44 protein-coding genes and 1 tRNA gene (1 of these 45 running past the window's edge) are annotated in these 57,671 nt (G+C 49.0%); 29 read left to right on the top strand and 16 right to left on the bottom strand.

What is annotated here, in order from left to right; all coding sequences use genetic code 11:
* Positions 1-40: 40 nt before the first annotated feature.
* From DW657_RS04955 to uxuA, 5 genes are all read left to right on the top strand, one after another.
* On the top strand, positions 41-841 hold the full coding sequence (locus DW657_RS04955; protein ID WP_118311626.1) for a polysaccharide biosynthesis/export family protein: 801 nt from the start codon (positions 41-43) through the stop codon (positions 839-841).
* Positions 842-853: 12 nt separating this feature from the next.
* Positions 854-3,352, top strand: coding sequence for a tyrosine-protein kinase (locus DW657_RS04960; protein ID WP_233546611.1), 2,499 nt, complete (start codon positions 854-856; stop codon positions 3,350-3,352).
* Positions 3,353-3,381: 29 nt separating this feature from the next.
* Entirely contained in the window at positions 3,382-4,116 is a 735-nt protein-coding gene (locus DW657_RS04965; protein ID WP_233546612.1) for a tyrosine-protein phosphatase, read from the top strand.
* Between the two features lie 168 nt (positions 4,117-4,284).
* Positions 4,285-5,874, top strand: a complete 1,590-nt coding sequence (locus tag DW657_RS04970; protein WP_118311628.1) for a mannitol dehydrogenase family protein — start codon at positions 4,285-4,287, stop codon at positions 5,872-5,874.
* A gap of 42 nt (positions 5,875-5,916) precedes the next feature.
* The gene (gene uxuA, locus DW657_RS04975; protein WP_118311629.1) at positions 5,917-7,188 is read left to right on the top strand and encodes a mannonate dehydratase; all 1,272 of its coding nucleotides are present in this window, start codon (positions 5,917-5,919) and stop codon (positions 7,186-7,188) included.
* Positions 7,189-7,309: 121 nt separating this feature from the next.
* Here the strand turns inward: uxuA and DW657_RS04980 are convergent, their stop codons facing one another.
* Entirely contained in the window at positions 7,310-7,729 is a 420-nt protein-coding gene (locus tag DW657_RS04980; protein WP_118311630.1) for a hypothetical protein, read from the bottom strand.
* Positions 7,730-7,749: 20 nt separating this feature from the next.
* Positions 7,750-10,245, bottom strand: a complete 2,496-nt coding sequence (locus tag DW657_RS04985) for a GH36-type glycosyl hydrolase domain-containing protein (protein ID WP_118311631.1) — start codon at positions 10,243-10,245, stop codon at positions 7,750-7,752.
* A gap of 159 nt (positions 10,246-10,404) precedes the next feature.
* Here DW657_RS04985 and DW657_RS04990 point away from each other — a divergent pair, with 159 nt between their 5' ends.
* From DW657_RS04990 to DW657_RS05000, 3 genes are read left to right on the top strand one after another with little or no spacing between them, the layout of a single operon-like run.
* Entirely contained in the window at positions 10,405-15,861 is a 5,457-nt protein-coding gene (locus tag DW657_RS04990; RefSeq protein ID WP_118311632.1) for an alpha-2-macroglobulin, read from the top strand.
* A gap of 31 nt (positions 15,862-15,892) precedes the next feature.
* Complete coding sequence (locus tag DW657_RS04995) at positions 15,893-16,957, top strand: DUF1573 domain-containing protein (RefSeq protein WP_118311633.1); 1,065 nt, start codon at positions 15,893-15,895, stop codon at positions 16,955-16,957.
* On the top strand, positions 16,957-17,835 hold the full coding sequence (locus tag DW657_RS05000; protein ID WP_118311634.1) for a 4-hydroxy-3-methylbut-2-enyl diphosphate reductase: 879 nt from the start codon (positions 16,957-16,959) through the stop codon (positions 17,833-17,835). Before DW657_RS04995 ends, DW657_RS05000 begins: the two co-directional genes overlap by 1 nt.
* 270 nt (positions 17,836-18,105) lie before the next feature.
* Here the strand turns inward: DW657_RS05000 and cmk are convergent, their stop codons facing one another.
* Positions 18,106-18,798: a (d)CMP kinase gene (gene cmk, locus DW657_RS05005; protein ID WP_118311635.1), complete on the bottom strand. Its 693-nt coding sequence runs from the start codon at positions 18,796-18,798 to the stop codon at positions 18,106-18,108.
* Positions 18,799-18,855: 57 nt separating this feature from the next.
* Positions 18,856-19,803: a type IX secretion system protein PorQ gene (porQ, locus tag DW657_RS05010; RefSeq protein WP_118311636.1), complete on the bottom strand. Its 948-nt coding sequence runs from the start codon at positions 19,801-19,803 to the stop codon at positions 18,856-18,858.
* Positions 19,804-19,962: 159 nt separating this feature from the next.
* Between porQ and DW657_RS05015 the strand changes: the two genes are divergently transcribed.
* The 10 genes from DW657_RS05015 (at position 19,963) to DW657_RS05060 (ending at position 28,723) form a co-directional block, all read left to right on the top strand.
* Positions 19,963-20,700: an energy transducer TonB gene (locus tag DW657_RS05015; RefSeq protein WP_118311637.1), complete on the top strand. Its 738-nt coding sequence runs from the start codon at positions 19,963-19,965 to the stop codon at positions 20,698-20,700.
* Positions 20,701-20,746: 46 nt separating this feature from the next.
* Complete coding sequence (locus tag DW657_RS05020) at positions 20,747-21,721, top strand: polyprenyl synthetase family protein (protein ID WP_118311668.1); 975 nt, start codon at positions 20,747-20,749, stop codon at positions 21,719-21,721.
* A gap of 26 nt (positions 21,722-21,747) precedes the next feature.
* Positions 21,748-22,524: a TatD family hydrolase gene (locus tag DW657_RS05025; RefSeq protein ID WP_118311638.1), complete on the top strand. Its 777-nt coding sequence runs from the start codon at positions 21,748-21,750 to the stop codon at positions 22,522-22,524.
* A 71-nt stretch (positions 22,525-22,595) separates the two neighbouring features.
* Complete coding sequence (locus tag DW657_RS05030) at positions 22,596-25,133, top strand: beta-N-acetylglucosaminidase domain-containing protein (RefSeq protein ID WP_118311639.1); 2,538 nt, start codon at positions 22,596-22,598, stop codon at positions 25,131-25,133.
* Between the two features lie 432 nt (positions 25,134-25,565).
* Positions 25,566-25,653: transfer RNA gene (locus tag DW657_RS05035), tRNA-Ser, on the top strand.
* Between the two features lie 33 nt (positions 25,654-25,686).
* Positions 25,687-26,400: a MotA/TolQ/ExbB proton channel family protein gene (locus DW657_RS05040; RefSeq protein ID WP_117661418.1), complete on the top strand. Its 714-nt coding sequence runs from the start codon at positions 25,687-25,689 to the stop codon at positions 26,398-26,400.
* 160 nt (positions 26,401-26,560) lie between these two features.
* Positions 26,561-27,004, top strand: coding sequence for a hypothetical protein (locus DW657_RS05045; RefSeq protein WP_233546613.1), 444 nt, complete (start codon positions 26,561-26,563; stop codon positions 27,002-27,004).
* A 50-nt stretch (positions 27,005-27,054) separates the two neighbouring features.
* Complete coding sequence (locus tag DW657_RS05050; RefSeq protein WP_118311641.1) at positions 27,055-27,654, top strand: biopolymer transporter ExbD; 600 nt, start codon at positions 27,055-27,057, stop codon at positions 27,652-27,654.
* Complete coding sequence (locus DW657_RS05055) at positions 27,651-28,115, top strand: biopolymer transporter ExbD (protein WP_118311642.1); 465 nt, start codon at positions 27,651-27,653, stop codon at positions 28,113-28,115. Before DW657_RS05050 ends, DW657_RS05055 begins: the two co-directional genes overlap by 4 nt.
* 104 nt (positions 28,116-28,219) lie before the next feature.
* Positions 28,220-28,723 carry an Lrp/AsnC family transcriptional regulator gene (locus tag DW657_RS05060; RefSeq protein ID WP_117661284.1) on the top strand — a complete coding sequence of 168 codons (504 nt, stop codon included), beginning with the start codon at positions 28,220-28,222 and terminating at the stop codon, positions 28,721-28,723.
* Positions 28,724-28,750: 27 nt separating this feature from the next.
* Here the strand turns inward: DW657_RS05060 and DW657_RS05065 are convergent, their stop codons facing one another.
* Positions 28,751-29,272, bottom strand: coding sequence for a dihydrofolate reductase (locus DW657_RS05065; RefSeq protein WP_118311669.1), 522 nt, complete (start codon positions 29,270-29,272; stop codon positions 28,751-28,753).
* A gap of 55 nt (positions 29,273-29,327) precedes the next feature.
* On the bottom strand, positions 29,328-30,755 hold the full coding sequence (locus DW657_RS05070) for a hypothetical protein (RefSeq protein WP_117661283.1): 1,428 nt from the start codon (positions 30,753-30,755) through the stop codon (positions 29,328-29,330).
* Between the two features lie 137 nt (positions 30,756-30,892).
* On the opposite strand from DW657_RS05070, the gene DW657_RS05075 reads away from it, so the two are divergent.
* Genes DW657_RS05075 through DW657_RS05085 form a run of 3 tightly spaced genes read left to right on the top strand, consistent with a single transcriptional unit; the run spans position 30,893 to position 32,673 of the window.
* Entirely contained in the window at positions 30,893-31,648 is a 756-nt protein-coding gene (locus DW657_RS05075) for a DUF6249 domain-containing protein (RefSeq protein WP_117661282.1), read from the top strand.
* Between the two features lie 31 nt (positions 31,649-31,679).
* Complete coding sequence (locus tag DW657_RS05080) at positions 31,680-32,219, top strand: RNA polymerase sigma factor (RefSeq protein ID WP_118311644.1); 540 nt, start codon at positions 31,680-31,682, stop codon at positions 32,217-32,219.
* A 1-nt stretch (position 32,220) separates the two neighbouring features.
* On the top strand, positions 32,221-32,673 hold the full coding sequence (locus DW657_RS05085) for a DUF5056 domain-containing protein (RefSeq protein ID WP_158577316.1): 453 nt from the start codon (positions 32,221-32,223) through the stop codon (positions 32,671-32,673).
* Positions 32,674-32,921: 248 nt separating this feature from the next.
* Here DW657_RS05085 and DW657_RS05090 read toward each other — a convergent pair whose 3' ends face one another.
* The 3 genes from DW657_RS05090 to carB form a co-directional block, all read right to left on the bottom strand.
* Positions 32,922-35,000, bottom strand: a complete 2,079-nt coding sequence (locus DW657_RS05090; protein ID WP_118311646.1) for an OmpA family protein — start codon at positions 34,998-35,000, stop codon at positions 32,922-32,924.
* 282 nt (positions 35,001-35,282) lie between these two features.
* Positions 35,283-37,484, bottom strand: a complete 2,202-nt coding sequence (locus DW657_RS05095; RefSeq protein ID WP_118311647.1) for a DNA topoisomerase 3 — start codon at positions 37,482-37,484, stop codon at positions 35,283-35,285.
* 250 nt (positions 37,485-37,734) lie between these two features.
* Positions 37,735-40,965 (bottom strand): carbamoyl-phosphate synthase (glutamine-hydrolyzing) large subunit, encoded by a 3,231-nt coding sequence (gene carB, locus DW657_RS05100; protein ID WP_118311648.1) that lies wholly within the window; start codon positions 40,963-40,965, stop codon positions 37,735-37,737.
* 314 nt (positions 40,966-41,279) lie between these two features.
* Between carB and DW657_RS05105 the strand changes: the two genes are divergently transcribed.
* Genes DW657_RS05105 through DW657_RS05115 form a run of 3 tightly spaced genes read left to right on the top strand, consistent with a single transcriptional unit; the run spans position 41,280 to position 44,006 of the window.
* Entirely contained in the window at positions 41,280-42,017 is a 738-nt protein-coding gene (locus tag DW657_RS05105) for a (Fe-S)-binding protein (RefSeq protein ID WP_118311649.1), read from the top strand.
* Positions 42,014-43,387 carry a lactate utilization protein B gene (locus DW657_RS05110; RefSeq protein ID WP_118311650.1) on the top strand — a complete coding sequence of 458 codons (1,374 nt, stop codon included), beginning with the start codon at positions 42,014-42,016 and terminating at the stop codon, positions 43,385-43,387. The genes DW657_RS05105 and DW657_RS05110 overlap by 4 nt, the downstream gene beginning before the upstream one ends.
* Before the next feature lie 40 nt (positions 43,388-43,427).
* A complete protein-coding gene (locus tag DW657_RS05115; protein ID WP_118311651.1) occupies positions 43,428-44,006 on the top strand; it encodes an LUD domain-containing protein in 579 nt (192 codons plus the stop codon).
* 49 nt (positions 44,007-44,055) lie between these two features.
* On the opposite strand, the gene DW657_RS05120 is transcribed toward DW657_RS05115, so the two are convergent.
* From DW657_RS05120 to DW657_RS05140, 5 genes are all read right to left on the bottom strand, one after another.
* Positions 44,056-44,994 (bottom strand): GNAT family N-acetyltransferase, encoded by a 939-nt coding sequence (locus DW657_RS05120; RefSeq protein ID WP_118311652.1) that lies wholly within the window; start codon positions 44,992-44,994, stop codon positions 44,056-44,058.
* A 26-nt stretch (positions 44,995-45,020) separates the two neighbouring features.
* Entirely contained in the window at positions 45,021-45,434 is a 414-nt protein-coding gene (locus tag DW657_RS05125) for an FdtA/QdtA family cupin domain-containing protein (RefSeq protein ID WP_118311653.1), read from the bottom strand.
* 5 nt (positions 45,435-45,439) lie between these two features.
* The gene (purT, locus tag DW657_RS05130; protein WP_118311654.1) at positions 45,440-46,621 is read right to left on the bottom strand and encodes a formate-dependent phosphoribosylglycinamide formyltransferase; all 1,182 of its coding nucleotides are present in this window, start codon (positions 46,619-46,621) and stop codon (positions 45,440-45,442) included.
* A 61-nt stretch (positions 46,622-46,682) separates the two neighbouring features.
* Entirely contained in the window at positions 46,683-47,306 is a 624-nt protein-coding gene (locus tag DW657_RS05135; protein ID WP_118311655.1) for an AAA family ATPase, read from the bottom strand.
* A 33-nt stretch (positions 47,307-47,339) separates the two neighbouring features.
* A complete protein-coding gene (locus DW657_RS05140; protein ID WP_118311656.1) occupies positions 47,340-48,713 on the bottom strand; it encodes an MATE family efflux transporter in 1,374 nt (457 codons plus the stop codon).
* Positions 48,714-48,980: 267 nt separating this feature from the next.
* Between DW657_RS05140 and DW657_RS05145 the strand changes: the two genes are divergently transcribed.
* The 4 genes from DW657_RS05145 (at position 48,981) to DW657_RS05160 (ending at position 53,615) form a co-directional block, all read left to right on the top strand.
* Positions 48,981-50,408 carry a S8 family serine peptidase gene (locus DW657_RS05145; protein ID WP_118311657.1) on the top strand — a complete coding sequence of 476 codons (1,428 nt, stop codon included), beginning with the start codon at positions 48,981-48,983 and terminating at the stop codon, positions 50,406-50,408.
* Between the two features lie 124 nt (positions 50,409-50,532).
* The gene (xseA, locus tag DW657_RS05150) at positions 50,533-51,837 is read left to right on the top strand and encodes an exodeoxyribonuclease VII large subunit (RefSeq protein ID WP_118311658.1); all 1,305 of its coding nucleotides are present in this window, start codon (positions 50,533-50,535) and stop codon (positions 51,835-51,837) included.
* Positions 51,838-52,140: 303 nt separating this feature from the next.
* A complete protein-coding gene (gene xseB, locus DW657_RS05155) occupies positions 52,141-52,335 on the top strand; it encodes an exodeoxyribonuclease VII small subunit (protein WP_089544660.1) in 195 nt (64 codons plus the stop codon).
* A 263-nt stretch (positions 52,336-52,598) separates the two neighbouring features.
* Complete coding sequence (locus DW657_RS05160) at positions 52,599-53,615, top strand: branched-chain amino acid aminotransferase (protein ID WP_118311659.1); 1,017 nt, start codon at positions 52,599-52,601, stop codon at positions 53,613-53,615.
* A gap of 174 nt (positions 53,616-53,789) precedes the next feature.
* On the opposite strand, the gene DW657_RS05165 is transcribed toward DW657_RS05160, so the two are convergent.
* Complete coding sequence (locus DW657_RS05165; protein ID WP_118311660.1) at positions 53,790-55,916, bottom strand: glycosyl hydrolase 115 family protein; 2,127 nt, start codon at positions 55,914-55,916, stop codon at positions 53,790-53,792.
* A gap of 178 nt (positions 55,917-56,094) precedes the next feature.
* Between DW657_RS05165 and DW657_RS05170 the strand changes: the two genes are divergently transcribed.
* Positions 56,095-57,195 carry an Mrp/NBP35 family ATP-binding protein gene (locus DW657_RS05170; RefSeq protein ID WP_117661265.1) on the top strand — a complete coding sequence of 367 codons (1,101 nt, stop codon included), beginning with the start codon at positions 56,095-56,097 and terminating at the stop codon, positions 57,193-57,195.
* Positions 57,196-57,548: 353 nt separating this feature from the next.
* Here the strand turns inward: DW657_RS05170 and DW657_RS05175 are convergent, their stop codons facing one another.
* Positions 57,549-57,671, bottom strand: the 3' portion of a protein-coding gene (locus tag DW657_RS05175; RefSeq protein WP_118311661.1) for an ABC transporter permease. 1,143 nt of this gene lie beyond the right edge of the window; 123 of the gene's 1,266 nt are visible here — the last part of the coding sequence; its start codon lies off the right edge, out of view; the stop codon is at positions 57,549-57,551.

The raw sequence follows: 57,671 nt of genomic DNA on the forward strand, positions 1-57,671 counted from the left end.
TTAAATTATAGTGTTGCGGAATTAAGGTATGATTAAAAAAATGAAATTTCGTAAATTTATGCTGTTAGGAGCCCTAGGGGTAGCGCTCTTAACTGCTACTTCTTGCGGCACACCGAAGGATGTAGCCTACTTTCAGGATTTAAACAACAATCCTGATACCGTTATCACCCTGCAGAACAAAGTTATTACTGTAAAGCCTACTGATAAGATCTATATCGGAGTAAAGAGCAAGGATCCGCAGATCTCACAGCTCTTCAATCTTACAGGCGGTACAAACAGCGGTGGTACTTACAATATGTCGCAGGATGCCTATTACTATACTGTAGATAGCAAGGGAAATATCGATTTCCCTGTAGTAGGAACCATTCAGGTAGCAGGATTAACCCGTGAGCAGATCGCAGAAAAGGTGAAGAAATCACTCCTCGACGCAAGTCTCGTCAAGGACCCAACAGTAACTGTAAGTCTCAGCAACCTCCATTATTCTATGATGGGTGAAGTGGCAAAGCCAGGTCAGTATGCCATCGAAGAGGAAAAGGTGACTATCCTCGATGCCATCAGCAAGGCAGGCGATCTCACCATCCAGGGACGCAGAAACGATGTGATGGTACTCCGTCAGGAAAACGGCCACCAGAAAGTTTACAAAATCGACCTCTGCTCCGGCAAGGATATCTTCAGTTCTCCTGCTTACTATCTCCAGCAGAACGATGTGGTATATGTTACACCTAACGATACCAAGAAGAGAAGCTCTACTCTCAACGGAAATACCGTACAATCTACGGGTTTCTGGATGAGCATCTCATCTCTCATCGTTACCATTCTCACATTCTTGAAAGTTAATTAATATCAACAAAAAATGATACAGAATACAACTCCGGCGAATCAGCCAGCACAGCCAAATCCGATGGCTCGACCTAACCAGGAAGAGGATTTCATCCGTATTCAGGATCTCCTCTATCTCTGTCTGACACAGTGGCGTTGGTTCATCCTCTCACTGGTTGTAACCTGCGGCATCGCCATTTATTACAACCTCACCACCCCTAATGTATATCAGCGCACTGCATCCCTGATGATCAAGGATGAGAGCAAGGCGCAGGGCATTGGCAGCGATGTAGCTTCCATGTTCTCCGATATGGGTATGGGAAACATGAAGAGCAATGTAAACAATGAACTCATTGCCATTCAGTCACCAGCCGTTCTCCTCGAGACCGGTAAGAGATTGAAACTTGATGTGGATTATGCCATCGATGGACGTTTCCATAAGGAGGCACTCTATGGCGCAGATCTCCCAGTCACAGTAGATTTCGTAGGATTCACCGATGAGCAGAGCGGAAGCTTTAAGCTCCAGCTCAAGGGCGATGGCTCTTATGTTATCAGTAAGCTCAAGGGAGTTACCCGTGATAATCTCCCAGTAGATGACAGTGATGAAATCACCGGTAGAATCGGACAGATCATTCGCACTCCATTGGGTAAGATCAAGGTGGATAAGGCTCCTGCCTTCACACAGTTTGTTTCTGGTGAAGACGAACCGGTACTCTATGTATCACGTTCCAATGTTTATGCAATGACCGACCGCATCAAGGGTTCCCTCTCTGCTAGTCTGAGCGATGTGAAATCTACCGTCATCGACCTTACTTATAAGGATGTGCTTGCTAAACGTGCAGAAGATGTCATCAACAACATTATCATCGTTTACCGCAAGAACTGGTTGGAGGATAAGAACCAGATGACCATCTCCACCTCTCACTTCATCACTGAGCGATTGGGCGTCATCGAGCGTGTGTTGGGCGATGTGGATAAGAATATTTCAACCTTCAAGAGCAGCAATCTCCTGCCTGATGTAGAGGCTGCCGCACAGCAGTATATGCAGAAGAGCACCGAGGTTGATAAGCAGATTATGGATCTCAATTCCCGTCTCGCCATCGCTCAGTATATCCGAAATTATCTTACTGGTAAGGTTGGCAAGAACCAGCTTCTTCCATCTAATACCGGTATCGAGAGCCCTGGTATCGAACAGCAGATTACCGAGTACAATAAGAGTCAGTTGGAGCGCAACAATATCGTCGCCAACTCCAGCGAGCAGAACCCATTGGTAGCAGATTATGATCAGAGCCTTACCTCTATGCGCAAGAGCATCTCTGCTAGTCTCGATAACTTCGTGGTAACCCTGAAGACTCAGTTGGGCACCCTCCAGGCTAACGAGGCTGCTACTACTTCTCAGATTGCCAGCAATCCTAACCAGGCGAAGTACCTGCAGACTGTTGGCCGTCAGCAAAAAGTTAAGGAGGCGTTGTATCTCTTCCTTCTCCAGAAGCGTGAGGAGAACGAGTTGTCTAAGGCGTTTACCGCATACAATACCCGTATCATCACCCCTCCAACAGGAGACAACACCCCTGTGGAGCCGGTTCGTCGCAAGATCTTGCTCATCGCTTTGGTATTGGGCTTCCTTATTCCAATGGTAGTCATCTATATCCGTGAGAAGGCAAATACCACCGTTCGTGGCCGTAAGGATCTCAAGAAGGTCAACGTACCATTCCTCGGCGAGATTCCATTCTCTATCAGCCGCAAGAACCGTCCAACTCTCGAGCAGCGCATCAAGTTCTGGAAGAAACCTAAAGAGGTTCGTATGATTGTGGTGAAGGCAGGCAAGCGCGATATCGTCAACGAGGCTTTCCGCGTATTGCGTACTAACTTCGAGTTCACCATCGGAACCCATCCGGAGCAGAATGTCATTGTGTTCACTTCATTTAATCCTGGTTCTGGTAAGAGTCATATTGCTGCCAATATGGCGATGTCGCTCGCTATCAAGAAGAAGAAAGTTTTGTTGATTGATGGTGACCTCCGCCATGGTTCAACCTCTATGTTGATTCATAGTCCGGGCGAGGGATTGAGCGATTACCTGAATGGTAGAATCACCGATATTCACGACATCCTCTATAAGGGTGAGGAAAACGGATTGGTTAAGGGTTTTGATGTGATTCCTATCGGAACCATCCCTCCAAACCCAACCGAGCTTCTCTTCACTCCATTGCTGGAGCAGATGATTAAGACCATGCGCGAGGAGTATGATTATGTATTCATCGACTGTCCACCTATCGAGGTCGTCGCAGATACCCCAATATACGAACAGTTTGCCGATCGTACAATCTTCGTGGTTCGTGCCGGCTTGATGGAGCGCAGCATGTTGCCTGAGGTGAATGCCCTCTACAAGGAGAAGAAGTTCAAGAACATGACATTGATTCTGAACGGAACCAAGGCACAAGGCGGCAGATATGGCAGCCACTACGGCTATGGTTACGGCTATGGTTATGGCTATAACTATAATAAGGAAAAGAATGGGGGGGCAAAATCTTAAATAATTGGATTATAGAATAATAGAAACAAATGTTTAAATTCTTCCAGAAAATATTTAATCAGAGTATGCCATCAGGGGAGCGAGAGCTTCTCCCTGGTGGCATTGATTTTCATTGTCATATCCTTCCAGGGGTTGATGACGGATTTCAGGATCCGGAAAAGAGTCTGGAGCAGTTGAGAATCTATGAGGCGATCGGCATGAAGGAAGTGTGGTTCACCCCACATATTATGGAGGATGTACCGAATGAGCCGGAAGAACTCCGCCGTGTCTTTGCAGATTTCAAGGAGAAGTATCTTCAGGATTTTGCCCAGCGACATCCTGGATATCAGGCATCAGGAGCTGAAGGAGCGAAGCAATCTTCTGCGACCGATGCAGAGCCGTTGCAATTGCATTTGGCTGCCGAGAATATGTTGGATGCTCTTTTCGAGCGTAGATTAAAGGCGAACGATCTTCTTCCGTTAGCCGAAAAGTATCTCTTGGTAGAGACTAGTATATTCGCCCCACCGATGAATTTCCGAGGCTTGTTGGAGCGCATCAAGAATAAAGGCTATACCCCGATTCTTGCTCATCCCGAGCGCTATCTGTATATGAAGAAAGAGGATTACGAGGCATTGAAGTCCCAGGGCATCAAGTTCCAGCGCAACCTCTTCAGTCTGAAGGGGCAGTATGGTGAGCGGGTTCAGAAGCGTTGCCGTCAGCTTCTGAAGTGGCAGATGTATGATTTCGTAGGCACCGATCTCCACCGCCTCTCGCGATTGGAGTAATAAATGGGAGGTTGCCGTATTGCGTGGTGGGGGAGGAGGCTTTTTTGTTCAAAATCGTTTGCTTTTCGTTCCGTTTTTGTTTTTTCTTGCGAAAATGTGTGGGAGATTCGAAGTTTATTCGTATTTTTGCAGGTGGATACATAAAACAACATCAAAAATTATAATAATATGAAACTGAACGACATTCTTTCAGAAAATTTTCAGGCTGCAGAATGGGAAGCTAAAGGTTATCAGCTTCCTCATTATGATATTGCAGCAGTTGCCAAGAAGACTCACGATGAGCCTACTTGGGTTCACTTTGGCGCAGGCAACATTTTCCGTGCGTTCCCTGCCGCTATCCTCAACGATGCTCTCAACACTGGTAAGTACGACCGTGGCGTCATCGTGGCGGAAAGCTTCGACTACGAAATCATCGACAAGGCTTATCGCCCTTACCATAACCTCTCGCTTCTCGTCAGCCTCCAAAGCAATGGAACCATCGAGAAGAAGGTCATCGCTTCTATCACAGAAAGCCTCAAAGCGGATAAGCAGTTTGGTGAGGACTGGGCCCGATTGGTTCAGATTTTCCAGGCACCAAGTCTGCAGATGGTTACCTTTACCATTACTGAGAAGGGGTATTCCTTCAATGATGCCGATTTGGCTCGTGGTCTCGATGCTGTCTTCGCCATGGGTAAACTTACCGCACTCCTCTACGAGAGATTCAAGGCGGGCAAGCTGCCGGTTACCCTTCAGTCAACTGATAACTGCTCTCACAACGGTGACCACGTGAAGGCGGGCGTGAAGGCGTATGCCGAGCGCTGGGTGAAGGATGGCATCGTGGAGGCTGACTTCCTGGATTATATCAACGATGACAAGAAGGTGACTTATCCTTGGTCTATGATTGATAAGATTACGCCTCGTCCTCATGAGAAGGTGCAGGCGATGCTGGCTGAGGATGGTTTTGAGGATAATGATACCATCATCACCGAGAAGCATACCTTTACCGCTCCTTTCGTGAATGCGGAGGAGGTGCAGTATCTCGTTTGTGAGGATACCTATAACAACGGCCGTCCGCCATTGGAGTTGGGCGGTGCGCTCTATACTACCCGTAAGACCGTGGATGAGGTGGAGACCATGAAGGTGACTACCTGTCTGAATCCGCTGCATACAGCGATGTCTATCTATGGCTGCATGCTCGACTATACCCTGATTTCTGCCGAGATGGCAGATGAGGACCTGCGTGCCTTTATCCAGAAGATCGGTTATATCGAGGCGATGCCGGTGGTTACCGACCCAGGCGTATTGAGCCCATACGAGTTTATCGGCACGGTGATCAACAAGCGTCTGCCTAATCCTTTCATGCCAGATGCTCCTCAGCGCATCGCTACCGATACCAGTCAGAAACTCTCTATCCGTTTCGGTGAGACCATCAAGAAGTATATCGACCGTGGTCTCGACAAGAATAATCTGATATTGATTCCGCTGGTGCTGGCAGGTTACGCCCGCTATCTCAAGGCATTGGATGATAACCTGAAGCCATTTGAGCCATCTTCCGACCCATTGCTGGCAGAACTCCAGACCATCGTGGCTCCGCTGGAGGTAGGCAAGGCGGATCAGGACTACTCTTGCCTGAAGAATCTCTATTCTCGCAAGGATGTATTCGGACTCGATCTCTACGAGGCTGGTTTCGGCGAGCAGATAGAAGGCATGGTGAATGAACTCTTCGCCGGTAAGGGTGCCGTAAGACAGACATTGCACAAGTACGTTGCTGCAAGATAATTCATTTTTTTGATTTAACCAATACATTATATATAAAGATATATGGAAAGAACATGGAGATGGTTTGGCAAGAAGGATAAGATTACGCTTGCCCAGCTGAAACAGATAGGTGTGGAGGGTATCGTGACTGCACTGCACGATGTGCCTCTGGGTGAGGTTTGGACCCGCGAGAAGATTCATGAACTGAAAGAGTATATCGAGTCTTACGGTATGAAATGGAGCGTGGTGGAGTCGCTGCCAGTGGTGGAGACCCTGAAGTATGGCGGTCCTGACCGTGACCATCAGATTGAGGTGTATAAGGAGAGTCTGAGAAACCTGGGTGAGGAAGGCATCAAGTGCATCTGCTACAACTTCATGCCGGTACTGGACTGGGCACGTACGGACCTGACCCACGAGAATCCTAACGGAGCCAACAATCTCTATATGAATTGGGGCGAGTTTGCCTACTTTGACATCTATATCCTGCAGCGTGAGGGTGCCCGTGAGGATTGGGCTGAGTTCTCTAAGGAGCACAAGTGGGGCAGAGACCTCGTGGCTGAAGCTGATGAAATCAAGAAGACTTCTACTCCAGAGCAGGATCATGCTTTGGTAGAGAACATCATCATCAAGACTCAGGGCTTTGTTTCGGGTAACTTCAGCGAGGGTGACTCGGCTCCTGTACAGAAGTTCCGCGACCTGCTGAAGCTGTATGAGGGCATAGACAAGAAGAAGCTGCAGGAGAATATGAAATACTGGCTGGAGGCGATCATGCCAATCTGTGATGAGTATGACATCAACATGTGCGTGCATCCTGACGATCCTCCATATCCTGTATTCGGCTTGCCAAGAATTATCGGCTGTGCCGAGGATATCCAGTGGATGCTGGATGCAGTGCCTAACAAGCATAACGGTTTGACTTTCTGTGCAGGTTCCTTCTCTGCCGGTGAGCACAACGACTGTGTGGCAATGGCAAAGCAGTTTGCCGACCGCACCCATTTCGTTCACCTTCGTTCCTGCTACATCTTCCCTAACGGTAACTTCACCGAGGCTTCTCACCTGGGTGGTCGTGGCCATCTGATAGAGCTTTGCCGCATCTTCGAGAAGGCAGAGCAGGAAGGTAAGTGCAATTCGGGTCGCCGATTGCCGATGCGTGTGGATCACGGTATGACCTTTACCGATGAGCCAGGCGGCGTATTCGATGAGAGCAACCACGGTCACAATGCCGGTTACACCCTCCTGGGCCGCATGTTTGCCATGGGCCAGATTCAGGGCGTCATCGCCACTGTGGATGATGAGCTGGGCATAAAGTACAAGCAGCCGGGATTTTATGATTAGTTGATAGGCTTTAGCATATTACGAAAGTTCAGTTAAGTGATTTGAAATCCTGGTTGAATGAAATATGAAAAAGGCTAGCGTGCGTTTGTGCATGCTAGCCTTTTTTTATGCTTGGGGTACTTTATTCTTTTGTTTTGAGCTCCACTTCCTCCACATATTTCACTAATGAATCCTTGCCGTTGAGCAGGTAGTAATCTACGCGGACCACGTGGTTGATATCGGCATTACCCTTTACCTTGATGTGGCGGGTCTTGCTGTATATCATTGTATCGCGACGGGATGGATAGGAGACGAGCTGGATGATGTCCTTGGTGGAACCACTGCCTATGTAGTAGATGCCCACACTATCCTTTCCTGCCTTGATTGCCGCCATCTTTGCCATCTTCTTGGCGTGGATAGCTGATGTATCTTCCGGATAGAATTCGCTGGCGGCTACCGTGTCGCCGTCGTGCTGATCGGGTGCAAACTTGCAGCTTGTACTGGTTGTTGTGATAAAGGATGTGGCAGCCAGAGCTGCCACAAAACATAAAATTTTCTTCATTATTATTTTGAATTAATCAGTTACATTTCAACCACCACTTCGTGCTTGCCTTCCAGGCAAGGAACGATGGTGCCTGCGATGGCTTTGCCATCCACCGTAATCTGCTTTACGCCTTTCTCCCTTCCTTCTGGGTTCTTCACTACGATGTGGTATTCGCCACCACGGAACTTGCGGGTTACCTCGTATTCATGGGCGGTGCTTGGGAGACATGGGTCGATGTTCAATCCCTCGTAATCCGGTTTGATGCCGAGGATGAACTCCGACACGGTGTACCACATCCAGGCGGCTGTACCCGTTAACCAGGAGTTCTTGCCCTCGCCAGGCTTGGCGGCATCCTTACCGGCTACCATCTGGCAGTTGACGTATGGCTCCACCTTGTGCAGGGTCTGATATTTCTCCTCTACATAGCTTGGGAGAATCTTGGTATAATGGTTCCAGGCATCATTGCCACGTCCGGCAACGGTTTCGCCGATGATGACCCAAGGGTTGTTGTGGCAGAAGATGCCGGCATTCTCCTTGTAACCTTCAGGATAGGATGAAATCTCGCCCATCTCTACATGATAGGTGGTGTAGGCTGGGTTGTTCAGCACCATTCCGTGCTCGCACTCCAGGCGCTCCTTGGCGCTATCCAGTGCCTTGGCGCAGAGGCCTTTTTCCAGTCCGATGCCAGCCATGGTACACCAGCCCTGACTCTCGATGAAGATCTTGCCTTCCTCGTTCTCGTTGCTGCCTATCTTGTTGCCGAAGAAATCGTAGGCACGCAAGAACCATTCGCCGTCCCAGCCATGCTGCTTCACGGCTTCGCTCATCTCATCTACAGCCTGCTGCATGCGCTCGGCTTCTACCAGGTAATCTTCCTCGGCAAGTCCGGCGATAGTGCCTTCATGGCTGTTCGCGGCTTCCTTGGCAAGCTGCTTGCACAGCGCCACGTAGTCCTTTCCGGTTACAACGAAGAGTCCGGCTATCATCAGACTTTCTGCCTTGCTGCCTTCGCCCTTGTTCTCGGTGGTCTGGAAACTCTCGTTCGGATCCCAGGAGAAGCAGTTCAGGTTCAGACAGTCGTTCCAGTCGGCTCTTCCGATGAGTGGAAGCTGGTGAGGACCCAGGTTGTTGATAACGTGGTTCATCGAAATCTTCAAGTGTTCGAAGAGACTTACCTCGCTGCCTGGCTGGTTATCGAATGGTACCTGCTCTGAGAGGATGGAGAAATCTCCCGTCTCCTTGATGTAGGCTACGGTTCCGAAGATGAGCCAGCAAGGGTCGTCGTTGAAACCGCCACCTATGTCGTTGTTGCCTCGCTTGGTGAGCGGCTGATACTGGTGATAGCAGCCGCCGTCTGGGAACTGGGTACTGGCGATGTCGATGATGCGCTGGCGGGCACGGGTAGGTATCTGATGAACGAAGCCTACGAGGTCCTGGTTGGAATCACGGAAGCCCATGCCTCTGCCGATGCCGCTCTCGAAGAAGCTTGCAGAACGCGACATGCAGAAGGTTATCATACACTGATACTGGTTCCAGATGTTCACCATGCGGTCGAGCTTGTCGTTTCCGCTCTTCACGGTGAAGATGTTCAGCAGGTTATCCCAGTACTGGTTGAGTTCAGCAAAGGCTGCATCCACCTTTTCGGTGGTATCGAACTTCTGGATGAGCTGATGTGCCTTCTCCTTGTTGATGACCTTCTTGGCAGAGAACTTCTTATCCTGTTCGTTTTCTACGTATCCCAGGAGGAAGATGAGGTCGCGGCTTTCGCCCGGCTTCAGGGTTACCTCTATATAGTGTGATGCGATAGGGCTCCAGCCATGGGCAAAACTATTGCGTGGCTTGCCTTCGAGTACAGCTTCCGGTTCGGCAAACTCGTTGTAGAGTCCGATGAAGCTCTCACGGTCGGTATCGTAGCCCTGAATCTCTGTATTTACAGTATAGAAAGCGTAGTGGTTGCGGCGCTCACGGTATTCCGTCTTGTGATAGAGGGTAGAGCCTTCTACCTCCACTTCGCCTGTAGAGAAATTGCGCTGGAAGTTCTCCATATCGGTAGCGGCATTCCAGAGGCACCATTCTGCAAAGGAGAACACCTTGAGGGTCTTTGCTTCCTGCGACAGGTTCTTGAGCGTCATCTTCTGAACCTCTGCCCAGGTATGGAGCGGAACGAAGAAGAGAACGCTTGCCTCTACGCCGTTCTTGCTGCCCGTGATGCGGGTATAGTTCATGCCGTGGCGGCACTCATAGTTGTCGAGTGGCGTCTTGCATGGTTTCCAGCCTGGATTCCAGACGGTATCGCCATCCTTGATGTAGAAGTAGCGACCACCATTATCCATAGGTACCCCGTTGTAGCGATAGCGGGTGAGACGACGGAACTTGGCATCCTTATAGAAAGAATACCCACCTGCTGTGTTGGAGATAAGCGAGAAGAAATCCTCGTTACCCAAATAGTTGATCCAAGGCCATGGAGTCTTTGGGTCAGTAATCACGTACTCGCGATTGGCGTCATCAAAATGACCATACTTTTTCTCTACCATTGTTTTTTTAATGTTTATTTTTAGAATTTTTGCATGAATTTGGTGCAAAGATAATAAAAAGTTTCAGTTTATAGGTTAGAAAACAGATATTTTTTGTATTTTTGCATTGAAAAGTTAGATGTTTAACAATTTGCGATTAACATAACATACAATTGGCTTATGAAAAGAAACATTATAACACTCCTCATAACCGTGTTTGCCATGCTGCAAGCAACGGCTCAAACCTACGACAACTTGTGGAAGCAAGCTGATATCATCGCTCAGAAGGATCAGCCCAAGAGCGAGATAGGGGTGATGAAGAAAATCATCTCCAAGGCTACGGCTGCGAAAGACTACGGCCAGCTGCTGGCGGCTGAGATAAGGCAGGCGATACTCTGGAGAGAGATTTCGCCCGACTCGCTGACGCCCAATGTGAAGCGGATGGAAACGGAAGCACTGAAAGCGAAAGATCCCGTGCTGAAGGCTGTGAGATATGCCGTGCTCGGCAAGGTGTATAGGGAGGTGAATGGGAAGAAGAGCGAGGAGTTCTTCAAGAAAGCCCTGGAGCAGCCTGAGCTTCTTGCCAGGAATGCTTCTACCGGGTATGTGCCGCTGACGCTGAAGGGTGTGGATGGCAGTTCGTTCTACAATGATCTGCTGCATCTCATTGGTTTCGAGGCTGACAGCAAGGAGGCGTATCTGCAGCTGTACACCTATTATAATAAGGTGGGAAATAGGGGCGCGGCTTGTCTCTGTGCCTATAAGCTTATCGAGAAATATCGCCAGGATGACGTGAGAGAGGTCAGAAAGTCGAAGTATCTGCAGACTATCGACTCGCTCATCCACGTATATCAGGATATTCCGGAGGCAGGCGAACTTGCCGTGGAGCATTTCCGCTTCATGGAAGGGGCTACCGATGCCAAACCGCAGGATAAGCTCAACTATATCAACTATGCGCTGAGTCGCTGGGGGGGATGGTCGAGAATGAATGTGCTGAGGAATGCGCAGAAGCGACTCACCGAACCGATGTTCCAGGTGCAGGATATGCCATTGGTGCTTCGCCCTTCGGAAAAGAAGTGGGTTCATCTGAATGTGCGCAATCTCCAGAATCTGAACATTCGGCTTTCCCGTCTCAATATCACAGCGGATAATGAATATGATGTCCAGAATGAGGCTACCTATAAGATGCTCCTGAAGAAGACCACGAAGCTGCATCAGAAGGATTTCAGCCGCAACTACTATGGTCGTCCGGATTACGAAGAGGTAAAGGATTCCATCGAAATAGGAGGCAATCTGCCATTAGGCGTCTATCTGATGGAGGTGACTTCGGATAATACAGGCATTGCTCCGCAGCGAGAACTCTTCTATGTCAGCAATCTGGCGGTGATGATCCAGCAGTTGCCTGATGACAGGCATCGCTATGTGGTGGTGAATGCTACCGACGGTCAACCTGTTCCAGGTGCGAAGATTGTGCTCTATGACAGAAACTATGACGACAAGACGGGCAAGTTCAAGAGACTCATTCATGCCCGCTTGACTACCGATGAGAACGGCGAGGCTTACTTCAAGAATGTGGATGGAAACGTCTTGATTTCCACCAGCAATGACAAGTTTGCGCCTGCCAAGGATATCTACCTCTCACGTGCCCGCTATTACGAGAAGAAGGATGATGAGGTGAGATATCAGTTGTTTACCGACCGTGCCATCTATCGTCCGGGACAGAAGGTGCATGCCACTGCCGTTTCCTACATCGTGAAGAAAGGCCTGGATGCCAGTGTGCCGGGAAAGAGCATGGAACTGAAGTTTATCCTGAGGGATGCCAACTGGAAGCAGGTGGCTGAGCAGAAGGCTACAACCGACGAATATGGTACGGCATCTGTGGATTTCGAATTGCCTCAAGGTGGACAGACAGGCATGTATCATGTATCCGTGAATAACCGAGCTAACAGTTCCTTCCGTGTGGAGGAATACAAGCGTCCAACCTTCGAGATTACCTTCCCGAAGGTGAACGAGAAATATAACTGGGGCGACACCGTAGTGGTGAAGGCTTCGGCAAAGACCTACGCCGGTGTACCAGTGCAGGGCGCCAAAGTGGAGTATCAGGTGACCCGCAGAAACCAGCTCTGGTGGTGGGGCGCAGGCTCTGCCGGACAGTTGGTGAAGACTGACAGTTGCGTGACTCGTGAGGACGGAACCTTCGACGTGGAGATTCCGCTGGAGGCTTCCTTGTCAGGAAAAGACGAGGCTGATATGAGCGATTTCATGCGCATCGCCCGTTTCTTCAACTTCGAGGTCTCAGCCATCGTTACCGACATCAGCGGTGAGAGCCACGAGGGTGTGATGAGTCTGCCTCTGGGCACCAAGCCAACCATCCTCACGGTGAATCTTCCTAAGCGTATTGAGGCAGACAGTCTGAAGACGGTGACCTTTGCTTACCGCAATGCCAGCGGTATGGAGATATCCAGCAACCTGAAGTACCGCATCGACAAGGGCGAATGGAAGGATGCCGAGGCGAATGCGCCGATTTCTATGGCTGTATTGCCATCAGGAGTGCATGAGATGGAGGCAATCTGCGGACAGGACACCCTGCAGCAGAAGTTCACCCTCTTCAGCATCAAGGATACCCATCCGATGGAGCCAACCACCGAATGGTATTATCAGACAGCGAAGACCTTCCCGCATGATGGAAAGCCGGTATATGTGCAGGTGGGTTCTTCTGAAAACGGAGCGCACATCGTATATTCCATCATCGCTGGCAACAAACTGCTGGAGAAAGGCGCCTGGGAGTTGGGCGACAGCATCGTTACCCTGCCATTCACCTACAAGCCGGAATATGCTTCGGGTGTGGTGATTAATTATAGTTTCGTGAAGAACGGCGAATGCTATACCAGAAAAATCAGCATCGCCCGTCCTTTGCCGGAGAAGAAGTTGAACATCACCTGGAAGACTTTCCGCGACCGTCTCACTCCGGGACAGAAGGAGAAGTGGACCTTGCAGATTACGACTCCCGACGGCAAGCCAGCCAAGGCACAGCTGATGAGTGTACTTTATGATAAGTCGCTCGACCAGTTGGCTGACCACACCTGGAAGATGTCGCTGGGATTCAGCCAGTGGTTGCCAGACTGCTATTGGAAGAGCAATCTGAAGTATTATGAGATGGGATTGGCTGGTACTTATCCTACCAAGTATTATGATGAAAAGGAGTTGGATGTGGATCAGTTTGATGGCAAATACTTTAGCTATTATGGTTATATGCAAGCTGTGGAACTGAGCAAGTTGGAACGTTCTTCTGGCGGAACCGTTGAGTCTGTTCGTATACAGAAAGACGAGCTGGTACGAGAAGAAGCGAAAGTCATGAGAATTCGTGGTTCTAAGATGGCTCGTGTCGGTGCTTCTGCTCCATCTGTCAACAAGGTTTTTGATGTAGTAGAGGAGATGCCGCAGTTTGCTGGCGGTTCTGGCTCAGACGCAGGACAGTTCCTCGACAAGGTTCTGATTCGTGAAAACCTGAACGAGACCGCCTTCTTCTATCCTGCCTTGGAAAGCGATAATCAGGGCAATGTGGCTATCAATTTCACCCTGCCGGAGAGCGTGACTACCTGGAAGTTTATGGGCTTGGCGCACGACAAGGAGATGAGAAACGGATGCCTGGTAGATGAGGCTGTGGCTCAGAAAACCGTGATGGTGCAGCCTAACATGCCTCGCTTCCTGCGTGAGGGCGATAAGAGCACCATCGTGGTGAAACTCTTCAACACTTCTGACAAGAAGGTGAGCGGCAATGCCCGCGTGCAGATTCTGGATGCCGAAACCCAGAAGGTGGTTTGGCAGAAGACCCAGGGCTATCGCATCGATGCCGAGGGTTCTGCTACGGTAGCCTTTGATGTTCAAGGTCTGAAAGAAGGCGTATATATTAATAAGGTGGTGGCTGCCGGTAATGGCTACAGCGATGGTGAACAGCATTACCTGCCGGTTTTGAGCGACCGTGAACTCGTGGTGAACACCCTGCCTATCACCCTGCATCAGAAGGGTGAGCAGAACTTCGACCTGAGCAAGCTCTTCCTGAACAAGGAGGGCAAGCAGGCGAAGGGCGCAGAGGATGCAAAGGTGACCGTGGAATATACCAACAATCCAAGTTGGCTGATGGTCAAGGCGCTGCCTGCTATCAGTAATCCGGATGAGGAGGACGCCATCTCGCTGATGTCTGCCATCTACGCCAATACCATCACCACCCATATCCAGAAGACTCTCTCTTTGGATAATCATTCTCAGAAGAATCTCTCTCAGGAGACCATCCGCTTACAGAATCAGGTGGAGAAACTGAAGAAGTTGCAGAATGCTGACGGTTCCTTCTCCTGGTGGAAGGGAATGAAGGGCAGCCGATACATGACAACGTCGGTAGCCGAAATGATGGTTCGTCTGAATGCCGTTGCCGGTGTTCAGAAATCCACCGCCAAGATGCTGACTTCCGCCATCAATTATCTCTCCTCGCAGACTGCCCAGGAAGTGAGAGAAATGAAGAAGCAGGAGGAGAAAAAGCACAAGGTGAATCCTAGCGAGATGGCTTTGCATTATCTCTATATTGTCGCAATGGATGGGACTTGTGTGAAACTCAAAGCTCCTGCTTTGAATGACATGGATTATCTCCTCGGAAAACTGAAGAAGATGACGGGTTCGTTGACCATCTATGGCAAGGCGAAGGCTGCTGTGATACTCGCCCTAAACTACGATTACAAGACGGCTGCCGACTACTTGAAGAGCATGGAGGAATATTCCGTCTATCGTGAGGATATGGGCAGATATTATGATACTCGCAAGGCGTACTATAGTTGGAGAAACTATAAGATTCCAACGGAGGTGGCTGCCATCGAGGCTCTGCAGGCTTTGGATGCTCAGTCTATAGCTGCTATTTCATCTGCATCGTCTGCTATTAGCAAACAGCAGACCATCGAGGAACTGCAGCGCTGGCTTCTGATGTCGAAGCGTACCCAGTCTTGGGATACTCCGGTGAACACCGTAGATGCCGTCTATGCCTTTATGAAGGGTAATGAAAGCAACTGGAACAGAAAGGCTGAGAATGCCGTTCTGAAACTGGATGGCAAGCTGCTGCCGATGCCGCAGGATTCCACTACTTTGGGCTATGTGAAGACCGAAAAGGCGGGTAAGGCATCTACCCTGAGCATCAATAAGAAGAGCGATTATACCAGTTGGGGTGCCGTGTATGCAGAGTTCAAGCAGCCGCTTAGCGAAATAGCTTTTCTGGAATCGGGCATCAAGGTTAGCCGTAAGGTTGAAAACCAGAAGAAGGCGAAGGTGGGTGATAAGATCAAGGTCATCATCACCATTACTGCCGACCGTGACTACGATTTCGTGAAGATTGTGGACAAGCGAGCTGCCTGTCTGGAGCCTGTCAATCAGCTGAGCGGTTACCAGTGGGGAATGGAATGTTATGTTTCTCCTAAGGATAATACAACAAATTTCTATTTTGATCGTTTATCTAAAGGTAAGCATTTCGTAGAAATGGAATATTATGTTGACCGTAAGGGCGATTACCAGTCGGGGTCCTGCACGGCAGAGTGTACCTACAGTCCGGAGTTTGGTGGTCGTACGGAGGCATATAAGATGACAGTTAATAATTAATATAAGGATTGATAATTACGAATAGAATAGTATGAAACGAATGAATATATTGATGCTTTCATCGCTGTTGGCGGTGTCTGCGTCGGCACAGAAAATAAGTACTCAGAACGAGATCGTGGATTGTGGACAGGTAGTATTCCGCAAGCCGGTGACCGCTGAGTTCCTGATGAAGAATGAGGGCAGCAAACCGCTGATCATCCATCAGGTGTATAAGAGTTGCGGATGTACAGAGGTGGTGTATCCGAAGAACAGTGTGGCTCCTGGCGACAGCTTCTTGGTCAAGGCGGTGTATGATGCGAAGCAGATGGGCACCTTCCACAAGCAGATATGCCTCTATAGCAATGCATCGGAGGAACCTTTTATCCTCTCTATGCGTGGTAGGGTAGTGAGCAATGTGGTAGATTTCGCAGGTCCGTATGATGAACTGCTTGGCGAACTCAAGTCGGATGTCCAGGAGGTGGAGTTTGATGACGTGAACCGTGGCGACCGTCCGGTACAGCGCATCCATATCTTCAATCCTACAGAGGAGATGATGGAACCTGTGGTCATGCATCTTCCTAACTATCTCCAGGCGACGGTTTCGCCATCCAAGGTGGCTCCTCACCGTTCCGCAGAGATTACCTTCGTGCTGGATTCGAAGAAGCTGCGTGATTTCGGCTTGAATCAGACTTCTGTTTATCTGGGTGAGCGTCCTGGTGACAAGATTGCTCCAGAGAAGGAAATCGTGGTTTCTGCCGTTCTCCTGCCAAGTTTCGACAAGTTGACTGCTGAGCAGAAGGAACAGGCACCGAAGGTGGAACTCTCTACTACCGATCTGAATCTGGGAAGCTTCAACGGCAAGAAGAAGCGCAAGGGTGAAATCCTGGTTACCAACAGGGGTAAGTCGGTTTTGGATATCCGAAGCATGCAGATGTTTACCATGGGCTTGCAGGTACAGTTGAAGAAGAGCAAGATTCAGCCGGGAGAGACCGTGAAGATGAAGGTGACAGCCGTGGCTGCCGATCTGAAGAAGTCGCGTGCCAAGCATCCTCGTATTCTCATGATTACCAATGATCCGGAGAATGCCAAAGTTGTAATTAGAATAAATGTAAAGTAATGCAGATAGAAATAGATCATGGTAGTGGTTTCTGCTTCGGCGTAACCACTGCCATCAAGAAAGCTGAAGAAGAGTTGGAAAAGGGCAGTACACTCTACTGCCTGGGTGATATTGTGCATAATGGTATGGAGGTGGAGCGCCTGCATGAGGCGGGACTCATCACCATCGACCATGAGGAGATGAAGGAGCTTCACGATGTGAAGGTGCTGCTTCGTGCCCATGGTGAACCGCCTGAGACTTATGCGCTGGCAGAGAAGAACAATATTGAGATTATTGATGCTACCTGTCCGGTAGTACTCCAGTTGCAGCGCCGCATCAAGAAGCAGTATGTGAGCAATCCTGAGGCGCAGATTGTCATCTTCGGCAAGAAAGGTCATGCCGAGGTGTTGGGTCTGGTAGGACAGACCGAGAGTCATGCCCTCGTGGTAGAGAAGTTGGAGGATGTAGAGCATCTGAAGGAAGTAGGTAAGTTGGATTTCAACCGTGATATCTATCTCTATTCCCAGACCACCAAGAGTCTGGATGAGTTCCATCGCATCATCGAGTATTGCCAGGAGCATATCGTAGAGGGCGCAACCTTCAAGAGCTTTGATACCATCTGCCGCCAGGTGGCTAACAGAATGCCAAACATCGCATCCTTTGCCAGCAAGCATGATGTCATCCTCTTTGTCAGTGGCAGAAAGAGCAGCAATGGAAAGGTGCTCTTCAAGGAGTGCAAGAGTGTGAATCCTAACAGCTATCAGATAGAGAGTGCCGAGGAAATCAATATGGATTGGTTGAAGGGCGTGAATACCGTAGGCATCTGTGGTGCTACCAGTACTCCTAAATGGCTGATGGAAGAATGCAAGGAGAAAATCATCAAGGATACCTTATCATAAAGAGAAACAGGTAATCTGATGATTCATCTCATCAAATAAAAACAGGTGATAAATCTTCTCACGAGGACTTATCACCTTCAAAAAACAGTAATTAACTCAAAATTTATAATCTATATCATTACTACCTTGTCATTATGTCTGCAAAGATAAATAAAACAACGTTTTTTTGCAAAGCCAATTCTTTAAAATGGCAGTTTTTTTATATAAAACTGAAATTTTAATATATTTTTGCAATCGTCTTTGGGCATTCTACGACAAAGTAGCTTTTTGTTACTTTTCTGCGGCTTTTTGATACTGTTTCATCAACCATTCCTTCTGTTCCGGAATTGTCATCTCACTGTTGTCGAGTGTGATGGCATCATCAGCCTTGCGCAAAGGAGAAGTCTCACGATGGGTGTCAATATAGTCACGCTCCTCTACGTTTTTCAGAATAGCCTCGAAGTCGGCAGGCATTCCTTTCTCCTTGAGCTCATCGAAACGGCGCTGTGCTCTTACCTGAGAGCTTGCCGTAACGAAGATCTTCAGTTCTGCGTTAGGGAAAACGGTGGTACCGATGTCACGGCCATCCATTACGATGCCCTTGTCTTCGCCCATCTTCTGCTGCTGGGCTACCAATGCCTCTCTTACGAATGGGATGGCTGCCACAGGACTTACGTGATTGGAAACCTCCAGCGAGCGGATCTCCTTTTCTACCAACTCACCGTTGAGGTAGCAGTCAGGGCGACCGGTTTCGGCATTGAACTTGAAGGAGATGTGGATGTTTGGCATCTCAGCCTCTAACTCTGCTACCTTTACCTTGCCATCCTCATCGAAGAGCTGGTGGCGCAGGGCGTAGAGCGTAACTGAGCGATACATGGCACCTGTATCTACATACACATATCCGATTTCCTTGGCAAGATCCTTTGCCATGGTACTCTTTCCACAAGAAGAGTAACCGTCAATTGCTATTGTAATCTTCTTCATGTCTTTAAATCTGAAAAGTTTATCTGTTCTATAAATCTGTATTCTATAATCCGTATTCTATAATCTGTAGTCGATATTCAGCAGCAGACTATTGCTGCTGACATGGTATTTGCCGTAGGCGATGTTGAGATGGAAGCGCTCCAGATTGATACCGCCACCCAACGACCATCCGGCTCCATGGCTGCTGGTCTCATCTTCTCCGTTTACGATTTTCATCTCATCGTGGCGCCGGAAATTGTAGCCGGCTCCCACCCAGAGGCTTTCGCTCAAAAGCAGATCGACACCTAATACCGCATGGTTTCTGAGTCCCTTATCCCAATGGTTCAGATTCACCAAGGTGGCTGAAACGCGGAAGGGAGTATTGATGAAGTGCTTGCTGACACCCACCTGTAGGTCGATCGGCATCTTCTCGTATTCTTCATCATAAGCCTTGAGCTGTCCACCCAGGTTTTTGGCTACTGCGGAAACCGACCACTCTTCTTCCGAATCGTAGTAGTTGAGTCCCAGATCCACTCCCATGGCGATGGAGTTGTAATCACCGATATACGAGGTGATGAATTTGGCGGTGATGCCACCCACGATGCGTTCGCTGAGCAGGTAGGAGAAAGTACCCGCCAGGCAGATATCCTTAGCCGAAAATTCACCCATCTGGATGTTGTTCTCATCGGTCTGCTTCATCTTGCCATAATCCACATACTGCGCCGATACCGCCCACGAAGCCTTCTCTCCGGCGATGCGGTTGAATGAAGCTGATGCCATATTCACCCCCTTCATATAGTTCATGTAGTTGAAGTTGAGGGTACGGTCGTTCACCGACGCCAGCAGGGCTGGGTTATGGAAAGCAAGTGCCGCATCATCTTCTATCAAGGTGATGTTATCGCCTCCCAAGGCGGCAGCATGGGCACTGACGGGGAGTCGGAGGAAGTTATACCCCGTCTGACTCTCTTGAGCCCCCATTTTTGTCGCGAAAAGCGTCAATATAATGGAAAAAACAACTTTTTTCATTTAAAATATCTAATTCTTTGGCAAAGATACGGCTTTTTTGAGAAATAAGACGTAAATTTGCAATGTTTTCGTAGAAAATAACGAAAGAGAATGTAAAATATTGCAGTTTGGCCCCCAAAAACGGGTGAACAAGTCTGCAAATAGTAGATAATAGATATTGTGGAAATAAAGAAATCAGATCGTGCACAGTTGGAGGACAAGCGGGTAACCTTTTTCCTGCTGGGACTCCTTATTGCCTTTACGCTTCTTTTTGTAGGATTGCAATATTCCAGAAATCCGCAGGGAGATGACGACTGGGCAGAGAACTTTGAGGATCTTTCGCAAGATATGGAAATGTCAACTCCGCCCGATCAGAAAGATATGGTGAGTGCGGAGGCTATGGCGAAGGCACCTGCCTCGCAGGCTATCACCCAGGAGGTGAAACCTACCGAGCAGCAAATGGTCAGGAAGACTCCGGAAAAGATCAGCACGACTACCAGTGAACTGGTAATCGGTGATGGTTCGGGTGTAGTTGAAGGGGCTGACGTGAAGGAGGCGGCTCCTGAGACGGCAGTGGATCCGGCAGATACACAGGCTGAGGCTCCTATCAAGTTTACCGTGGTGCAGAAGATTCCGGAGTTTCCGGGAGGCTGGTCGGCATTTATGCAATGGCTCACCAAGAACCTGAAGTATCCGCAGGTGGCGCAGAACAACAAGGTACAGGGCACGGTGGTGGTAACCTTCATCGTGAACAAGGATGGAAGCATCGCCAATACCAAGGTAAGTACCTCGGTGGATGCTGCCCTTGATGCTGAAGCGCTCCGCGTGATGAAGATGATGCCCAAATGGAAACCGGGTATGGACAAGAACAAGGTGTGCCGTACTATGATTGCCGTTCCGGTGGTATTCAAGTTATAAAAGACAAGTTATAAATCAGATATTATAAATTAGAAATATGATAGATATGAAGACATCAGAAGAATTATTGGTAATGGTGAATGATTTCCTGGCAAATCTCCCATACAATCGTAAACCATTGTCGCTTTACGAACCGGTGAAGTACGTACTCTCTTTAGGTGGAAAGCGTATTCGCCCTGTTTTAATGCTCTTGGGATACAATCTCTTCAAGAATGATCCTGAGAAGATTCTGATGAATGCGATAGCTCTTGAGACTTATCACAACTATACGCTCTTGCACGACGACCTGATGGATAATGCTGACCTCCGTCGTGGTCATGAGACCGTACACAAGAAGTGGGATGCCAATACTGCTATCCTCTCTGGTGACAGTATGCTGGTGTTGGCTTACGAGAGAATGGCACAGTGCGACAATCAGCATCTTGCCAAGGTGATGAAGCTCTTTACTACTACAGCCCTTGAGATTGGAGAGGGACAGCAGTATGATATGGAGTTTGAGAACCGCAATGATGTGAAGGAAGAGGAGTATATCGAGATGATTCGCCTCAAGACCAGTGTGCTTCTGGCTTGTGCCCTAAAGATTGGTGCCATCCTGGCTGATGCTTCTGCTGAGGATGCTGACAATCTCTATAAGTTTGGCGAGCAGATTGGCTTGGCTTTCCAGCTGCAGGATGATTTCCTCGATGTATATGGTGATTCCAAGGTGTTCGGTAAGGCTATTGGTGGTGATATCACTTCCAACAAGAAGACTTTCATGCTCATCAATGCCTTCAACCATGCCAACGATGCCCAGCGTGCAGAACTCCAGAAATGGGTGGATGCCAAGGAATTCGACCGCAATGAGAAGGTGGCTGCTGTTACCCGTCTCTATAACGAGATCGGTATCGACAAGATGGCACAGGATAAGATTGTCTATTACTTCGAGCAGAGCAAGAAGTATCTTGATGCTGTGAATGTGCCTGCTGAGCGCAAGGAAGAATTGGCGAAGTATGCACAGAAAATGATGAAGCGCCAGTACTAATCATCAAGTTTAAAGTTCAAAGTTCAATGTTCAAAGTAATAGATACGCATACTCATCTCGATGCAGAAGAGTTTGATGAGGATAGAGCGGAAGCCTTCGCTCGTGCCAGGGATGCGGGGGTAGGCAAGGTGTTCTTGCCTGCCATCGACGTGAAGACCACGCACGCTGTCCTGGCATTGAGTCGGGAATATCCGGGTTATGCCTATCCGATGATCGGTTTGCATCCTGAAGAGGTGAAGGCTGACTGGAAGGATCAGCTGGCTGAACTCAGGAAGATGCAGATTTCCGATTTCATAGCCATTGGCGAAATCGGACTGGATTATTACTGGAGCCGTGAGTTCGAGCAGGAGCAGTTGGAGGCATTCGAGGAACAGGTGAAATGGTCGGTAGAAACCCGTCTCCCCCTGATGATTCATTGCCGCAAGGCACAGAACGAGATGGTGCACTTGCTTCGTCAATATCAGAAAGACCTGCCTGGTGGCGTGTTCCACTGCTTCACGGGCAATCAGAAGGAGGCTGAAGAGCTTCTCTCTTTCGATAACTTCGTGTTGGGTATCGGCGGTGTTTCTACTTTCAAGAGCAGTCATCTCAGAGAAGACCTTCCAGCTGCGGTTCCGATGAATCGCATCATCCTGGAGACCGACAGTCCTTATATGGCTCCCGTTCCATATCGTGGCAAGCGCAATGAAAGCGCTTTCGTGATAGAAGTGCTCAAGACTCTGGCAAAAGCCTACGGAGTGAGTGAGGAGGAATTCGCAGAACAGACGAATAAGAATGTAGAAAGCGTCTTTCAGCTGAATTAAATCAGGAAAGCGTCTTTCCCCTATGAAATAATAAAAATTATAAGCTTAATATTAAAACCAAACGATTCATTATGACTAGAAAAGTGATTTTGGCTGCTATGTTGATGGCAGCATTTGCACAGGGCACTCAGGCACAAGACCTGAGCGGCCAGCGTTCTGAAAAGCAGGACGTGCACATGATTCCTGGTAAGAAACTGGATCATCACGGACTCATCGTGAGTCCTACACCACATCTCCTGAATGTGGATGCTGCTAACCGACTCGACCTGCAGAAGGGTGTCAAGGTGATTGACAAGAAAGGTAAGTTTGCTGATGATGTGAAGTTCCTGACCGCTAACGCCAAGGGCATTCGCCTGACCATCGATTTCGGTGAGAAGCTTGCTGCTAAAGCAGGAGTCAAGCCAGTATCGGGTGCTTACAGCCTGAAGGCTGATGCCAAAGGTATCCAGATTGTGGGATACGATGAGCGTGGTGCTTTCTATGGCTTGCAGACCTTGCGCCAGATTGTAAACAGCGAGATGGCTAAGGGCCAGATGCCTTATACCACTTGCAACGACTACCCTGATCTTCCAAACCGTGGTGTGGTAGAGGGCTTCTATGGTGAGCCTTGGTCTCATCAGGTGCGTCTTTCCCTCATCGATTATTATGGAAAGAACAAGATGAACACCTATCTCTATGGTCCAAAGGATGATCCTTATCACAGCTGCCCTAACTGGCGCTTGCCTTATCCGGAGAAAGAGGCTAAGAACATCAGCGAACTCGTACAGGCTTGCCGTCGCAACCGTGTAGATTTCGTATGGGCTATCCATCCTGGACAGGATATCAAGTGGAACGAGGAAGACTATCAGAACCTGGTTCACAAGCTTGACTTGATGTACGACCTCGGTGTACGTTCTTTCGCTATCTTCTTTGATGATATTTCCGGCGAGGGTGCCAACCCAGTGAAGCAGTCAGAACTCTTGAACCGCTTGGCTAAGGAGTTTGTGAAGGCTAAGGGTGATGTTACACCGCTCGTGATGTGTCCTACCGATTATACCCGTCTCTGGGCGAATCCAAAACCAACCGGTTCTTTGGCTATCTTCGGTAACACCCTCGATCCATCCATCAATGTATTCTGGACAGGTGATGTGGTATGTAGTGACTTGACCCGCGAGACGCTTGACTGGGTGAACTCCCGTATCAAGCGCCCTGCTTACTACTGGTGGAACTTCCCAGTTACTGATTATGCACGCCATATCATCATGCAGGGTCCTACCTACGGTTTGCAGACCGACCTGACCAACAAGGATCTCTGTGGTTTCGTGAGCAACCCAATGGAGCATGGTGAGGCTTCCAAGCTGGCTCTCTACGGTGTAGCTGACTATGCATGGAATATCGCCAACTATAATCCGCTCGACAACTGGGAGCGTGGTTTGGTAGATCTGACTCCAGAGGCACACGATGCTTATCGCACCTTCGCCATGCACTCATGCGATACAGAGACCGGTTATCGCCGTATCGAATCATGGGAAACCAAGAGCTTCCGCATCGACAACTTTACAGATGCTGAGTTCAATGCTTTGCAGAAGGAATTTGAAAAGGTGAAGAATGCACCTGCTCAGATGGAGGCAAACTGCAAGAATGCCTTGTTGATGAAGGAACTCCGTCCTTGGTTGACCGAGTTTGGCAAATTGGGTAACCGTGGTCTGAAGACCATGCAGCTCATCAAGGAGTACAAGGCTGGTAATGACCAGGCATTCTGGGATGGCTATGTAAACAACCGTATGAGCAAGGAAGATGTGGCTGCTTACGAGAAGCATAAGTCTGGAACCATGGTATTGCAGCCATTCTATGAGCAGTCTATGGATGATATGGCTTCTGGCTTCTTCAAGAAGTTGACTGGCAAGGTGCCTGCTTTCTATAAGGGTATCGGTACTTATGCCACCTTGAGAACTACCCAGAGCAAGGCAATGTTTGACAACGATTCTACTACCTATTATACATCAGGTAATGGTCAGAACACTGGCGATTGGATTGGTGCTGACTTAGGTTGTGTTCGTCCTGTTTCTGAGGTCAGAATCCTTCAGGGCCGTAACTCTGTAGATGATGTGGATTACTTCGACAATACAGTACTGGAGTATTCTCTTGACAAGAAGGAGTGGAAGGCGCTGACCGGTGAGTTGAAGAAGCAGTATGTCATCAACTGGAAGACCGATTCTCCTGTTGAGGCTCGTTATATCCGCATCAAGAAGTTGAAGTCTGACAAGCGCAACTGGGCTGCAGTCCGTACTTTCGAGGTGAACCCAACTACTCCAGAGCGTTTGAGCTTCCCTGTTGAGGCAGGCAATCTGCAGGCAGCGATGTATGGTTTCGATGAGAACCCTTGCACCTCATTCACCAACGAGGGCACCCTTACCATGGGTGTAGAAAAGAATGTAAAGGGTTACACCCTGCTGTTGAAGTTGGCTCCAGGCAAATCATTGGTTTGTCGTCAGTTGAATGCCAAGGGCAAGGTATTGGCAACCACCAGCATCGATCAGTCATTCTGCAAGATAGAATTGGTGAAGAAGGCTGCCAAGCTTCAGCTGGATGGTTCTGCCGAAATCTTCGAGATTATTCCTGAAAAGTAAAGGACAGAACTTTTGCAAGTGGGGAAGTCCGCTAGGACGCCATACTCTAGGCAGGGGATAACTAGTTCTTTATTCCCGCTAGGCGTCTCGCCGGATTTGCAATCCGGCGTTAAAAAATGTCCTAACCTATTTAGCCTCTGCGGATTTGCAATCCGAAGCAAAGGAGTATGCTTTTCCTTTTGTTGGGGGATTACAAATCCCCCGGTTTTAATAGGTCGAACCTTTTTTACGGCGGATTGCAAATCCGCCGGGACGCCTAGCGGGCTTGTACTCTTGGAGACGCCATACGCCCTGAAAGGGCAAAAGCTTTAAAATAGATGCTTTTGTCCTTTCAGGGCGCTTGTTTTATACGTTCTCTAGTTAAAGAAATGTAAAAAGCAAACGAATATGTGGATTTTCGAATAAAAAGTGATAATTTTGTACTTCGAAACTGGAAAGGTGCTCGAGTGGCTGAAGAGGCACGCCTGGAAAGCGTGTATTCCCCTAAAGGGAATCGGGGGTTCGAATCCCCCTCTTTCCGCTTTTTTATATATATAATAAGGTATATATGATTATGAAGAAAAATACAGCTATTGCGCGTTTCGCAATATTCATTTTCACAGTAATGTGTTCTCTGCCTGTCATGGCACAAGACGAGAATATCGGATTTCATCAAGCTCTTAAGACGAAGTTCATAGAGGGTAATGCCGGCTTTATGTCGCTCGTTGCCATCGCTCTCATTGTGGGTCTGGCTTTCTGTATTGAGCGCATTATCTATCTCAGTCTTTCTGAAATCAATGCCAAGAAACTGATGCAGGATATCGACCAGAAGGTAGAGGCTGGGGATGTGGAAGGTGCCAAGGAACTTTGCCGCAATACCCGTGGACCTGTAGCTTCTATCTGCTATCAGGGATTGATGCATATGGATGAGCATCTTGATGATATCGAGCGCTCGGTAAGTGGATATGGTACCGTGCAGGCTGCCAACCTGGAAAAAGGATGCTCCTGGATCAAGCTCTTCATCGCCATGGCTCCTTCCCTCGGATTCCTGGGTACGGTGATTGGTATGGTGATGGCTTTCGACCAGATTCAGCAGGCGGGAGATATCAGTCCTACCATCGTGGCTTCGGGTATGAAGGTGGCGCTGATTACTACCATCTTCGGTATCATTGTTGCCTTGATTCTGATGGTGTTCTATAACTATATCCTTTCCAAGGTAGAACATCTGACCAGTCAGATGGAAGAATCGGCTGTAACTTTAATGGATATTATCGCCAAGAATAAGTGAAGAGTGAAGAACGAAGAGTGAAAAAATCATCGGCTTTACTAATCATAAAGTTCAAAGTTGAAAGTTCAAAGTTGAAAGTTCCATGTTGAAAGTTCAAAGTTCAAAGTTCAAAGTTCAATGTAACAAGTCTGCCGAACAGATATCTCAGAAGGTTTTCCGTATGATGATAGGTTTGGCTGTGCTGGTTTTCGGTCTGTTCTATCTGATAGGCTATGATTTGCCTTTCGATGAGAACCCCGACTTCAATGCCCCTCTTTTTACCGATGTGCTCATCTTCCTGATGTGGCTTTTCCTGATAGGAGGAATAGGCTTGGCGGTCTATTCGATGGTGAAGGATTACCGGAGCAGCAAGTCGGAAGCTGTGGTGAATGGTGTGCCGGTGCGTCGTATCTTCCGCATTACCTGGCTTACCTTGCTGGCAGTTCTGATTCTTACCTTCCTCTTGGGAGGTTCCGCCCCGATGCTCATCAACGGCGAAAACTACGCCGACTGGTTGTGGCTGAAACTTTCTGATATGTTTGTCATCACCTCGCTGCTGATGTTGCTGGCAGGCATTGGAGCCGTTTGCTTCGGTGCCACCCGATATATCCGAAAGAAGCAGTAACTGCCTGTAATTATCAATCAAAAAAATAGTTAGTATCATATCATAAAGCAATGCTGATAAGAAGGAATCGTAACGAAACTCCGGGATTGAATACCACCTCAACAGCCGACATCTCGTTTATGCTGCTGATATTCTTCCTTGTAACCACATCCATGGATGTGGATAAGGGATTGTTGCGCCAGCTTCCTTCGCCTGAACCTCAGAAGAAGGAACAGCAGGAATCGGTAGTGGATAAGAACAGTCTGATGGCGATTCATCTTACGGCTGGAGATACGCTGCTGGTGAACAACCAGCCGATGAAGCTGGAAGACCTGAAGCTGGAAACCGTCCGCTTGGTACATCGCCTGGGTAAGAAGCATCTGATTTCCATTGAGAGCGACCGTGATGCCAACTACAACCTCTATTTCCAGATGCAGAATGAGTTGATGGAAGCCTATGCGCAACTTCGCAATGAGGCAGCCCAGAAAAAATATCATAGAGACTATGCGCTTTTGAGCAATGATCAGAAGGAGCAGGTGCGTAAGCTCTGTCCTCAGCGCATTACGGAGTCGTATGCCAATGCGATGACTCATGAAGACAAGAGTGTAGATGCTGATGCGGAAGAGAAACAGGAAACCCAGTCAACCCAGGAGAAAGGAGGCGCCAAATGATGAATTTTCGTAAAAAATCACATTCGGTTCCGGAATTGAATACGTCATCTTTGCCGGATCTGATTTTCTCGGTACTCTTTTTCTTTATGATCGTTACCCACATGCGACAGGTTACCTTGAAGGTGGAATGCCGTATGCCGGAAGGAAAGAATCTCACACGCCTGACCAAGAAGTCGGCTGTAAGTCATATTTATATAGGAAAGCCAACCAAGGATTTGCAGGGCAAATACGGCTCAGGTACTCAGATACAGATGAATGACAAGTTTGCCAGTGCTTCTGATGTGCAGGATTATATCTCAGCCGAGAAGAAGCGGATGTCGCCTGAAGACCAGAAACTGATGACCGTTTCCATCAAGGCAGACCAGGACACCAAGATGGGAGTGATTACCGATGTGAAGCAGGCGCTGCGCCAGGCAAAAGCACTGAAAATAAGCTATTCTGCTGTTGAAAATAGGAAATAATATGCTCTAAAAGGAAAAATAATATTAATTTATTATTTTTTTTATTAGAAAAGTTGCTTTTTCTAAAGAAAAGTGCTACCTTTGCAGGCAAATAATAATTAATTATGGCAAAACAAGTATTAGATTCATTAGATAGGCATATTCTGAAGCTGATTTCTCAGGATGCCCGAATTCCATTTCTGGAAGTAGCACGTGCTTGTAATGTAAGCGGTGCTGCCATTCATCAGCGTGTAGCTAAACTCACTAACCTTGGCATTATTAAAGGCTCTCAATTTGTTATCGATCCAGAGAAGATTGGTTACGAAACCTGTGCATATATGGGACTGTTCCTCAAGGAACCTGAGAAGTTTGATCAGGTGGTTGAAGAACTCAAGAAGATTCCTGAGGTAGTAGAGTGTCATTATACTACGGGCGGTTTTGATATGTTCATCAAGATTTATGCAGTCAACAACCACCACCTCCTGGAGATTATCCATGATAAGTTGCAGCCATTAGGTCTTTCCAGAAGCGAGACCATCATCTCCTTCAATGCAGCCATCGACCGTCAGCTTTCTCTGAAGGATATTCAGCAGGTTGCTGATGAGGATGATGAGACAACAGAAGAATAGGAATTTATTCAACCGTACTGGTCGAATTTATTTTCTGATATAGGTGAGGAATGAGAACGACAATCCGTTTTCATTCCTCATTTCTTTTTCCGTCACTTCCCAGGCAGAACTGTCGATGGCAGGGAAGAAGGTATCTGCCTGTTCCGGCTCCTTATCTACGATGGTGAGATAGAGTTTCCGGGCAGCAGGAAGAGCCTGGCGATAGATGCTTTCTCCGCCAATGATGAAGATTTCTTCCGGGCTGGTTATTCCTGTATCTTCCTTTGGGGCAGACAAGGTATCGCCTTGCGCAGCCCTGAGTGCTTCTTCCAGGGTAGGATATACTTCGCCCCCATCTATCTCTTTCTGACTTTTAGAGACAACGATGTTGCGGCGATGTGGAAGAGCACCGTTAGGGAGAGAATCAAATGTCTTTCTGCCCATGATGATGGTATGCCCCGTGGTAAGTTCACGGAAGCGGACCATATCGGATGGTAAATGATAGAGCAATCGGTTCTGGTAGCCGATTGCTCTATTATCTTTAGAGATACAAGCGATGATGCTGAGCATATTCATTCCTGATGATTGGTTCTTCTTGATGAATTCTTATCTTGTTTCTTGATACTTATTTCTTGCTGATAACACAGGGTTCTTCCGGCACGTGGCTGCTCTTGATTTTCCACTCTTGTGGATAGAGGTTGTTGGCACGGTTACCGATGTTCTTCTCCCAGCCTAGAGGCATCTGCTGATAGGTAACGAGCACGTAGCCTTTGGGGGTGTCTGCAGGAAGATTCACAGCCTCTTTGCGCAGGTAGCGGATGGCATCCTCGTAGGAGAGTTCTACCTGTGGGAAAACCTCAGTGTTGAGTTCGGTGGAGAGTGCCAGACTCTGGTCGGGAATGATGTCTTTGCCCTTGGTTGTTCCCAGTTTGATGCCGGCATGTATCACCTTCAGGTTTCTGGCAGCATCCTCATAGATGGCTTTCCATCGGCTTGGGATGGCATAGAAGTTATCGTCTTCGGTTATCGTTTCATAGTCGGAAGACTTCAGCCAGTCTGTTGGAACCTGCTGACTCTTTCCCTTGTTTCCTCTGTTCTTTCCTTTATCCTTGTTCTTGTCTTTCTTCTTCTTTTTATCCTCCTTCTCCATTTCCGGTTCTCCCTCTTTTCTGAGTACAGCGAGGAAGATGCCTTCTCCGCGGGTCTTGCCTGGAAGAAAACGATAGACAGGGATGTCTGTGCCTATGAGATTGCCCGTGATATTCCATGCTTCATCGATATCGTTGAGTGCAATAGCATCAGCCCCCAGCTCCTCACAGATCCAGGCGATATTCTCTTCGTCTTCGTGGGCATTGAAGGTGCAGGTAGAGTAGATGAGGAGACCGCCGGGTTTCAGGCAGTTCCAGATATCGCTTACGATTTCGCGCTGCAGATGCCAGCAGTTGTCCACATTCTGCAGGCTCCATTCGCTGATGGCGCCATCATCCTTGCGGAACATACCTTCGCCGGAGCAGGGAACATCGGTGAGGATGACATCAAACTGAAGCTTCGACTTCTTGTAGTCGCGTGGATAGTTGTTGGTGACGATCATATCGGGATGACCGAACTTCTGGATATTCTCTGCAAGAATCTGCGAGCGGGTGCGCATCGGTTCGTTGCTGAAAAGAAGACTCCCTTCCGGCAGGGCAGCACGTACGGCGGTAGATTTTCCACCTGGAGCCGCACAGAGATCGAGCATCATCACAGGTTCGTGAACGAGTTGTCGGATTACCAGATCCACGAACATGGAAGAAGCCTCCTGTACGTAATACTTTCCGGCATGGAGCCAGGGATCGAAGGTGAAGTTAGGACGGGTGGAGAGATAGCGACCGGTGGAAGGGCACCATGGAATCGGTTCGCCCGCAGCATCTTCTCCCTCCTTGCATTTGAAAGGATTGAGACGGATACTGGTAGGTGCTTCTCCCTCGGTGATGCCCTGTTTCAGTTGCTGGAACAGTTCATCGCCCATCAACTCTTGGGTATATTGGATGAAATCTTCTGGTAATGTCTTCATTTTATGCCTTTATTCTTGATTTTGTTTGCAAAAATAAGAAAAATTTTGTTTCTTTGCAACTAATTTCCCAAGAGATGCGTCTAAGACATAGAAAAAATAATAAATAACAAGGTAAAACTATAAAAATATTGTTAGATATGAAGAAAGCGATATTAACATTGGCGCTCATCATGAGCATCGGAGCTACCCAGGTGTCTCTGGCATCTTCTGCTCCAAAACATCGTTATCATCCAACTACCCAACAGGTGGATAAGCAGGCTTCTCCTGCCGCAGCAAAGCAGGAAGATAAGCAGGCTGCTGCCGGGCAGGCATCCGCAGCTCAGGATGATGAGGCTATTGCTGCCTATTCTGATACAACCGCAACGGATACTTCCGACTATGCTGATGTAGATGACAATGACAACCGTGCTTATCATTCCAAGTATAGTCTCGGCAACTATGATGATCCTTTCGATTTCATCGGTTCGGTATTTGGTGGCGGAGCGCTGTCGGTTATCATCATCTTCTGTATCATCTTCGGTCTGCTGTTTGTCTTTGCTCCGCTGATCATCGTGTTCCTGGTTATCAGATATCTGATTCGCCGCCACAACGACCGGATGAAGTTGGCGGAGATGGCGATGGAGAAGGGCATCAATGTTCCGGAAAGCGACCGTCCGATAGACAAGCAGAGCGATGAATATCTGGTGAAGCGAGGATTGAGAAATGCCTTCCTGGGAGCAGGCTTGTGCGCCATGTTCGCTTGGTGGGAAGCTGACTTCCTGGCTGGTATCGGAGCCCTGGTCTTCTTCTATGGATTGGGACAGACCCTGATAGGTTCGCTTCCAGCCATCAAGGATTGGTGGAAAAACCGCCATGGCGATCAGGGCACGGGGTATAATGGAACTCCGGTATAAAAATCAAACAACAATTATTAGTTAATATATAGTGGAAAAGTTATCCGATATTTCTCTCGTCACGAAGGTGGTGATGCTTCACGACCGCAAGTCGTTCGACTTGCTGGTCAAGAAGTATCAATCACCTATTCGTGGGTTCTTCCTACGGCAGACGCTGGGGGATGCGCAGCTGAGTGACGACTTGGCGCAGGATACCTTTGTGAAGGCTTATACACATCTGTCGGGGTTCAGGGGTACAGCCAGCTTCTCCACTTGGCTTTATCGTATTGCCTATAATGTGTGGTATGATTATACCCGCAGTCATAAGGAAACACAGGATATTGATACGCCGGCTGTTACCCGACAGAATGCGCAGGGGGTGAATGCCGGACTGAAGATGGATTTGCTCAATGCCCTACGGATATTGAGCGATAACGAACGGACGTGCATCACGCTGCAGCTGATGGATGGTCTTTCTATAGATAAGATAGCAGAAGTGACGGGAATGGCGCAAGGCACCATCAAGTCGCATCTCTCTCGTGGAAAACAGAAACTTGCAAGTTACTTAAAGCATAATGGTTATGACCGATAAAATGATAGATAATAGAAATGGTATGGAGCTTGAACCGCTGAGCGCCACGGACAATCAGCTCCTTCAGGCTTTCTTTGCCGATAACAGGATGAAGGAGATTCCGGATGATGGATTCTCTGATAGGGTGATGCAGGCATTGCCGAGTCTTGATCCGGAAAAGACCGTGCTGGCTCTTGAGCAGGAAAAGGCTTTGGCTAAGCGTCGCCGATTGGAACATCTGTGGACGGCTGCCTGTGTGGCTGTCGGCGTAGTTGCTGCTGTGGTTTGTCAGGGATGGGAGCAGATACAGGGTTGGCTCTTCTCAATGAAGATAGATTTCCTGCTGACCGGTTCACGTGCCCTTACCCATTTGGCTGATGCTATCCCCCAGACGCAGAATCTCCTGATGATGCTGGCAGGCATCGTAGTACTCGTGATGGTCTGGGGATACAATGAGCTGGCGGATGCCAGATGATAGGAACATATTAGATTACAGGTGATAGGTTGTTCCTATTTATTGAATCATCAATCGATAAGATAAGAAAAAACTCTTTCTGCTAGTAGAAGAATGGTCTTCTGCTAATAGAAAGAGTTTTTTTATAGGGATGAAAGTTATGTTCAAAGCTTTTGAACCTATGTTCAGCAGTGTTGAACTTATATTCAGCAGTGCTGAACTTAAGTTCAACACTGCTGAACATAGATTATGCCTAGGAGAAAATACTTTTATTCCCTATCAAAGTTGATTTTATATCCGTAGCCTTCGGATTCTTTCTCTTGTCTTGGCTTTGACTTTGGCGGGTTCTGCAGGTTACCATCGTGGTCGAACATCTTATAGGTGGTACGAAGAACAGTAAACTCGGTACGGCGGTTCAGCTGGTTGCATATTTCCTGATGCTCCCTGGGCTGCTTGAGGATGAAATCCTGGGTGAGCACATCGTCTTCCTTCAGCCAAGGATATTTCTCCGTGAGCTTCCTGCGGATTGTCTTCGGGCGTTCCTTGCCATATCCCACAGGGGTAAGGCGCTCTTTTTCGATGCCGTGAGCTATGAGGTAATCTACTACCGACTGGGCTCGGCGCTGAGACAATCGTTTGTTGTACTCGCTGTTGCCTTTGTAATCGCAATGGGCACTCAGTTCGATGGTTACGTGGGAATTCTCTTTCAGTAAGGCTACGAGCTTATCCAGAGCCTGGGTGCTGGCTGGCGTCAGGGTAGCTTTGTCAAAATCATAGAAGATGTTGTCGATGAGTACTGGGGCTGAGATGGAAGCCAGAGGGAACTGGAGTACATACTCCTTGCTCTCCTTTGCCGAATCTATCCGCAACTCCTCCTTGTGGTTGAGGAATCCCTTGCAGGTAGCCATCACAAGATAATCTACCTTAGGATGGATAGGCATTGTGAAGGAACCGTCACTCTTGACCGGTAGTTTCTTGTAGGTGCCATCGTTGCCTACTACCATTACCTGGGCGGCAGGAAGTTCGTAGCCGTCTTTTTCGTAAACCCATCCCTTCATCGTGGTGACAATCTCCGGATTTTCGAAAGAATAGATATGATCGTAGCCGCGGCCATCCTTTCTGTTGGAAGAGAAGAAGCCACGGTTGTGCAGTCCCTCGAAGGTCATTCCGAAATCATCTGCTTCTGAATTGAGGGGATAGCCGGGGTGCTCTATCTTATACTGCCGGGTCTTTTCGTCTGTTCGGGCGATGTAGATGTCGAGACCGCCCATTCCGATATGACCGTTACTGCTGAAATAAAGGTCGCCATTGGGACGGAAGGTAGGGAACATCTCGTCGCCCGGAGTATTGATGGGGGCACCGAGGTTTTCCACCCCTCCCAGACCTGAAGGAGTGAGGCGCACACGCCAGATATCGTAACCGCCCATTCCGCCAGGCATATCGGAAACGAAATAGAGCCATTCGCCGTCAGGACTGATGGCAGGGTGGGCGTAGGTACTCAAGGTATCCTGGGTGATTTCCAGCTTCTGAACCTTTCCCCAGGCAGCATCCGAACGGGAAGAGGTGACGATCTGGGCAAATCGGGGAGAGGCTGGATCGGTGACGCATTGGGTGAGATACATCTCCTTGCCATCGGGAGTGAAGCAGCAGGCTCCCTCATCATAGTCGGTATTCAGACCGGAGGCGATGGCTTCCGGTCTGCTCCATTTTCCCTTGTCGTCTTTTTCTGAATAGAAGATATCGCCAGCCTTGGTTCCAGTGATTCCGCTGAGTTCATCTCCCTGTGCGTCGTTGCGGGTGGAGGTGAAGTAGATCTGTTCGTATTCATCGCCCAGGAGCATCGGTGAATAATCGGCTCTTCGGGAGGTGAAGACATCCATCTTCTTTACCTGATATCTGCTTCCGGCTTTTTTCCAGCCGGGAGCCATCTGGGCAGATTTCAATCCGTTCTGGGCTAGGATATTGTCGGGCATGGAATCCACGAGGATTCTGAATTCCTTTTCTGCCTGCTTGTATTCACCGTTTTTCAGGAGCAGACGGGCGTAAGCCAGACGGTCATCGAGTGAAGCCTGGTTATAGCGGATGGCATTGCGGTAAGCATTCACAGCCTTGGGGGTAGCATTGATCTTGTTGTAGCAGCGTGCCATTTTCAAGGCTAGCTTTCCCCGGTTTTCACGCTCCTTGGGAGGCGTCTTGGTGTAGGCTTGCTTGAATTGGTCGGCAGCATCATAGTATTCGCCTAAAGAAAGGAACTTTTCTCCCTTCTTCAGGTTTTTGTCAATGCCGCAGCTTATCAGAAGGAGGCAGCAAAAGGCTGTTATGATTTGGTAATATCTAATCTGCTTCATACTGGAACAACTTAATTATTTTACTGAACTTTCGCAAGCAACTCTCCCACACGCCCTGAAAGGGCAGAAGCTCCTAGCCAGGGCAACGCCCTGGGGATAGTAGCAGTCAGCAAGGCGCCCTGTGAGGGCAAAAGCCTTATAAATTGCCTCGTTCTTTGAAGCTTTTGCCCTTACAGGGCGACAGGTTTGCGTCCATAATGACCCAGGGCGTTGCCCTGGGCTAGGAGCTTCTGCCCTTTCAGGGCGTGTGGAGCTTATATGCGAAACTTGAGTTATATCTTATTACATCTGCGAGAATGGCTGGCGGTATTGGCAGCCAGATTTCCAGTTGCTGCATCCATAGGCGGTCTTGCCCTTGATGATGACGCCCTTGCCGCAGAGCGGACATGGCTTGCCTACCATTGGGTCGGCTGGAGCCTGAGTTGCAGAAACCGGCTGTGCTGCTGCATTCTGCGAACCTACATTTTGTGTCGTAGCTTCATCCTTTTTCTTGGCTGGCATCTTCTTTGTTTCAGCTTTCTTTGCCGCCGTTTTCTTCTTTTCCGGCTTTTTCTTCAGATCTTCCTCCGTCATGATGGTCACTCTTCGGCTGCTGTTATCCGATAATACATCGATGACTATCTGGTTGATCTGTTCTTTCAAACCATTGATGAACTCGGCAGGGTCGTAGGTCTTGTGCTCGATGTCTCGGAGCTTTTTCTCCCAGATACCGGTCAGCTCACAGCTCTTCAGGAGTTCCTCGTGGATGGTGTCGATGAGCTCGATACCTGTTGGAGTTGCCATCAGGTTCTTGCGCTGGCGGCGGATGTAGTGGCGCTTGAAGAGGGTTTCGATGATGCCGGCACGGGACGATGGACGGCCGATGCCGTTCTCCTTCAATGCCGCACGAAGTTCCTCGTCTTCCACGAATTTACCCGCTGTCTCCATCGCACGGAGCAGGGTTGCCTCGGTGTAATACTTAGGCGGCGTGGTCCATTTTTCCGTCAGGGTAGGCTGATGGTCGCCCGATTCGCCTTTCACGAAAGAAGGGAGGGTTCTTTCTTCTACCACTTCCTTCTTGGCACCGTTTCCGTTTCCGTCGCCTGCATTTCCGCCATCATTTCCGCTGGCATTATCTGCATCGTCGTCCTCTGCATTCTTCGCATCCTTGGCATAGACTACTCGCCAGCCCGGTTCCAGAATCTCCTTACCGCTCACCTTGAACTCTATCTTTTCCGGCTTTGGTCCGTCCTCGTTGATAACCTCGCCCAATACGGTGGTGGTAGAGAACTTACAATCCGGATAGAACACGCTGATGAATCGCTTGGCGATGAGATCATAGACATTCGCCTCCATATCGGTGAGTCCGGTTGGCGGAACTCCGGTTGGGATGATGGCGTGGTGATCGGTTACCTTGCTGTTATCGAAAACCTTCTTGCTCTTCGGCAACTTCTTGCCGGTGGCTGCGAGCTGCTGGATGAGCGGGAGGTATTTCTGCTGACTGGCTATCTTTGCCTGGCTCACACCATTCAGAATCTGCGGACATTTCGGATAGATATCGTCTGTGAGAAACTGGGTATCTACACGAGGATAAGTGGTATATTTCTTCTCGTAGAGACTCTGGATGAGCTTCAGCGTAATATCGGCTGAGTAGGCAAACTTCTTGTTGCAATCCACCTGCAGTGAGGTGAGGTCGTAGAGATGAGGGGGTGCCTCGTTTCCCTTCTTCTTGCTTACATCCGTAACGGTGAAGGGTTTGCCGGCGATGGTGCTGAAAGCCTTCTCGCCTTCCTCCTTGCTGGTAAACTTGCCGCTGGTAGCCGTAAACTGGGTGTCGCGATAGATGGTGGCGAGTACCCAGTAAGGCTCGGAAACGAAGTTGTCGATTTCCTTCTGGCGGTTTACGATAAGGGCTAGGGTAGGGGTCTGCACCCGGCCGATGCTGAGCACCTGTCGGTTCTGACCATATTTCAATGTATAAAGTCGGGTGGCGTTCATGCCGAGAATCCAGTCGCCGATGGCACGGGAAAGTCCGGCTAGATAGAGCGACTGATATTCCCCCTGGTCTTTCAGTTCCTGGAATCCCTGCTTGATGGCTTCATCGGTCATGGATGAAATCCACAGTCTCTTGACGGGGCATTTTGCCTGCGCCTTCTGCATCACCCATCTCTGGATGAGCTCTCCTTCCTGTCCGGCGTCACCGCAGTTGATGATGCTGTCGGCAGCCTGCATCAGTTTTTCGATGGTGGCAAACTGCTTCTTGATGCCTTCATCGTTGATGAGCTTGATGCCGAAGCGCTGTGGAATCATCGGCAAAGCCGAAAGGCTCCAATGTTTCCACATTGGAGTATAATCATCCGGTTCTTTCAGCTCACAAAGGTGGCCGAAAGTCCATGTTACTTGGTAACCATTACCTTCCATATAACCGTCGCGTGCCGTGGTAGCCCCGATGATTCGGGCGATATCCTTAGCCACACTCGGTTTCTCTGCTATACAAACTATCATGTTTTATTCTTATTTTCTGTTTGCAAAGGTACAATAAAATAATGAGATAGCCATCATTTCAGCTTCTTTTTCTCATGGCGGGGAATAAAATATTCCACAAAAAAGGTCGCCCTGAAAGAGCAAAAGCTTCTTGCATTCAAAGCTTTTGCCCTTTCAGGGCGACCTTGCTGATTGTTATCTAACCCAGGGCGCTGCCCTGGGCTAGGGGCTTCTGCCCTTTCAGGGCGTGTTCGTATAAATCTGCGTGAGATTATTCGTACTCCTGCCAGCTCTTGATCTGAAGCTGATCCTGGCTCATTGTGCAGAATGCCTCGATGAAGGCTGAAGCCAAGCGGGCATTAGTCATCAATGGGATGTTGTGGTCGATAGCGCCACGACGGATTCTGTAACCATTGGTCAACTCGCGCTTGGTATGATTCTTAGGGATGTTGACGATGAGGTCGAACTTGTGGTCTGCAATCATCTCCATCACGTTAGGAATATCCTTATGGTCCTCATCAGGCCATCCTACGGCAGTAGCCTTGATGTTGTTCTCGTTGAGGAACTTGGCTGTACCAGAAGTAGCGTAGATAGTGTAACCATTCTTAACCAAAGCCTGGGCAGCGTCGAGCAGAGAAGCCTTCTCCTTCGCACCACCGCTTGAAAGCATGATGCCCTTATCCTTTGAAGGAATCTTGTAGCCGGTGGCAATCAATGAGTTGAGCAATGCCTCCTCGAAAGTATCACCCATACAACCTACCTCACCGGTAGAACTCATATCCACACCCAAAACTGGGTCGGCGTTCTGCAAACGGGCGAATGAGAACTGTGATGCCTTCACACCCATGCGGTCGATATCGAAGGCAGACTTGTCTGGCTTCTGGTATGGAGCGTCGAGCATGATGCGGGTAGCCGTCTCGATGAAGTTGCGCTTCAATACCTTGCTCACGAATGGGAATGAACGGGATGCACGGAGGTTACACTCGATTACCTTTACATCGCGACCCTTAGCCAGGTACTGGATATTGAAAGGACCAGAGATGTTGAGCTCCTTGGCAATGGCACGTGAAATCTTCTTGATCTGACGGGCTGTAGCGAAGGAAATCTGCTGAGCAGGGAAGGTCATGGTAGCGTCGCCAGAGTGAACACCTGCATACTCTACGTGCTCTGAAATACCATACTCTACAATCTCACCATTCTGAGCCACACCGTCGAACTCAATCTCGTTGGTCTCTGTCATAAACTGAGAGATAACCACTGGGTATTCCTTGGAAACCTCAGAAGCTGCCTCCAGGAAGCGACGCAACTCGTCATCGTTGTGGCAAACGTTCATGGCTGCACCAGAAAGAACGTAGGATGGACGGACGAGAACAGGATAGCCTACCTCGTCGATGAACTTCTGAACATCCTCCATAGAAGTGAGGGCGCTCCACTTAGGCTGGTCGATGCCCAGCTTATCGAGCATGGCAGAGAACTTACCACGGTTCTCGGCACGGTCGATGTTGACAGGAGATGTACCCAGAATTGGCACAGACTGGCGATGAAGCTTCATAGCCAGGTTGTTAGGAATCTGACCACCTACAGAAACAATCACACCACGTGGTGACTCCAGGTCGATGACATCGAGTACACGCTCGAATGAAAGCTCATCGAAGTAGAGACGGTCGCACATATCGTAGTCGGTAGATACGGTCTCCGGGTTGTAGTTAATCATGATTGACTTGTAACCCAACTTGCGGGCTGTGTTGATAGCGTTTACTGAACACCAGTCGAACTCTACAGAAGAACCGATGCGGTAAGCACCTGAACCGAGAACGATGACAGACTTCTCGTTCTTGTAGTAGTTGATGTCGTAACCCTCTACAGCGTATGTCATGTAGAGATAGTTAGTGAGGTCAGGATGCTCGCTAGCCACAGTAGGGATGCGCTTCACGGCAGGAAGAATGTTCAGCTTCTTGCGCAGGGCACGGACAGCGAGAACCTCCTTCTCCATGTTGGTATCCTTGGTCTTCAATACGAAGCGGCCAATCTGGAAGTCAGAGAAGCCCAATACCTTAGCCTCGCGCAATACCTCGGCTGGAATCTCCTCCAATGTATTGTATGTAGAAAGCTTGTGCTTGTAATCTACGATATTCTTCATGCGCTCGATGAACCAAGGGTCAATCTTGGTCAACTCCTCGATGCGCTCGATGGTGTAGCCTTCCTCCAAAGCCTGGGCGATGGCGAAGATACGGAGGTCGGTAGGGTTGGAAAGCTCCTCATCCAGGTTGTCGAACTTGGTGTGGTCGTTGCCAACGAAACCGTGCATTCCCTGACCAATCATACGGAGACCCTTCTGGAGCATCTCCTCGAATGAGCGGCCGATAGACATGATTTCGCCTACAGACTTCATGGAAGAACCAATCTTGCGGCTTACACCGGCAAACTTGGTAAGGTCCCAACGAGGAATCTTGCAGATCATATAGTCGAGTGATGGAGCCACATAAGCAGAGTTAGGAGTACCCATCTCGCCAATCTGGTCGAGTGTGTAACCGAGGGCAATCTTAGCTGCAACGAAAGCCAAAGGATAACCTGTAGCCTTAGATGCAAGAGCAGAAGAACGGCTCAAGCGAGCATTGATCTCGATGATACGGTAGTCGTTGGTCTCAGCATTGAAAGCATACTGGATGTTGCACTCACCCACGATGTTGAGGTGACGCACGCACTTCACGGCGATGTCCTGCAACATCTTCACCTGCTCGTCGGTAAGAGAACAGGTAGGAGCTACTACGATAGACTCACCCGTGTGGATACCCAGTGGGTCGAAGTTTTCCATAGAGGCAACGGTGAAGCAACGGTCGTTTGCATCACGGATGCACTCAAACTCAATCTCCTTCCATCCCTTCAAGCTCTCCTCAACGAGTACCTGAGGTGCAAAAGTGAAGGCTGATTCAGCAATCTCCTTGAACTCCTCTTCAGTCTTGCAGACACCAGAACCGAGACCACCCAGCGCATAGGCAGAACGGATCATGATAGGGTAGCCGATGTTGCGGGCTGCAGCAACAGCCTCCTCCATGTTCTCGCAAGCGTGGCTTACTGGAACTTTGAGGTCAACCTTGTTAAGCTCCTTTACGAAGAGGTCGCGGTCTTCTGTGTTCATAATAGCCTCTACAGAGGTACCCAACACATCCACGCCATACTCCTTGAGCACACCACTGAGGTAGAGTTCTGTACCAACGTTCAAACCCGTCTGTCCACCCCAAGCCAGCATGATGCCGTCTGGGCGTTCCTTCTTGATGATTTCAGTTACAAAAAAAGGTGTCACCGGCAAGAAATAAACCTTGTCAGCAATACCTTCACTCGTCTGAATTGTAGCAACGTTTGGATTGATAAGGACGGAACTAATACCCTCCTCACGCAAAGCCTTGAGAGCCTGCGAACCGGAATAGTCAAACTCACCTGCCTGGCCGATCTTCAACGCACCGGAACCCAGGACTAGGACTTTCTTAAGCTGTTTCTTCATCTTTATATAACTATAAGTTTATTCTTAATAATAAAAAGTCTCTTCTGAAAATGTCTTGTTTAGTATCTATTTAGTTTCTTAGTCAGATTACTAAGGAAGATACACTATTTCGGGCAGCAAAGATACGTTAAATATCTGAATCATCCAAATTTTCTGCCATTCTTTACAGTTAAATAACATCAATTATTTAAAAATCCTTTCGGGATTGTCTCATTTTTGCTATTTTTTTGTTACTTTTGCAGCGCCTACAGAAATGTAGTAGAATGTTTCGAGAATAATAAAACAATAGCTTACAAGATAAAGTGATAACAACAATGAAAGTCGGATTATTCGTCCCTTGTTATGTGGATGCTTTATACCCTGATGCGGGTGTGGCTACATACAAGTTACTAAAGCACTACGGACTGGATGTCGGTTATCCCGAAAAGCAGACTTGCTGCGGTCAGCCGATGGCTAACGCGGGTTTTCAGGATAAGTCGGAGAAGGTCATAGAGACATTTGATGAGCTGTTCAAGGATTACGATTACATCGTAGCTCCTTCAGCTTCATGTGCCGCTTACGTTAAGGTGTATTACCCTAAGATTCTGGAGGGTAAGCACGAGTGTATTTCATCAAAGAAGATCATGGATGTTGTGGAGTTCCTTCACGATGTGCTGAAGGTGGATCATGTGCCGGGCAAATTCCCACACGTGGTGAGTGTGCACAACAGTTGCCATGGTGTGCGGGAACTGGGCTTGTCGTCTCCATCTGAGCGACACATCAAGCCATTCAACAAGATTATCGACCTGTTGAATATGGTGGAAGGCATTACCATCCACGAGCCGGAGCGTAAGGATGAGTGCTGCGGATTCGGCGGTATGTTCTCTATCGAGGAGCCTGCCGTTTCTATCCGTATGGGAGAGGATAAGATCAAGCGCCACATGGCTACGGGTGCCGAATATGTCACCGGACCGGATTCTTCCTGTCTGATGCACATGGCGGGAATCGCCAAGAAGGAGAAGATGCCGATCAAGTTTATCCATGTTGTTCAAATTTTAGCTGCAGGACTATGAGTACAGAACATTCCAAGAGAGCTGCGAAGTTTACGCAGAACGTAGAGAAGACCACCTGGCACGACGCTACCTTCTGGTCTGTTCGTCAGAAGAGAGATAAGATGGCAGAGGGACTTCCTGAGTGGGAAGATCTCCGCGAGCATGCCTCTGAAATCAAGATGCACACCATCACCCATCTTGCCGATTACCTCGATATGTTTTCCAAGAACCTGGAGAGCCGTGGGGTAAAGGTTCACTGGGCGAAGGATGCGCAGGAGTTCAACGAGATTGTGCTCGGCATTCTGAAAGATCACAACGTGAAGAAGATGGTGAAGTCGAAGTCGATGCTCACCGAGGAGTGCGAGATGAATCCTTATCTGGAGAAGCACGGAATCGATGTGGTAGAGACCGACCTGGGTGAGCGCATCATCCAGCTCTTGGGTCAGAAGCCTAGCCACATCGTGATGCCTGCCATCCACCTGAAGCGTGAGGAAGTGGGAAAGATGTTCGAGGAGAAGGGAATCTCCAAGGAAATCGGTAACTACGATCCTACTTATCTGACCCGCTGCGCCCGCCATCATCTCCGCGACCAGTTTATGGAAGCCGGAGCCGGTATGACCGGCTGCAACTTTGGTGTGGCTGCCACAGGCGATTGCGTGGTCTGCACCAATGAGGGAAATGCCGATATGACCACTTCCATGCCTAAGCTCCATATCGTAGCGATGGGTATCGAGAAGCTGGTTCCTGATTATAAATCACTGGCTGTATTCCAGCGCCTGCTTTGCCGCTGCGGAACCGGTCAGCCTACCACTACCTTTACCTCTCATTTCCGCCAGGCTCGTCCGGGTGCTGAGATGCATGTGGTTCTGGTGGATAATGGCAGAAGCGATATTCTCGCCGACAAGGACCACTGGCAGACCTTGAAGTGCATGCGCTGCGGAGCCTGCATGAACACCTGTCCGGTTTATCGCCGTTCGGGCGGTTACAGTTACACCTATTTCATTCCGGGTCCTATCGGTGTGAACCTCGGAATGCTGAAGAATCCTCAGAAGTACAGCGACAATGTTTCGGCATGTACCTTGTGCTTGTCTTGCGACAATGTCTGCCCTTCCAAGGTAGGTCCTGGTTCGCAGATTTACGTATGGCGCCAGAGTCTGGAGAGATTGGGCAAGGCAAATCCTGTGAAGAAGGCAATGTCGAATGGTATGAAATATCTCTTCGAACGTCCTGCGCTCTACACCACAGCCTTGAAGTTTGCGCCACTCGCCAATCTGATTCCTGAGTGCTGCACGCACTTCAGCAACTGGAATGCGTGGGGTATCGGTCACACCATGCCTGAGTTTGCGAAGAAGAGCTTCCACCAGCTTTGGAAAGAAGGAAAGGTGAAGTAGTGGCTAATCATAAAGTTCAAAGTTCAAATTTCAAAGTTCAATGAATAAAGAAGATTTCCTGAACAAGTTGCGTAAGAATACGCACGTTCAATTCGATATGCCTGCCGTAGATGTCAAGGGAATCCAGTATGAGGATACCTTGAAGCAGTTTATTGAGATGACTGAGTCTGTGGGTGGACACGTGATAGAGGCTGAGGCGGGCGAGAGCCTGGATGAGCTGGTGAAGAAGGCTTATCCGGAGGCGAAGGTCTTTGCTTCCAACCTGCCTGAGATTACCATCGCGCAGAAGAATCCTGATACCGTGGCTGAGGCCAACGACCTGAATGGTACCGATGTGGGTATTGTACGTGGAGAAGTGGGTGTTGCCGAGAATGGCTGCGTCTGGATTCCTCAGACCATGAAGGAGAAGGCGGTGCTTTTCATCTCCGAATATCTCGTGATTTTCCTTCAGAAAGATAAGGTAGTTAACAATATGCACGAGGCTTATGCCCGTATCGAGATGGATCCGAAGTATAATTTCGGTACTTTCATCAGCGGTCCTTCCAAAACTGCCGATATTGAGCAGGCTCTGGTAATGGGTGCGCAAGCTGCCCGTGGTGTGACAGTTATACTTTTGTAAAAGGCAGAAATCCCGAAGCTCACTATCGTGTGAACTTCGGGATTTCTCTTTATACTGTCCATTCATAGGTGTCGTAAACCACGCCTCTTCCTCCATAACCTTCCTTGTGGGCGATGAGGCCCTCATTGATCCAGGCTCCCTGCTGTTCCGTAGAACTGCCGAAATCCAGGTAGGGATAATCGGGGTAATCATGATACATAATCTGTTCGTAGATAGCCTCCATGGCTCCGAATTCCTTTCCCTCATCATTGGTAGAACTGTATTGTCCATGTACCACTTGCTGGGTAATATAAAAGGTGAGACCTCCTATGATGTGCCCGTTGCGATAAGCATTATATTGGATGATATTCTCGGGGAACCGGCTTTTCAGAAGTTCCATTTCCTGAAGCGTGTGTACCGGTTTGGCACCAAATCGCTTTTCCAGGTTCTCATTCAATACCTCCCAGAATTCCGACAGACTTGCATCTCTCACTACGGTCACCCCATTCTGATGAGCCTTCTTCAGACGGCGCAGGTGGTCTTTGCGCCAGCGCAATTTCTGCTGCATGAAGATGGTTGTGCCGATATTGCGAAGCGTAAGATGAGCCTTGCATTTCCAGAAGATGGCATAGAGATCTTCTTCTGAAGGATGGAGATGATAGATCCAGGGAATAGGACGATACTGTACCTTCTCGAAACCCTGAAGACGCAGATAGACATTCAGTTCCTCAAAGAGTTGGCAGACATCTGAAATCGTGACGTGAATGCTCATGATCAGTCCGCCATAGGTGAGTCCGAAATGCGAGCAGAGGGTCTTGCCTACCTGATGGGCTGGCAGGATGGAATGGAGCTTCCCCTTCCTGAAGAACAGGAGAGAATAGTCCTTGAACCTATCGGAATGGTAATCCATATAGTTGCGGTAAAAGAGAAACGTAGCGTTTCGGGCTTTTGCCACATACGCATCCCATTGCTGGCGATATTCGGGAGTGTATTTGATGATTTCAAACATGATGTCTTGCGTATTTGAGGAGTTTCTCAAATAGGATGTCTTGCGTATTTGAGAAACTCGTCGTAATCATAGATATAATCAGCTTCTTCGTACAATTCCGAAGCCAGGACCAGACAGACCGAACCGGCTGAGAAGTTTTCCAGCGTTCGCCAGATACCTGTGTTGACGAGTAATCCCTGGTCGGGGCGGTTGAGAAGATAGGATTGCTTCCGGTTTCCATCATCCAGCGTAACCGTGAAGGAACCGCTGGCTGCGATGATTACTTCCAGGCATTCCTTGTGGGCGTGACCTCCGCGGGCAGCACCTGCCGGAATATCGTAAGTCCAGTAGGTGCGCCTGATGTGAAAGGGCACATCCTTGAAATCCTCCACATTCGTAGCCTGGAAGTCTTCGGATTGATGCGTGTTCTGGAAACGGATGATTTTTCCTATTTCTTTCATGAATCTTATTTCTTCATATAAGGGTCGGTGCCCAGGACGGTCTTGGCAAGGCGCTTTGCCTTGTCGCGGAGCGCATTCAGGTCATCGCCCTTCTCGCCATAGCAGAGAACGACACCCATGCGGCGACCTACGTGAGCCTCTGGCTTTCCGAAGATGCGGATGCGGGTGTGGTCTTCCTTCAAGGCATCGAGCATGTTGTAGTTCAATGGCTCTGTGCTTTCCTCTGGAGAGAGGATGACGGCAGAGCAGCCGATGTGCTCCAGATGGATTCCGGCGATAGGCAAGCCCATCACGGCACGGAAGTGGAGCTCAAACTCGCTCAGGTTGGTGGTGTGACCGAGGGTAACCATACCTGTATCGTGTGGACGAGGGCTCAACTCCGAGAAGATGACCTCACCCTGCTTGCTCAGGAAGAACTCTACGCCCCAGAGACCAGCACCGGTCAGTGCTTTGGTTACTTCGCCGGCAATATGTTCAGCCTTCTTCAAAGCCTCCTCTGGAAGCTGGAATGGCTGCCAGCTCTCACGGTAGTCGCCGCCCTTCTGTACGTGTCCGATAGGTGGGCAGAAGAGGGTAGGACCATCCTTCTGGGTTACGGTGAGGAGAGTGAACTCTGAATCGAAGTCGATGAATTCCTCGATAATCACTTCCTTCACGTCGCCACGACCTTCCTCCATCGCTTCCTTGTAAGCCTCCACCAGCTCATCATCGTTGTGAACATAGCTCTGTCCATGACCGCTGGAACTCATCAGTGGCTTTACTACGCATGGGAAACCAATCTCATCGGCAGCGTTCTTGAACTCCTCGAAAGTCTTTGCATAGAAATACTTGGCTGTGCGCAGACCCAGTTCCTTGGCAGCCAGGTCGCGGATGGCACGGCGGTTCATGGTGTAGTTCACGGCACGTGCCGAAGGTACAATCTGAATGCCCTCCTTCTCGAAGTCGAAGAGACGCTCGGTGCGGATAGCTTCAATCTCAGGCACGATGATGTCTGGGTGATGTTTCTCAACCACAGCGGTCAATGCGTCGCCATCGAGCATTGAGAACACTTCTCGCTCGTCGGCTACCTGCATGGCTGGTGCATTGTCATACTTGTCGCAAGCGATGACATACTGTCCTGCTCGCTTTGCGGCGATGGTAAACTCCTTGCCCAGTTCGCCTGAGCCCAAAAGCATAATCTTCTTCATTTATATGATGTTTAATATTTTATGTCCCTAAAATTAATCACTAATAATTAATCACTAATCATTAATCACTAAGTCCGAATTTCTTTCTGATAAATTCTGCGATAAACTTCTCTGTTTCTTCGATTCCCAGATGGCTGCTGTTGATGCAGAGGTCGTAGCTCTCGCTGTGTCCCCACTTCTTGCCTGTATAGTAATCGTAGTAAGAGGCGCGCTGCTCCTCATGGCTTTCGATAAACTTGCGGGCGGAGGCTCTGTCGATGTCCTTTCGCTTGCACACTGCCTTGATGCGGTCGTCGATGTTGGCGGTGATGAAAATATTGATCACATTCTTGTAATCACGCAGCACATAGTCAGCGGTTCTGCCCACAAACACGCAGTTGCCCTCATCGGCAGCCTTTCTGATGGCGTCGCTCTGGAACTTGTACAGACCTTCCTGCGAGAAGTCGTTGTGATAGAAGTTGTTATCGCTCAGGAAAGGCAGATGAGTGTGGAAGAGAGACTTGAAGAATCCCTTCTGCTCATCGTTCTGCTCGAAGAATTTCTCCGAGAATCCGCTCTCCTTGGCTGCAAGGTTCAGCAGCTCTCGGTCGTAGCACTTGCAACCGAAATCCTCCGCCAGTTTCTCGGCGATGATATGGCCGCCGCTACCAATCTGGCGACCTACGTTTATGATAATCTTGGTCATAAGCTTAAAATTTTAGCTGTTAACTGTTAACCATTAACCGTTAACTTTCATGTTTTCTCTATGTTGTTTTTTCAACTTGTTCATGTACCATGACATTACGATGGCAGCGATGACTGCGGCTGAGAAATCGGAGATAGGCATACTGTACCATACGCCGTCAATATCCCATATCATCGGCAGGAAAGCCAGGAGGGGCAGGAGGATGAGCAACTGTCTCGACAGGGAGAGGAAGATGCTGATCTTCACCTTTCCGATACACTGGAAGAAGTTCGTGATGACCATCTGGAAACCGATGATCGGGAAGCAGAACATCACCACTCTGATTGCCTTGATGCCCAGGTCTATCAGCTGCTTATCGGTAGTAAACATTCTCGCACAATAGTAAGGCAGGAACATCGCTATCAGCCATCCCGTCACCATGATGGCAGTGGCAGCAATGATGCTCAGGTTCAATACACGCATCAGTCGGTCCAGTTTCTGGGCACCATAGTTGTATCCGGCAATAGGCTGCATTCCCTGGTTGACACCTAACACGAACATGATGAACACCATCGCAATACCGTTGGCTATTCCGTAGGCACCCACGGAAAGGTCGCCTCCGAAACGCACCAGCTGGTTGTTGATGAAGATGACGATGATGCAGGCGCACACGTTCATCAGGAACGGCGAAATGCCGATGGCGAGGATGTTATCTACGAGTTTTTTCTTCAGTTTGTAGATTCCTTTCTTGAAGTGGAGCAGCTCGCTCTTGTTGCTGAAGAGTTTGATCTGCCACATCAGAGCCATCAGCTGCGATAGGATGGTGGCGATGGCGGCACCCTGTATTCCCCATTTGAAGACGAGGATGAAGAGGGCGTCCAGTATCACGTTCATCACCACCGTGAAGATGGTGGCGTACATCGCCTGCTTGGGCTTGCTCGCTGCTCGGAGCAGGGCGTTCATGCCGAAATACATGTGGCTCACCACATTGCCCAGCAGGATGATGACCATATACTCATGGGCATAGATGAGCGTCTGGTCGCTGGCTCCGAAGAATCTCAGGATAGGGTCGAGGAAGAGCAGACAGATGATGCTCAGCCCGATACCGATGATGAGATTCAGTGAAATCGTGTTACCCAGAATGTTCTGCGCCGTGGCATAATCCTTTTGTCCCAGCTTCACGCTGATGGCTGTAGATGCTCCTACGCCCACACCGGCTCCGAAAGCGGCGGTGAGGTTCATGAAGGGGAAGGTGATGGCGAGACCCGAGATGGCCATGGCTCCCACTCCCTGACCGATGAATACGCGGTCAACAATGTTGTAGAGCGAGGCGGCTGTCATCGCAATCATCGCTGGCAGGGCATACTGAACGAGCAGCTTGCCCACAGGCTTCGTACCTAATTCTAATGTCGCTTGTTTATTTTCCATTTATATCTGTTTTTTCCTCATAGCCGCTCGCTCAGCTTCTTTCAGAAAGCAACTGCGGCGGCTACTTGTCTGCAAAATTACAAAAAATATCTGATACCTTATTATATATATAAGAAAAACTTGCATTTCCTGATAAAAACTTCTCTTTTCTTTTGGCATTCTCGTACAAAAACTGTACTTTTGCAGTTTAGTATAAACAATAACAATCTGATTTGTCAACAGCAGTCAGACGAGAAAATAATAATATAACAATCGTACTACCGATAAATGATGAAAAGATATTTGATGCTTTATGCATTCATTCTGTCCACCTTGACATTGTTGGCTCGCGATGGCAAGGTAACTGGCTTTCTGGAGGCCGATATGGTGTCTTTCCCAGGTGGAAAATGCCAGATGTATCGTCTTTACCTCAAGGATAAAGACCTCGACCATACGCCCTTTTCGGTGAACCGCCCTTCGGAGTTCCTCTCCCAGCGCTCCATCGACCGACGTAAGCGCCAGGGCATTCCTGTAGATCTGACCGACCTTCCTGTGGCTCCGGCTTACGAAAAGCAGGTGGCTGAGGCTGGTATCGAGATCGTAGGAAAGAGCAAGTGGAACAATACGCTGCTCATCCGCATCCATAAGGTCAAGGAGCTCCGCAAGCTGGAAGGGCTGGAATTCATCACCAAGATGAAGAAGGTGTTCCAGGCTCCCGATTCCGTAAGTCAGCGTATGCGCTCGAATGTGCGCAATGGACTGAACGAGTGGAGTTCCGCCAATGGAGTGTATGGCGCAGCTGATGCTCAGCTGAAGTCGCTGAACGGCAAAAGGCTCCACGAAAGTGGCTATAGAGGCAAGGGAATGATGATAGCCGTATTCGACGGCGGATTCATGAATGTGGATAAGATTCCTGCCCTGCACAATATCAAGCTGGCGGGGGTGAAGGATTTCGTGGTTCCTGAATCCAAGAATGTATTTGGAGAGATGGAACATGGCACGATGGTGCTCTCTACGATGGCTGCCAATGCGCCCGACTTCTATGTGGGTGTGGCTCCTGAGGCGCAGTATCTGCTGATAAGATGCGAGGATGAACGCACCGAGAGCCTTGCCGAGGAGGATTACTGGGCAAGTGCGGCGGAATATGCTGACAGCTGTGGCGTGGACGTCATCAATTCTTCGCTCGGCTATCATGGCTTCGATGATTCCTCGATGGATCATCACTATTATGAGCAGGATGGCAACACCGCCCTCATCTCCCGAACCGCATCGATGTGTGCCGACAAGGGAATCGTATGCGTGAACTCTGCCGGAAACGATGGTATGGGTTCCTGGAAGAAAATCAATTTCCCTGCCGATGCCACGGATATCCTCACGGTGGGAAGCATCAACGAACAGGGCGTGAATGCTGCCTTCAGTGCCGTAGGACCTACGGCGGATGGCAGAATCAAGCCTGATGTGATGGCATTCGGAAGCCCTGCCTGCGTGATTACTGGTAGGGGAAGCATCATCAATGATAATGGAACTTCGTTTTCCTCTCCGCTGGTAGCGGGTATGGTGGCTTGCCTCTGGCAGGCGCTGCCTGGCAAGACTGCCAAGCAGATCATCAAGCTCGTAAAACTGGCAGGCGATAACCAGCAGCATCCCGATAATGTCTTCGGATACGGTGTGCCGGACTTCTGGAAAGCTTATCAGACGGGAAAAGCGATTAAGTAATCTTGGAACTTTGAACTTGGAACTTTGAACTTTATGATTAGCTTTGCTGCTATATGATAAGGGAAGTTCCAGGGGGGCTAAGTACCAAGTAATAGTATTCATAAAGTTCAAAATTCCAAGTTCAATGTTCAAAGTAAAAAGATTATCTCTATATGAATTAAACTCGATAGTCAGCGAAATCATTTCGATGTCCTTACCCGACAGCTATTGGGTGGAAGCTGAACTCTCGGAGGCTCGCGAGGGCTATGGCGGTCACTGCTATCTGGAACTCATCCAGAAAGATGAGCGTTCCAATACGCCGATAGCCAAGGCTCATGCCAACTGCTGGCGAAACCGCTGGATGCTTATCAAGCCGAATTTCGAGCGGGTTACGGGACAGCGCATTCATGCAGGCATGAAGGTGCTGCTCAAGGTACACGCCCAGTTCCATGAGAACTATGGTTTCTCTTGGATCGTAGATGACATCGACCCCAACTATACGATGGGCGATATGGCGCGCAAGCGGTTGGAAATCATCAATACGCTGAAGGCTGAGGGCGTCTTCGAGCTGCAGAAGGAGCTGGTGCTCCCGATGTTCTGCCAGCGCATCGCCGTGATTTCGAGTGCTACGGCAGCCGGATATGGCGATTTCTGCAATCAGCTTGCCGATAATGATTACGGCTTGCAGTTCACCACCCGCCTCTTTCCTGCCACGATGCAGGGCGAGGGAGTGGAGCAGGGCATCATCGCTGCCCTGGACAGCATCAATGCCGAATATGAGGAGTTTGACTGCGTAGTCATCATCCGTGGCGGTGGTGCTACCAGCGACCTTTCCGGTTTCGACACCCTGGCGCTTGCCGAGAATGTGGCTAACTTCCCGCTGCCTATCATCACGGGTATAGGACACGAGAGGGACGAGAGTGTGCTCGATATGATTTCCTTCCAGCGGGTGAAGACACCGACTGCCGCTGCCGCCTTCCTCATCAATCATCTCGCCGAGGTTTATGCCCGGGTGATGGATGCACAGGAAACCATCGTGCAGAACGTGAAGCACCGGTTGCAGGTGGAGAAGATGAGAATCGAGAGATTGAGCAGCACCATCCCCGTGCAGTTCTCGCTGGTGAAGACGAAGCAGGGGGCATATCTCGACCGTCTGATGACTCGCATTACGGCGAATCTGCAGTCGAAGGTTTCGGATGCGCAGCGCCGTTTAGAGATTCTCTCGCAGAATATCCAGCCGGTACTGGAGCGTAAGATGCTCAATGAGAGTCATCGTCTGCAGCTTCTCCAGCAGCGCATCCAGGCGCAGGATCCGGAGCTGCTGCTGAAGCGTGGCTACAGCATCACGCTGAAAGATGGCAAGAGCATCCGTTCTGCCTCGCAGCTGAAGGCTGGCGACATCATCGAAACGAGATTCGCCGAGGGCAATATTAAATCGGAAGTGAAATGATTCCCCACACGCCCTGAGGCAATAGGAATTTCCCATACGCCCTGAAAGGGCAGAAGCTCCTAGCCCAGGGCAACGCCCTGGGTATACTAGCATTCAACAAGACGCCCTGTAAGGGCAAAAGCTTTGTATATTGCCTATTAATTGAAAGCTTTTGCCCTTTCAGGGCGACAGGCCTGGACCCTAAAAACCCAGGACGCTGCCCTGGGCTAGGAGCTTCTGCCCTTTCAGGGCGTATGGATAAAAGCTGGCAATATTTGATTCAAAAGTAAACATTAAACACTACACATTAAACACTATATAAATATGGCAAAAGAAGAAATGAAATACGAGCAAGCTGTAAGAGAGCTTGAGCAGATTGTAGAAAGAATGGAGAATGATGAACTGGATATTGATCAGCTCTCCGAGCAGTTGAAGCGTGCCAAAACCTTGGTGAAGCTCTGCAAGGACAAACTCACCAAGACCGATGAGGAAATCAAAAAGCTTCTCAGTGAGGATTGATCCCTTCTGTTTCCCCCGCTCTGTTTCGGCGGATTTGCAATCCGCCGCCGCCAGTTACCTATTTCGGATTTGCAATCCGCTTCAAGGAACGGCGCAAGAACAAAAAAATCCCCCATAAATTGGCAAAAATATGCCTCAAAACGGCAGAAATACGTAAAATAATAACGTTTCTACTAAATTTATCGCAAAATAGTTGCAGATTAATAGAATATTTTGTACTTTTGCATTCAAAATATTAGTAGAACATTAAAAAATAAGATGTTATGAAAGACTTAGATTGGTCTAATTTGTCATTTGGCTATCGCCAGACTGACTACAATGTTCGCTGTTACTATCGCGACGGCAAATGGGGCGAAATAGAAGTTTGCTCTGATGAGTATTTGAAATTGCACATGGCTGCCACCTGTCTGCACTATGGTCAGGAGGCATTCGAGGGTCTGAAGGCTTATCGTTGCCCAGACGGCAAGGTGCGCGTGTTCCGTATGGACGAGAATGCTGCCCGCCTGCAGAGCACATGCCGTGGTATCCTGATGCCAGAGGTGCCAACAGAGTTGTTCGAGGAGATGGTGAAGAAGGTGGTCCGCCTCAACCAGGAGTGGATTCCTACCTACGAGAGTGGTGCTACGCTCTATATCCGTCCTTTGCTCATCGGTACAAGTCCTCAGGTGGGTGTGCATCCTTCTAAGGAGTATTGCTTCCTCATCTTCGTAACCCCAGTGGGTCCATACTTCAAGGGTGGATTCTCTACCAACCCATACGTCATCATCCGTGATTTCGACCGCTCTGCTCCTCTCGGAACAGGTATCTATAAGGTAGGTGGTAACTATGCTGCTTCCCTCAGAGCCAACAATATCGCTCACGAGAAGGGTTATGCATGCGAGTTCTATCTCGATGCCAAGGAGAAGAAATACATGGATGAGTGTGGTGCTGCCAACTTCTTCGGTATCAAGAACAATACATACGTTACTCCAAAGAGTTCATCCATCCTCCCATCTATCACCAACAAGAGCTTGATGCAGTTGGCTGAGGATCTTGGTATGAAGGTAGAGCGCCGTCAGATTCCTGAGGATGAGCTGGAGACCTTCGAGGAGGCTGGTGCTTGCGGTACTGCTGCCGTTATCAGCCCTATCAGCTACATTGATGACCTGGATACAGGCAAGCGCTACAACTTCGGCGAGAAGCCAGGTCCTGTCTCTAAGCATCTGTATGATACCCTCCGTGGCATTCAGTATGGTACTGTAGAGGACAAGCACGGTTGGACAACCGTAGTTATTGAGTAAAAACCAATAAGAGATAATATTAAGTTCAGAGCACTTTGAGGAGTTTTCGCTTCTTGGAGTGCTTTTTTTATATGCTTCTTTAACACTTTCCGGGCTTCATAGATGGCAAGGATCGGTCATCTATTAAGCCTCCAGCTTGCCATCTATTAAGCCTCTTTTTAGTCGTATTTCCCTTTATCTCGTAACCGGGAATACGTAGTATTCTCTATCTACATCAAAATCAAGCACCCACTGGTCAACGATGATATTGTCATCCAGCGCCTTGATTTCTACAGTATGATAGCCGTCGAGCAGGGTTACGTAGAAGCTCTTGAGCGCCTGTCCGCGCCAATGATTCATCTTCCATTCCTTGGAGTTGTAATCCTCCTTCATCTGGCAGATTACCGGTTCTGCACCGTCGATGCTCACGCTTACCCGCATATTCTTCTCGTATGGCAGATAGCTCGGGATGGTGGCGAGGGTGAATCTCGCGTCTCCTATGCTGCTGCTTACGAATCTGTATCTCAGGATGGCTCCCTTTGGCAGCTTCACGGCGTTGTTGCTATGACCCAGCAGCGGTTTCAGCTGGATCTTCTCTGCTGTTCCATTTTGGGCAGCAGGTGCCTGGAAGGCATTCGTCCAGTCGTATGCATTCTTGGCGGTGATGTTTTTGGTGAATGTCACCAGTGGCTGGAGATCCTGATTTCTGTCGAAGGCATCCTGCATCAGAAGCTTGATATCCTTGGCAGGTAGAGCGCCCGGCAACTGCGGAGCCTGCATTTCTGCCCCATCTGTAGCGATGATGCTGCTCCATTTGCCTTTGCCCAGCTTCAGATAGTAGGCGTTGAGCTGCTTCAGGGTGTTGAAGGCGTTGAGGCTCACGGCTGCCGAAGCCTTGGCTTCATCATCATTCGGGAACAGTCCCGGACGGGCGATGTCTCTGGCTTCCTGTGCCTCCAGCTCCTTTTCGGCGATGAGGGCAGCAGAGAAGATAGGATATTTCACGATTTCGAAGAAACCGTCTCGCTGATCGGCAGGAAGGGTTCTTTCCAGATTGGCTGTCTTGGTCTTCAGCAGGTCGTAGGCGTAGAGATAGCGCTCCAGCTCATTGCCGAATTCGCCCGAATGAAACTCCGTATCGCCGAAAGGCATTGCCATGAAGGCTGGCTGGCGGATACTGGTCAGGCGATAGTATTCCTCCATCAGAGGCTTGATTTTCTTGGCTGCCACGTTGCCGAAGAGACTGCTGAGCCAGTTCTGCAGGTAGCTGCTGATGCCTCCCTGCAGCGCCTCACCATTCCAAGCGAGATCTGAAATCATGGCAAGCTGCAGCGAAACCATCTTCGGATTGGTTACGTTGGCAATCCATGCGCAGTCTTCATCATGATGCATCTCCGAGCGATGGGATTTCTCCCGGTGCTCCGACTTGGTTTCCAGGTAATCTCTGTTGTTGAGCATTTCGAGCACCAGGGCAGGGGAAACATTCTCCAGCTGCATCTGGTTGCCGGCGCAGATCATCTTCACGTTCTCCAGGGTCTTCTTATGCTTCTTCTTGTGTTTCTTGCCGGTGATTTCCGTTACCTTGTAGTTTTCGGCAATGCAGATGTCGAAGCTATCCACCACCGCCTTGTTGTAGGCAGCCTCGTGCTTGCCGTCCACCTGCCAGAGGGTGTTGGCTCTCAGTCGCAGCATCAGGCGCGCCAGCTGACTGTAGTTCTTCTGATTCATCCACTTGCTTCCGTTCAGGGCAAGACCTCTGAATTCGATTCTCGGGATTTCTATCTTCTCCGTTCCCACTTGGGTAGAGAGATTCTGACGTGGCTGCGGCTTCAGGTCGTTCCATCCTGCCATAGGCGAAACGCCAGCCATGCGCGAGAGCTCCATGATGGCGTAGGCAGTGCCTCGGGCGTCGCTTCCTATCACGATGATCTTACCCTTTCGGGTTCCGATGTAGAAAGCATCCTTGGCTGTGATGAACTTGTGGAGAGGAGCGCCGAGCTTTTCTACGGCAGAAAACTCCTTGTTGGTGAGCTGGTTGAGCTGGTAAATCTGGATGTTGGCACCGGCTTTCTCCTTCGCCTCGTTGCCGGTTACAGCCTTCATGTCGTTGGAAAACATTCTGAGGGCAATCTTCACCACAGGTGCAGTGGTGGCGTTGATAGAGTAGCTTACCTTGCCCGAAGCATCCGCCCAGTTGATGCTGGTAGCTGCAGTCACATTCTCTTTCTTCTTACTCTTGCTGAAGGTTTCAGCGCCTGCCTGCTGCACGGAAAGACAAGCCAGAGAAAGGGCGAAACCTACTATGATTTTCTTATAATTCATTTTTATTCAGTTTTGTCGTTCTTAAAGGTGGAGGGGGAATCCGAAGTTCTTGATGTCGCTTCATCATCTTCTCCAATCTGCAAAGTTACATAAAAGTGTTTAATAACTGAAATTATTTAGTTTTTATTTGCTTATTACATTATTTATTGTTACTTTTGCACCAAACAAAACAATAATTATGACATTATATCCAAAATTAATTGAAGAGGCTCTTGCTACCGTCATCTATCCCGGTACCAAGAAGAACCTTATAGAGAGTGAAATGCTGGCAGATACGCCTAGCATCAATGGTATGAAGGTGAAGGTGGTTCTGCTCTTCCCTAGAGATACCGATCCCTTCCTGAAGAGTACGGTGAAGGCGGCTGAGGCTGCCATCCATTATCATATCTCCAAGGAGGTAGAGGTGGAGATCGTTACTGAGTTCAAGTCGGCTCCTCGTCCTGAAGTAGGAAAAATGCTTCCTCAGGTGAAGAACGTCATCGCTGTAAGCTCTGGTAAGGGTGGAGTGGGCAAGAGTACGGTTTCTGCCAATCTCGCCATCGCACTTGCCAAGTTGGGTTACAAGGTGGGCTTGCTCGATACCGATATTTTCGGTCCTTCCATGCCTAAGATGTTCGGCGTAGAGGAGGAACGTCCTTATTCTGTTCACAAGGATGGCAGAGATCTCATCGAACCAGTAGAGAAATATGGCGTGAAGCTCCTGAGTATCGGTTTCTTCGTAAGTCCTACCACGGCTACCTTGTGGCGTGGCGGTATGGCTTGCTCTGCCCTGAAGCAGCTGATTGCCGATGCTGACTGGGGTGAGTTGGATTACTTCATCCTCGATACTCCTCCTGGCACCAGTGACATTCATCTTACCCTGCTCCAGACACTCGCCATCACGGGTGCGGTAATCGTAAGTACTCCTCAGCAGGTGGCACTTGCCGATGCGAGAAAGGGTATTGACATGTATCAGAATGACAAGGTAAATGTGCCTATCCTCGGTCTTATCGAAAATATGGCTTACTTTACTCCTGCCGAGTTGCCAGAGAACAAGTATTATATCTTCGGTAAGGAGGGGTGCAAGAATCTCGCCAAGGAGATGAACGTGCCATTGCTTGCCCAGATTCCTATCGTTCAGAGCATCTGCGAGGGTGGTGATGATGGTGCGCCTGCTGCTACCAAGGTTGATTCCATCACCGGTCAGGCTTTCCTGAGCCTCGCCCAGAGTATCGTAACGGTAGTGAACCGCAGAAATGCCGAGAAGGCTCCAACCAAGATTGTTAGTACACACAAGTAAATAACTGACTTTTCGCAAGTAAGGGGGGTGTCATAAGTCTATGGCGCACCCTTTTTTAGTTTTTCAAGAACACAAGTCCGCCAGGCGTCCCGCCGGATTTGCAATCCGGCGTTAAAAAATGTCCTAACCTATTTTGTCTCTGCGGATTTGCAATCCGCAGCAAAGAAGTATGCTTTTCCTTTTATTTGGGGATTACAAATCCCCTGTTGTTTATAGGTCGAACCTTTTTTACGGCGGATTTCAAATCCGCCGGGACGCCTGGCGGGGGATGGTTGTCAGTACGCACAAGTAAATAACTGGCTTTTCGCAAGTAAGCCCCATACGCCCTGATCAGGGTGTATGGGGCTAGCTCTTTATTTTTTAGCCTCCAGAAGCTCTTCTGCCTCATCCTCTTCTTCTGCAACTTCGGCTGTAAGATTCGCCTTGAGTCTTGCTGAGCGCAACTGCTGTCTGAAAACCAGGCAGGTGGCGAGGAA

It is taken from the genome of Prevotella sp. AM23-5 (genome assembly GCF_003473645.1).
Classification (GTDB): domain Bacteria; phylum Bacteroidota; class Bacteroidia; order Bacteroidales; family Bacteroidaceae; genus Prevotella; species Prevotella copri_A.

Excerpts from the sequence above, each read along its gene's own strand:
- DW657_RS05125 (WP_118311653.1), bottom strand. The coding sequence starts at position 45,434 with ATGAAAGAAATAGGAAAAATCATCCGTTTCCAGAACACGCATCAATCC.
- DW657_RS05115 (WP_118311651.1), top strand. The coding sequence starts at position 43,428 with ATGAATAAAGAAGATTTCCTGAACAAGTTGCGTAAGAATACGCACGTT.
- xseA (WP_118311658.1), top strand. The coding sequence starts at position 50,533 with ATGTTCAAAGTAAAAAGATTATCTCTATATGAATTAAACTCGATAGTC.
- DW657_RS05030 (WP_118311639.1), top strand. The coding sequence starts at position 22,596 with ATGACTAGAAAAGTGATTTTGGCTGCTATGTTGATGGCAGCATTTGCA.
- DW657_RS05120 (WP_118311652.1), bottom strand. The coding sequence starts at position 44,994 with ATGTTTGAAATCATCAAATACACTCCCGAATATCGCCAGCAATGGGAT.
- DW657_RS05110 (WP_118311650.1), top strand. The coding sequence starts at position 42,014 with ATGAGTACAGAACATTCCAAGAGAGCTGCGAAGTTTACGCAGAACGTA.
- DW657_RS05070 (WP_117661283.1), bottom strand. The coding sequence starts at position 30,755 with ATGAAGACATTACCAGAAGATTTCATCCAATATACCCAAGAGTTGATG.
- DW657_RS05000 (WP_118311634.1), top strand. The coding sequence starts at position 16,957 with ATGCAGATAGAAATAGATCATGGTAGTGGTTTCTGCTTCGGCGTAACC.
- DW657_RS04965 (WP_233546612.1), top strand. The coding sequence starts at position 3,382 with ATGTTTAAATTCTTCCAGAAAATATTTAATCAGAGTATGCCATCAGGG.
- DW657_RS04985 (WP_118311631.1), bottom strand. The coding sequence starts at position 10,245 with ATGGTAGAGAAAAAGTATGGTCATTTTGATGACGCCAATCGCGAGTAC.
- DW657_RS04990 (WP_118311632.1), top strand. The coding sequence starts at position 10,405 with ATGAAAAGAAACATTATAACACTCCTCATAACCGTGTTTGCCATGCTG.
- DW657_RS05140 (WP_118311656.1), bottom strand. The coding sequence starts at position 48,713 with ATGGAAAATAAACAAGCGACATTAGAATTAGGTACGAAGCCTGTGGGC.
- DW657_RS05020 (WP_118311668.1), top strand. The coding sequence starts at position 20,747 with ATGAAGACATCAGAAGAATTATTGGTAATGGTGAATGATTTCCTGGCA.
- DW657_RS05165 (WP_118311660.1), bottom strand. The coding sequence starts at position 55,916 with ATGAATTATAAGAAAATCATAGTAGGTTTCGCCCTTTCTCTGGCTTGT.
- DW657_RS05160 (WP_118311659.1), top strand. The coding sequence starts at position 52,599 with ATGAAAGACTTAGATTGGTCTAATTTGTCATTTGGCTATCGCCAGACT.
- DW657_RS05090 (WP_118311646.1), bottom strand. The coding sequence starts at position 35,000 with ATGAAGCAGATTAGATATTACCAAATCATAACAGCCTTTTGCTGCCTC.
- DW657_RS05050 (WP_118311641.1), top strand. The coding sequence starts at position 27,055 with ATGCTGATAAGAAGGAATCGTAACGAAACTCCGGGATTGAATACCACC.
- DW657_RS05085 (WP_158577316.1), top strand. The coding sequence starts at position 32,221 with ATGATAGATAATAGAAATGGTATGGAGCTTGAACCGCTGAGCGCCACG.
- DW657_RS05040 (WP_117661418.1), top strand. The coding sequence starts at position 25,687 with ATGAAGAAAAATACAGCTATTGCGCGTTTCGCAATATTCATTTTCACA.
- carB (WP_118311648.1), bottom strand. The coding sequence starts at position 40,965 with ATGAAGAAACAGCTTAAGAAAGTCCTAGTCCTGGGTTCCGGTGCGTTG.
- DW657_RS04960 (WP_233546611.1), top strand. The coding sequence starts at position 854 with ATGATACAGAATACAACTCCGGCGAATCAGCCAGCACAGCCAAATCCG.
- DW657_RS05060 (WP_117661284.1), top strand. The coding sequence starts at position 28,220 with ATGGCAAAACAAGTATTAGATTCATTAGATAGGCATATTCTGAAGCTG.
- porQ (WP_118311636.1), bottom strand. The coding sequence starts at position 19,803 with ATGAAAAAAGTTGTTTTTTCCATTATATTGACGCTTTTCGCGACAAAA.
- DW657_RS05105 (WP_118311649.1), top strand. The coding sequence starts at position 41,280 with ATGAAAGTCGGATTATTCGTCCCTTGTTATGTGGATGCTTTATACCCT.
- DW657_RS05170 (WP_117661265.1), top strand. The coding sequence starts at position 56,095 with ATGACATTATATCCAAAATTAATTGAAGAGGCTCTTGCTACCGTCATC.
- DW657_RS05075 (WP_117661282.1), top strand. The coding sequence starts at position 30,893 with ATGAAGAAAGCGATATTAACATTGGCGCTCATCATGAGCATCGGAGCT.
- DW657_RS05135 (WP_118311655.1), bottom strand. The coding sequence starts at position 47,306 with ATGACCAAGATTATCATAAACGTAGGTCGCCAGATTGGTAGCGGCGGC.
- xseB (WP_089544660.1), top strand. The coding sequence starts at position 52,141 with ATGGCAAAAGAAGAAATGAAATACGAGCAAGCTGTAAGAGAGCTTGAG.
- DW657_RS05025 (WP_118311638.1), top strand. The coding sequence starts at position 21,748 with ATGTTCAAAGTAATAGATACGCATACTCATCTCGATGCAGAAGAGTTT.
- DW657_RS04995 (WP_118311633.1), top strand. The coding sequence starts at position 15,893 with ATGAAACGAATGAATATATTGATGCTTTCATCGCTGTTGGCGGTGTCT.
- purT (WP_118311654.1), bottom strand. The coding sequence starts at position 46,621 with ATGAAGAAGATTATGCTTTTGGGCTCAGGCGAACTGGGCAAGGAGTTT.
- cmk (WP_118311635.1), bottom strand. The coding sequence starts at position 18,798 with ATGAAGAAGATTACAATAGCAATTGACGGTTACTCTTCTTGTGGAAAG.
- DW657_RS04980 (WP_118311630.1), bottom strand. The coding sequence starts at position 7,729 with ATGAAGAAAATTTTATGTTTTGTGGCAGCTCTGGCTGCCACATCCTTT.
- uxuA (WP_118311629.1), top strand. The coding sequence starts at position 5,917 with ATGGAAAGAACATGGAGATGGTTTGGCAAGAAGGATAAGATTACGCTT.
- DW657_RS04970 (WP_118311628.1), top strand. The coding sequence starts at position 4,285 with ATGAAACTGAACGACATTCTTTCAGAAAATTTTCAGGCTGCAGAATGG.
- DW657_RS05145 (WP_118311657.1), top strand. The coding sequence starts at position 48,981 with ATGATGAAAAGATATTTGATGCTTTATGCATTCATTCTGTCCACCTTG.
- DW657_RS05045 (WP_233546613.1), top strand. The coding sequence starts at position 26,561 with ATGATGATAGGTTTGGCTGTGCTGGTTTTCGGTCTGTTCTATCTGATA.
- DW657_RS05055 (WP_118311642.1), top strand. The coding sequence starts at position 27,651 with ATGATGAATTTTCGTAAAAAATCACATTCGGTTCCGGAATTGAATACG.
- DW657_RS05095 (WP_118311647.1), bottom strand. The coding sequence starts at position 37,484 with ATGATAGTTTGTATAGCAGAGAAACCGAGTGTGGCTAAGGATATCGCC.
- DW657_RS04955 (WP_118311626.1), top strand. The coding sequence starts at position 41 with ATGAAATTTCGTAAATTTATGCTGTTAGGAGCCCTAGGGGTAGCGCTC.
- DW657_RS05065 (WP_118311669.1), bottom strand. The coding sequence starts at position 29,272 with ATGCTCAGCATCATCGCTTGTATCTCTAAAGATAATAGAGCAATCGGC.